This is a genomic window from Agromyces sp. GXQ0307 (assembly GCF_044769845.1).
In the GTDB taxonomy this organism is placed as follows: Bacteria; Actinomycetota; Actinomycetes; order Actinomycetales; family Microbacteriaceae; genus Agromyces.
Map to the genome: position 1 here is coordinate 341,175 of NZ_JBIZVY010000001.1, position 57,092 is coordinate 398,266.

The 57,092-nt window shown below is 71.2% G+C and carries 50 protein-coding genes (2 of these 50 cut by a window edge); 17 read left to right on the top strand and 33 right to left on the bottom strand.

Annotation, left to right across the window (positions count from 1 at the left end; all coding sequences use genetic code 11):
- Positions 1-650, top strand: partial view of an RDD family protein gene (locus ACIQH8_RS01600; RefSeq protein ID WP_400993951.1) — the 3' portion only. It extends 193 nt beyond the left edge of the window; only the last 650 of its 843 coding nucleotides appear in the window; the start codon falls outside the window, past its left edge; it ends in the stop codon at positions 648-650.
- A 91-nt stretch (positions 651-741) separates the two neighbouring features.
- On the opposite strand, the gene ahcY is transcribed toward ACIQH8_RS01600, so the two are convergent.
- The 3 genes from ahcY to ACIQH8_RS01615 form a co-directional block, all read right to left on the bottom strand.
- Positions 742-2,226, bottom strand: a complete 1,485-nt coding sequence (gene ahcY / locus ACIQH8_RS01605; protein WP_400993953.1) for an adenosylhomocysteinase — start codon at positions 2,224-2,226, stop codon at positions 742-744.
- A gap of 172 nt (positions 2,227-2,398) precedes the next feature.
- Positions 2,399-3,832 carry a phosphomannomutase/phosphoglucomutase gene (locus tag ACIQH8_RS01610; RefSeq protein WP_400993956.1) on the bottom strand — a complete coding sequence of 478 codons (1,434 nt, stop codon included), beginning with the start codon at positions 3,830-3,832 and terminating at the stop codon, positions 2,399-2,401.
- Complete coding sequence (locus tag ACIQH8_RS01615; protein WP_400993959.1) at positions 3,829-4,044, bottom strand: DUF3499 family protein; 216 nt, start codon at positions 4,042-4,044, stop codon at positions 3,829-3,831. Before ACIQH8_RS01615 ends, ACIQH8_RS01610 begins: the two co-directional genes overlap by 4 nt.
- 45 nt (positions 4,045-4,089) lie before the next feature.
- Between ACIQH8_RS01615 and ACIQH8_RS01620 the strand changes: the two genes are divergently transcribed.
- Positions 4,090-4,533 carry a hypothetical protein gene (locus tag ACIQH8_RS01620; RefSeq protein WP_400993961.1) on the top strand — a complete coding sequence of 148 codons (444 nt, stop codon included), beginning with the start codon at positions 4,090-4,092 and terminating at the stop codon, positions 4,531-4,533.
- Between the two features lie 46 nt (positions 4,534-4,579).
- Here the strand turns inward: ACIQH8_RS01620 and ACIQH8_RS01625 are convergent, their stop codons facing one another.
- From ACIQH8_RS01625 to ACIQH8_RS01645, 5 genes are all read right to left on the bottom strand, one after another.
- Positions 4,580-6,001, bottom strand: a complete 1,422-nt coding sequence (locus tag ACIQH8_RS01625) for a DUF5719 family protein (protein ID WP_400993963.1) — start codon at positions 5,999-6,001, stop codon at positions 4,580-4,582.
- A 1-nt stretch (position 6,002) separates the two neighbouring features.
- Positions 6,003-9,026 (bottom strand): glycosyltransferase family 2 protein, encoded by a 3,024-nt coding sequence (locus ACIQH8_RS01630; RefSeq protein WP_400993965.1) that lies wholly within the window; start codon positions 9,024-9,026, stop codon positions 6,003-6,005.
- A gap of 86 nt (positions 9,027-9,112) precedes the next feature.
- Positions 9,113-9,433: a WhiB family transcriptional regulator gene (locus tag ACIQH8_RS01635; protein WP_400993968.1), complete on the bottom strand. Its 321-nt coding sequence runs from the start codon at positions 9,431-9,433 to the stop codon at positions 9,113-9,115.
- 164 nt (positions 9,434-9,597) lie between these two features.
- Positions 9,598-10,566: a UDP-glucose 4-epimerase GalE gene (gene galE / locus ACIQH8_RS01640; RefSeq protein ID WP_400993971.1), complete on the bottom strand. Its 969-nt coding sequence runs from the start codon at positions 10,564-10,566 to the stop codon at positions 9,598-9,600.
- Positions 10,567-10,621: 55 nt separating this feature from the next.
- Positions 10,622-10,771, bottom strand: coding sequence for a hypothetical protein (locus tag ACIQH8_RS01645; RefSeq protein WP_155051933.1), 150 nt, complete (start codon positions 10,769-10,771; stop codon positions 10,622-10,624).
- A gap of 119 nt (positions 10,772-10,890) precedes the next feature.
- Here ACIQH8_RS01645 and ACIQH8_RS01650 point away from each other — a divergent pair, with 119 nt between their 5' ends.
- Positions 10,891-11,847 carry a GlxA family transcriptional regulator gene (locus ACIQH8_RS01650; RefSeq protein ID WP_400993974.1) on the top strand — a complete coding sequence of 319 codons (957 nt, stop codon included), beginning with the start codon at positions 10,891-10,893 and terminating at the stop codon, positions 11,845-11,847.
- A gap of 73 nt (positions 11,848-11,920) precedes the next feature.
- On the opposite strand, the gene manA is transcribed toward ACIQH8_RS01650, so the two are convergent.
- Positions 11,921-13,165: a mannose-6-phosphate isomerase, class I gene (gene manA, locus ACIQH8_RS01655; protein WP_400993977.1), complete on the bottom strand. Its 1,245-nt coding sequence runs from the start codon at positions 13,163-13,165 to the stop codon at positions 11,921-11,923.
- 107 nt (positions 13,166-13,272) lie between these two features.
- Here manA and ACIQH8_RS01660 point away from each other — a divergent pair, with 107 nt between their 5' ends.
- Complete coding sequence (locus ACIQH8_RS01660) at positions 13,273-14,451, top strand: acyl-CoA dehydrogenase family protein (RefSeq protein ID WP_400993980.1); 1,179 nt, start codon at positions 13,273-13,275, stop codon at positions 14,449-14,451.
- 51 nt (positions 14,452-14,502) lie between these two features.
- Here ACIQH8_RS01660 and ACIQH8_RS01665 read toward each other — a convergent pair whose 3' ends face one another.
- Positions 14,503-15,804, bottom strand: a complete 1,302-nt coding sequence (locus ACIQH8_RS01665; protein ID WP_400993982.1) for a UDP-glucose dehydrogenase family protein — start codon at positions 15,802-15,804, stop codon at positions 14,503-14,505.
- A 101-nt stretch (positions 15,805-15,905) separates the two neighbouring features.
- Between ACIQH8_RS01665 and ACIQH8_RS01670 the strand changes: the two genes are divergently transcribed.
- The 6 genes from ACIQH8_RS01670 (at position 15,906) to ACIQH8_RS01695 (ending at position 23,481) form a co-directional block, all read left to right on the top strand.
- Positions 15,906-17,264 (top strand): O-antigen ligase family protein, encoded by a 1,359-nt coding sequence (locus ACIQH8_RS01670; RefSeq protein ID WP_400993984.1) that lies wholly within the window; start codon positions 15,906-15,908, stop codon positions 17,262-17,264.
- A complete protein-coding gene (locus ACIQH8_RS01675) occupies positions 17,261-18,517 on the top strand; it encodes an O-antigen ligase family protein (RefSeq protein ID WP_400993986.1) in 1,257 nt (418 codons plus the stop codon). The genes ACIQH8_RS01670 and ACIQH8_RS01675 overlap by 4 nt, the downstream gene beginning before the upstream one ends.
- 70 nt (positions 18,518-18,587) lie before the next feature.
- The gene (locus ACIQH8_RS01680; RefSeq protein ID WP_400993987.1) at positions 18,588-19,460 is read left to right on the top strand and encodes an ABC transporter permease; all 873 of its coding nucleotides are present in this window, start codon (positions 18,588-18,590) and stop codon (positions 19,458-19,460) included.
- Positions 19,444-20,190 carry an ABC transporter ATP-binding protein gene (locus ACIQH8_RS01685; RefSeq protein ID WP_400993989.1) on the top strand — a complete coding sequence of 249 codons (747 nt, stop codon included), beginning with the start codon at positions 19,444-19,446 and terminating at the stop codon, positions 20,188-20,190. The genes ACIQH8_RS01680 and ACIQH8_RS01685 overlap by 17 nt, the downstream gene beginning before the upstream one ends.
- Before the next feature lie 92 nt (positions 20,191-20,282).
- The gene (locus ACIQH8_RS01690) at positions 20,283-21,512 is read left to right on the top strand and encodes a lipopolysaccharide biosynthesis protein (RefSeq protein ID WP_400993991.1); all 1,230 of its coding nucleotides are present in this window, start codon (positions 20,283-20,285) and stop codon (positions 21,510-21,512) included.
- Positions 21,513-21,561: 49 nt separating this feature from the next.
- Positions 21,562-23,481: a glycosyltransferase gene (locus ACIQH8_RS01695; RefSeq protein WP_400993993.1), complete on the top strand. Its 1,920-nt coding sequence runs from the start codon at positions 21,562-21,564 to the stop codon at positions 23,479-23,481.
- Between the two features lie 62 nt (positions 23,482-23,543).
- Here ACIQH8_RS01695 and glf read toward each other — a convergent pair whose 3' ends face one another.
- The 13 genes from glf to wecB form a co-directional block, all read right to left on the bottom strand.
- A complete protein-coding gene (gene glf / locus ACIQH8_RS01700) occupies positions 23,544-24,698 on the bottom strand; it encodes a UDP-galactopyranose mutase (protein ID WP_400993995.1) in 1,155 nt (384 codons plus the stop codon).
- A gap of 133 nt (positions 24,699-24,831) precedes the next feature.
- Positions 24,832-26,142, bottom strand: a complete 1,311-nt coding sequence (locus tag ACIQH8_RS01705) for a nucleotide sugar dehydrogenase (protein ID WP_400993998.1) — start codon at positions 26,140-26,142, stop codon at positions 24,832-24,834.
- Between the two features lie 77 nt (positions 26,143-26,219).
- Positions 26,220-27,068, bottom strand: a complete 849-nt coding sequence (locus ACIQH8_RS01710) for an NAD-dependent epimerase/dehydratase family protein (RefSeq protein ID WP_400994000.1) — start codon at positions 27,066-27,068, stop codon at positions 26,220-26,222.
- Positions 27,065-28,477: a polysaccharide biosynthesis protein gene (locus ACIQH8_RS01715; protein WP_400994003.1), complete on the bottom strand. Its 1,413-nt coding sequence runs from the start codon at positions 28,475-28,477 to the stop codon at positions 27,065-27,067. Before ACIQH8_RS01715 ends, ACIQH8_RS01710 begins: the two co-directional genes overlap by 4 nt.
- 95 nt (positions 28,478-28,572) lie before the next feature.
- Positions 28,573-29,724: a glycosyltransferase gene (locus tag ACIQH8_RS01720; protein WP_400994006.1), complete on the bottom strand. Its 1,152-nt coding sequence runs from the start codon at positions 29,722-29,724 to the stop codon at positions 28,573-28,575.
- Positions 29,721-31,046, bottom strand: coding sequence for a glycosyltransferase (locus tag ACIQH8_RS01725; protein ID WP_400994008.1), 1,326 nt, complete (start codon positions 31,044-31,046; stop codon positions 29,721-29,723). Before ACIQH8_RS01725 ends, ACIQH8_RS01720 begins: the two co-directional genes overlap by 4 nt.
- Positions 31,043-31,465 (bottom strand): hypothetical protein, encoded by a 423-nt coding sequence (locus ACIQH8_RS01730; RefSeq protein WP_400994010.1) that lies wholly within the window; start codon positions 31,463-31,465, stop codon positions 31,043-31,045. Before ACIQH8_RS01730 ends, ACIQH8_RS01725 begins: the two co-directional genes overlap by 4 nt.
- Positions 31,462-32,778, bottom strand: coding sequence for a glycosyltransferase (locus ACIQH8_RS01735; RefSeq protein ID WP_400994012.1), 1,317 nt, complete (start codon positions 32,776-32,778; stop codon positions 31,462-31,464). The genes ACIQH8_RS01730 and ACIQH8_RS01735 overlap by 4 nt, the downstream gene beginning before the upstream one ends.
- Entirely contained in the window at positions 32,775-33,986 is a 1,212-nt protein-coding gene (locus ACIQH8_RS01740; RefSeq protein WP_400994014.1) for a glycosyltransferase, read from the bottom strand. The genes ACIQH8_RS01735 and ACIQH8_RS01740 overlap by 4 nt, the downstream gene beginning before the upstream one ends.
- A complete protein-coding gene (locus ACIQH8_RS01745; protein ID WP_400994017.1) occupies positions 33,983-35,764 on the bottom strand; it encodes an ABC transporter ATP-binding protein in 1,782 nt (593 codons plus the stop codon). The genes ACIQH8_RS01740 and ACIQH8_RS01745 overlap by 4 nt, the downstream gene beginning before the upstream one ends.
- Positions 35,765-35,768: 4 nt before the next feature.
- On the bottom strand, positions 35,769-36,758 hold the full coding sequence (locus ACIQH8_RS01750; RefSeq protein WP_400994020.1) for a Gfo/Idh/MocA family oxidoreductase: 990 nt from the start codon (positions 36,756-36,758) through the stop codon (positions 35,769-35,771).
- Positions 36,758-37,861: a DegT/DnrJ/EryC1/StrS family aminotransferase gene (locus ACIQH8_RS01755; RefSeq protein WP_400994022.1), complete on the bottom strand. Its 1,104-nt coding sequence runs from the start codon at positions 37,859-37,861 to the stop codon at positions 36,758-36,760. The genes ACIQH8_RS01750 and ACIQH8_RS01755 overlap by 1 nt, the downstream gene beginning before the upstream one ends.
- Before the next feature lie 151 nt (positions 37,862-38,012).
- Entirely contained in the window at positions 38,013-39,080 is a 1,068-nt protein-coding gene (wecB, locus tag ACIQH8_RS01760) for a non-hydrolyzing UDP-N-acetylglucosamine 2-epimerase (RefSeq protein ID WP_400994024.1), read from the bottom strand.
- 65 nt (positions 39,081-39,145) lie between these two features.
- Here wecB and ACIQH8_RS01765 point away from each other — a divergent pair, with 65 nt between their 5' ends.
- Genes ACIQH8_RS01765 through ACIQH8_RS01780 form a run of 4 tightly spaced genes read left to right on the top strand, consistent with a single transcriptional unit; the run spans position 39,146 to position 42,102 of the window.
- Positions 39,146-39,883: a glycosyltransferase family 2 protein gene (locus tag ACIQH8_RS01765; protein ID WP_400994025.1), complete on the top strand. Its 738-nt coding sequence runs from the start codon at positions 39,146-39,148 to the stop codon at positions 39,881-39,883.
- Between the two features lie 5 nt (positions 39,884-39,888).
- Positions 39,889-40,263, top strand: a complete 375-nt coding sequence (locus tag ACIQH8_RS01770) for a DUF2304 domain-containing protein (RefSeq protein WP_400995670.1) — start codon at positions 39,889-39,891, stop codon at positions 40,261-40,263.
- 52 nt (positions 40,264-40,315) lie between these two features.
- On the top strand, positions 40,316-40,909 hold the full coding sequence (locus tag ACIQH8_RS01775) for an acyltransferase (RefSeq protein ID WP_400994026.1): 594 nt from the start codon (positions 40,316-40,318) through the stop codon (positions 40,907-40,909).
- A complete protein-coding gene (locus ACIQH8_RS01780; RefSeq protein WP_400994028.1) occupies positions 40,906-42,102 on the top strand; it encodes a glycosyltransferase in 1,197 nt (398 codons plus the stop codon). Before ACIQH8_RS01775 ends, ACIQH8_RS01780 begins: the two co-directional genes overlap by 4 nt.
- A 16-nt stretch (positions 42,103-42,118) precedes the next feature.
- On the opposite strand, the gene ACIQH8_RS01785 is transcribed toward ACIQH8_RS01780, so the two are convergent.
- Positions 42,119-44,641: an LGFP repeat-containing protein gene (locus tag ACIQH8_RS01785; protein WP_400994029.1), complete on the bottom strand. Its 2,523-nt coding sequence runs from the start codon at positions 44,639-44,641 to the stop codon at positions 42,119-42,121.
- Between the two features lie 271 nt (positions 44,642-44,912).
- Between ACIQH8_RS01785 and ACIQH8_RS01790 the strand changes: the two genes are divergently transcribed.
- Positions 44,913-46,865, top strand: a complete 1,953-nt coding sequence (locus tag ACIQH8_RS01790; protein WP_400994031.1) for a DUF6541 family protein — start codon at positions 44,913-44,915, stop codon at positions 46,863-46,865.
- 39 nt (positions 46,866-46,904) lie between these two features.
- Here the strand turns inward: ACIQH8_RS01790 and ACIQH8_RS01795 are convergent, their stop codons facing one another.
- The 3 genes from ACIQH8_RS01795 to ACIQH8_RS01805 form a co-directional block, all read right to left on the bottom strand.
- Entirely contained in the window at positions 46,905-48,047 is a 1,143-nt protein-coding gene (locus tag ACIQH8_RS01795; RefSeq protein ID WP_400994034.1) for a glycosyltransferase, read from the bottom strand.
- A gap of 62 nt (positions 48,048-48,109) precedes the next feature.
- The gene (locus ACIQH8_RS01800; protein WP_400994036.1) at positions 48,110-48,952 is read right to left on the bottom strand and encodes a glycosyltransferase; all 843 of its coding nucleotides are present in this window, start codon (positions 48,950-48,952) and stop codon (positions 48,110-48,112) included.
- Positions 48,949-49,896, bottom strand: a complete 948-nt coding sequence (locus tag ACIQH8_RS01805) for a glycosyltransferase (RefSeq protein WP_400994038.1) — start codon at positions 49,894-49,896, stop codon at positions 48,949-48,951. The genes ACIQH8_RS01800 and ACIQH8_RS01805 overlap by 4 nt, the downstream gene beginning before the upstream one ends.
- A gap of 138 nt (positions 49,897-50,034) precedes the next feature.
- Between ACIQH8_RS01805 and ACIQH8_RS01810 the strand changes: the two genes are divergently transcribed.
- Entirely contained in the window at positions 50,035-51,174 is a 1,140-nt protein-coding gene (locus ACIQH8_RS01810) for a glycosyltransferase (protein ID WP_400994041.1), read from the top strand.
- A 61-nt stretch (positions 51,175-51,235) separates the two neighbouring features.
- On the opposite strand, the gene ACIQH8_RS01815 is transcribed toward ACIQH8_RS01810, so the two are convergent.
- The 3 genes from ACIQH8_RS01815 to ACIQH8_RS01825 form a co-directional block, all read right to left on the bottom strand.
- A complete protein-coding gene (locus tag ACIQH8_RS01815; protein ID WP_400994044.1) occupies positions 51,236-52,612 on the bottom strand; it encodes an LCP family protein in 1,377 nt (458 codons plus the stop codon).
- The gene (gene purE / locus ACIQH8_RS01820) at positions 52,609-53,076 is read right to left on the bottom strand and encodes a 5-(carboxyamino)imidazole ribonucleotide mutase (RefSeq protein ID WP_400995672.1); all 468 of its coding nucleotides are present in this window, start codon (positions 53,074-53,076) and stop codon (positions 52,609-52,611) included. The genes ACIQH8_RS01815 and purE overlap by 4 nt, the downstream gene beginning before the upstream one ends.
- 120 nt (positions 53,077-53,196) lie before the next feature.
- Positions 53,197-54,339 carry a 5-(carboxyamino)imidazole ribonucleotide synthase gene (locus ACIQH8_RS01825; protein WP_400995675.1) on the bottom strand — a complete coding sequence of 381 codons (1,143 nt, stop codon included), beginning with the start codon at positions 54,337-54,339 and terminating at the stop codon, positions 53,197-53,199.
- A 66-nt stretch (positions 54,340-54,405) separates the two neighbouring features.
- On the opposite strand from ACIQH8_RS01825, the gene ACIQH8_RS01830 reads away from it, so the two are divergent.
- Positions 54,406-55,071: a GtrA family protein gene (locus ACIQH8_RS01830; RefSeq protein ID WP_400994046.1), complete on the top strand. Its 666-nt coding sequence runs from the start codon at positions 54,406-54,408 to the stop codon at positions 55,069-55,071.
- On the opposite strand, the gene ACIQH8_RS01835 is transcribed toward ACIQH8_RS01830, so the two are convergent.
- From ACIQH8_RS01835 to ACIQH8_RS01845, 3 genes are all read right to left on the bottom strand, one after another.
- Positions 55,038-55,892 (bottom strand): DarT ssDNA thymidine ADP-ribosyltransferase family protein, encoded by an 855-nt coding sequence (locus ACIQH8_RS01835; protein ID WP_400994049.1) that lies wholly within the window; start codon positions 55,890-55,892, stop codon positions 55,038-55,040. The two genes, ACIQH8_RS01830 and ACIQH8_RS01835, sit on opposite strands and share 34 nt — an antisense overlap.
- A gap of 117 nt (positions 55,893-56,009) precedes the next feature.
- Positions 56,010-56,570, bottom strand: a complete 561-nt coding sequence (locus ACIQH8_RS01840) for a PH domain-containing protein (protein WP_400994051.1) — start codon at positions 56,568-56,570, stop codon at positions 56,010-56,012.
- Positions 56,571-56,577: 7 nt separating this feature from the next.
- Positions 56,578-57,092, bottom strand: the 3' portion of a protein-coding gene (locus ACIQH8_RS01845; protein ID WP_400994053.1) for a biotin--[acetyl-CoA-carboxylase] ligase. It continues 325 nt past the right edge of the window; the window shows 515 of its 840 coding nt (coding positions 326-840); the start codon falls outside the window, past its right edge — the gene reads right to left on this strand; it ends in the stop codon at positions 56,578-56,580.

Here is a 57,092-nt window from a genome sequence, read left to right on the forward strand (position 1 = left end):
ACGAGGCGGCGTTCCGCGCGGTCGGCATCGCGCTGCTGGTCTCGCTGCTCGTCGTCCTCCCGACGGCCGTGGAGACGGCATCGCGCGGTCGCTCGCTCGGCAAGCTGGCGATCGGCATCCGCGTCGTCCGCGACGACGGCGGGTCGATCGGCTTCCGGCACGCGCTCATCCGGGCGCTCACGGGCGTGCTCGAGATCTGGCTCACGTTCGGCGGCCTCGCGGTCCTCGTCGGCTTCCTGAACCCCGACTCGAAGCGCCTCGGCGACATCCTCGCCGGCACGCACGGCCAGGTCGAGCGCGTGCGGCCCTACGTGCCCGCCGCGTTCGGCGTGCCCGCGGCGCTCGCCGGCTGGGCGGAGGTCGCCGACGTCGGTCGGATGCCGGATCCGCTCGCCCGACGCGTCGCCGCGTTCCTCCGCAATGCGCCCCATCTCGCGCCGGCCAGTCGCGCGCGCGTGGCGTCCTCGCTCGCGGCGGAGGTGGCACCGTACGTCTCTCCGGTCCCGCAGGTCGAGTCCGAGCTGCTCCTCACCGGCGTCGCCGCGCTTCGTCGCCAGCGCGATCTCGCGGCGCTCGCCCTCGTCGATGCGCGGATGCGCACGCTCGCCCCGGTCCTCGAGTCACGGCCGAACGGCTTCCCCGAGCGTTGATCCCGGGTCGCACGCCCTGCTCGGGCGTGCACGGGCCCGCTCGGCCCATGGTCGGGGCGGCGGATGGCGCGCCGCGCCATCCGCCCCGCGATCAGTACCGGTAGTGGTCGACCTTGTACGGTCCCTCGACGGGCACGCCGATGTAGGCCGCCTGCTCGGGCGTGAGGACCGTGAGCTCGACGCCGAGCGCGTCGAGGTGCAGTCGCGCGACCTTCTCGTCGAGGTGCTTCGGCAGCACGTAGACGCCGATCGGGTAGGCGTCGGGCCGCGTCCAGAGCTCGATCTGCGCGAGCACCTGGTTGGCGAACGAGTTCGACATCACGAACGACGGGTGACCGGTCGCGTTGCCGAGGTTCATCAGGCGGCCCTCCGACAGCACGAGGATGCTGCGCCCGGTCGGCAGGCGCCACTCGTGCACCTGCGGCTTGATCTCGACCTTCTCGGCGCCCTCGAGCGACTCGAGCGCGGCCATGTCGATCTCGTTGTCGAAGTGGCCGACGTTCGCGACGACCGCGAGGTGCTTCAGGCCGAGCAGGTGCTCGAGGCGCACGACGTCCTTGTTGCCGGTGCCCGTGACGAGGATGTCGACCTGATCGACCACCGACTCGAGCCGCGCGACCTGGTAGCCGTCCATCGCCGCCTGCAGTGCGTTGATCGGGTCGATCTCGGAGACGATGACGCGCGCGCCCTGCCCCCGGAGCGCCTCGGCGGCACCCTTGCCGACGTCGCCGTAGCCGGCGACGAAGGCGACCTTGCCGCCCATGAGCACGTCGGTCGCTCGGTTCAGGCCGTCGGGCAGCGAGTGGCGGATGCCGTACTTGTTGTCGAACTTCGACTTCGTGACCGAGTCGTTCACGTTGATCGCCGGGAAGAGCAGCTCGCCCGCGGCGTGCAGCTCGTAGAGGCGGTGCACGCCGGTCGTGGTCTCCTCGGTCACGCCCCGCAGCTCCGCGGCGATCCGCGTCCAGCGGTCGGGGCTCGCCTGGATGGAGCGGCGGAGCGTGTCGAGCACGACGCGGTACTCGGCGCTCGCGTCATCCGCCGTCGCCGGCACCGACCCGGCCGCCTCGAACTCGCGCCCGCGGTGCACGAGCAGGGTGGCGTCGCCGCCGTCGTCGAGGATCATGTTCGGGCCGATCCAGTCGGCCCCGGCGGCGGCGGCCTCGGCCGACCAGTCGAAGATGCGGTCGGTGCACCACCAGTACTCCTCGAGCGTCTCGCCCTTCCAGGCGAAGACCGGCACGCCGGCGGGCTCGTCGACCGTGCCGTCGGGGCCGACGACGACCGCCGCGGCCGCCTCGTCCTGCGTGGAGAAGATGTTGCAGCTCGCCCAGCGCACCTCGGCGCCGAGCGCCGTGAGCGTCTCGATGAGGACCGCGGTCTGCACGGTCATGTGGAGGCTCCCCGCGATGCGGGCGCCGGCGAGCGGCTTCGACTCGCCGTACTCCGCGCGGAGCGCCATGAGGCCCGGCATCTCGTTCTCCGCGAGGCGGAGCTGGTGCCGGCCCGCCTCGGCGAGCGAGAGGTCGGCGACCTTGAAGGCCAGGGCGGATGTCGCGGACGTGACGAGAGTCATGGCGTCCATTCTCGCAGCCGCGTGGGCCCGTGGCATCCGTCGGCCTCGGGAGCGATCAGTCCGGCGGATATCCGATCGGGCACACCGGGTCCTGAGGGAATCCGCGGGCGCGGCGGATCGTATATCCGCAGCGATGAACGGGGCCGATGCTGCCGACCGGCGGAACCGCCGCTCAGGCGCGGATGAGCGCGAGCACCTCGTCGCGGATCGCGGTCATGGTCGCGACGTCCTCGCCCTCGACGTTGAGGCGCAGCAGGGGCTCCGTGTTCGACGGCCGCACGTTGAACCACCAGAACGGCTCGTCCTCCGCGGTGACGCCGGTCGCCGTGAGTCCGTCGAGCTCGTCGAACTCGACCCGGCCGGTGAACGCCTCGACGATGCGCGTGTACGCCGCCGGCACGTCGGCGACGGTCGAGTTGATCTCGCCCGAGAGCGCGTACGGCGTGAAGCGGTCGGCGAGCACCGAGAGCGGCGCCTCCTGCGAGCCGAACTCTGCGAGCAGGTGCATCGCGGCGAGCATGCCGTTGTCGGCACCCCAGAAGTCGCGGAAGTAGTAGTGCGCCGAGTGCTCGCCGCCGAAGACCGCGCCGGTTTCGGCCATGCGGTCCTTGATGAGCGAGTGGCCGACTCGTGTGCGCACGGGCACGGCGCCGACGGCCTCGATCGTCTCCGGCACGAAGCGCGAGGTGATGAGGTTGTGGATGACGGTCGGCTCGGCCTCGCCGAGCGCGCGCACGCGCATGATCTCGCGGAGCGCCACGATCGCGGCGACGGCCGACGGGTCGACCGCCTCGCCGCGCTCGTCGACCACGAAGCAGCGGTCGGCGTCGCCGTCGAAGGCGAGGCCGAGGTCGGCTTCGTGCTCGCGCACCGCGCGCTGCAGGTCGACGAGGTTCGCCGGGTCGAGCGGGTTCGCCTCGTGGTTCGGGAAGGTGCCGTCGAGCTCGAAGTACAACGGCACGATCTCGAGCGGGAGCGCGGGCAGGCCGGCCGCCTCGCCGAGGACGGCCGGGACGGTGAGCCCGCCCATGCCGTTGCCGGCATCGACGACGACCTTGAGCGGGCGGATGCCGCCGAGGTCGACGAGCGTCCGGAGGTGCCGGGCGTAGTCGGCGAGCACGTCCACGCGCGCGATCCGGCCGGACTCGGGCACGGCCGGGATCCCGGAGTCGAGGTAGTCGGCGGCCCGGTCCCGGATCGCCGCGAGCCCCGTGTCGAGCGAGATGCCCTGGGCGCCCGCGCGCGAGAACTTGATGCCGTTGTAGGCGGCCGGGTTGTGGCTCGCGGTGAACATCGCGGCGGGCGCGCGGAGCGAGCCCGACGCGAAGTAGCTCTCGTCGGTCGAGCAGAGCCCGATCGCGACGACGTCGGCACCGCGCGCCACGGCTCCGCGGGCGAACGCCTCGGCGAATCCCGGCGAGGAGTCGCGCATGTCGTGCCCCACCGCGACGCGATCGCCGGCGGCGCCGACCTCGTCCACGAACGCGGCGCCGAGCGCCTCGACGACCTCTTCGGTGAGCGCGTCGCCGACGATGCCGCGGACGTCGTAGGCCTTCACGATCGTTTCGAGGCGCGCGCGAGCGCCCGTGTTCGCGGGGGGATTCATGCGGTGAACCCTACCTCACCGAGGGTGACGTGCCGGATGATCTGCCAGCCGCGCGGAGCGGACGTGCGCTCGGCGTGCCGGGCGCACAGGTCGTACGAGTGCGGCTCGCGCGTGAATGCGAGCGGGCCGAGCACTGCCAGCGAATCGGCGTAGTCGTACGTCAGGGTCGCGACCGCCTCTGCGGTGCATGCGGTGCGCGAACAACGTCTCATGGCGACCCCAGCGTAGCGATCCGAGCGCCCACTACGATGGAGGTCATGCCCCGTTCCCGCCGTGTCGCCGCGACGCCGGCGTCGCGCAGGCGCCTCTCGCGCGACCGCCACGGCCGGGGCATGCGCTCCCCGGTGACCGGCCCCCACCTGCCGCCGCTCCGGACGCGCATCGACGAGTTCGATGTCACGCTCGCCTCGACGGCCGCCTACCTGCGTGGGCTCTGGCCCGAGCTCGAGGGGGTCTCCTTCCAGGTCGCCGATGCACCCGCCGAGGCGATCCACGACGACCACGTCGATCGGTGGCAGGTGCATCACGACGAGCGGCGCATCGTCTTCTTCCGTCTGCCGATCGTCCGCTTCCTCCGCACCCAGGAGGGGGAGGAGAAGGACGAGAAGCTCCTCGTCGAGAGCTGCGTGTTCCGTGCCGTCGCGGAGTTCCTCGGTCGCGACCCGTGGGAGCTCGCACCGGGCCGATACCGGCACCTCTGACGTGCTCCCTGTGCGGCGAACGCGGCCGCGCAGGCGTCACGCCGCCCTATTGCGGGAACACGCGCACCGGGCTGTCGAGCGGGCCGGGCGGCGCGACCGGGATCGAGGCGATCGCGTCGTCCCCCTCGAAGGTGACCGCCGCGTGCAGTCCGTCGACGCCGTCCAGCATGACCCGGTCGCCGCCCTGCACGGCGACGGATGCCGCGCCACCGGCCGGGACCGGAACCGTGCGCTCGCCGCCGCCGATCGTGACCGTCGCGGTCACGGCCTCGCCGCCCGGATTCGCGAGCACGATGCTCGCGCCGGGTCCGTCGGGGACCGCGACGGCGGCGCGGTCGAGCAGGGCGCCGGTCGCGACGGACCAGGCGAGGTCGGCGAGGAGCGGGTCCTCCCCCTCACCGAGGAGCGTCGATCGGACGGCCGCCACGACGGGGGCGTCCGCGGTGATGACGACCGTGTACGAGCCCGGGTCGAGCGTGCCGAGCGGGAGGTCGGTCGCCTGGCCCGCGGCGAGCGTGACGTCGATCTCCGAGACCGCGGTGCCGGCATCGTCGCGGACCTCCACGACCGCTGAGGCTTCGGCGTCGTCGGGCGCGAACAGGCGGAGCGCCGGGTAGTCGTCGCCGTCGGCGTGGTCCTCGTCGGGAGCGACCCCCCGGTCGTCGGTCACGACGACGCCCGGCACGACCTGCCGGGTCGCGGGCGGCGCGACCGGCGTCGACAGCTCGACGCCCGCGGGCTCGAGGCCGAGCACGACCGAGTGCTGCAGCGCCGCTGCGATCGGCGCGCCCGTGCTGGAGACGTGGACGACGGGCGTGCGCACGCTCGGCGCGAGCCCGGCGAGCGAGACGATGCGTTGGCTGCCCGGCGGGACCACGATGCCGAGGCCCGAGGGCGCGTCGACCGGCCCGGTCTCCCCGACGACGCGGAGGTCGACCGTCGAGGCGACCTCGCCCGGGTTGGCGAGCAGCACGAGGCCCGACCGTCCGACGTCCGTGGCACCGGCGAGCAGCCACGAATCGGAGGCCGGCTCGACGCAGGATGCCGCGGCGAATCCACGGAGCGTCTCGGTGGCTGCGGCCTGCGACTGGGCGCCCCCGAGCATTCCCGCGAGCACTGCTCCGGGCTCCGCGGAGATCGCGACCGGTCCGCCGTCCGCTGACGCGGCCGCGTTGTCGGGCGCGTCGAGCGGGACCTGCTCGATCGTGGCGGTCTCGGGGTCGGCCGCGATCGTGAGGTCGGGCGCGCCGATCGAGCGCGCGGTCGTGGCAGAGGCGGCGTCGTCAGCGAGCGAGAGCAGCGGTCCCGGGCAGACCCGGAGCTGCCGGCTCTCCGCGGGTTGGACGACCGTCGACGGCGGTTCGGCCGACACCTCGGGCAGGGGGGCGGCGGATGTCGCGACCAGGGCGACGGCGGCGACGCCACCGGCGACCACGACCGCGACGCCTCGCACGACCCATCGGATCACGTCACGCCTCGTCGGCACGGCGACCACCTCCCTCATCGCCGCCGCGCTCGTGCCCGCCGGCATCGACGGCCGCCCGTGGATCCGACGACGCGCGGCCCCGATCAACGGGCTCGTCGCGGGCCTCCGTGTCGGCCGGCGTCTCATCAGTCGTCGCCCGGCCGGGTGCGGCGGCATCCTTCGCGGTCTCGTCGACCGCGGCCTCCACCGGACGGCGACGCCGACGGCGCGCCGACGGCGGTCGCCGGTCGGGCTCGCGCCCGCCGCCCGTCGGGATCGACAGCAGGAGCGCGGCGCCGACGACCACGAGCTGGCCGGCGACGACCCACCCGGCGACGGGGCCCGCGTCCGGGATCCGAGCGCCCGGCGCGTCCGGTTCGGCGTCGACGAATCGCCAGATCGGCCCGAAGTCGGTCTCGCCGGTCGCGACGACCTGCGGATTCCCGTCGAGGGCCGCTCGAGCGCGTTCGTGGACCGCGTTCGCGGCCGGGTCGGCGGGGGCGGGCTCGCCGAGCAGGACGAACGACAGCCCGAACTCCTCGACCGCGTCCGTCGCGTCGTAGCCGCTGCGCGAGGCGAGGTTCCCGGCGAGCGTCGCGATCGACTCGGTCGTCGCGGTGAGGTCGCGCCGGGTCGAGGCGAGCGTCGACTGCTCGTCGAGCGTGGCTCCGGTGCCGCGTTCGATCGTCGCGCGGATGCCGCCGTCGGCGGTCGGTTGCATGCGCAGGGTGCCGACCCGCGGATCGGATCCCGCCTCGGCCTCGACGAACGCCGGCAGGGTCCGCTCCGGCGCCGGCCCGACGGCGGTGCGGCCGAGCGCGATCGCCGCGATCGTCGGCGCCACGGCGACGATGCCGAACACCGCGACGAGCGTCGCGGCCGCTGCCGCCCCCCGGCGGAGGGTGCTGAGGGCGAGGATCGCCGCGGCGAGGAGTCCCAGCCACATCACGCTGATGCCCGCCCCCGCCCAGACCGGAACGGTCCGCTCTCCCGAGAACGCCACGTGCACCAGCGTCGCTCCGACGCCGGTCGCGAAGCCCGCCGCTGCGAGGGCGAGGGCGAGCAGTCCGCCCCGCAGACGGCGCGAGCCGACGACGGCGATCGCGGCGATCGCCAGCGGAGCGAGCAGGACCGCGAGCAGGATCGGGGGTGGCACGACCTCCGGGACGAGCCCGCCGAACACCTCCTCCCACCTGCCCCACGTCCCGTTCGCCTGGCCGAGCGCGATCTGCACGATCGTCGGCTCGCCGGCGCCGTGCGGGAGGCCCGGGTCCGCCAGGAGCGACAGCGGCGCGCCGCGCATCACCTGCTGGACGACCAGCGGGAGGGCGAGGGCGAGGGCCGGCAGCGGGATGCCGACGAGCCGCACGGCGGCACGTCCGCTGAGCGGCAGCGCGACGAGCCATGCGAGCAGGAGGGCCGGTGCGAGCACCGGGGCGCACGCGACGATCGCGGCGAAGACCAGGGACGCGGCCGCTGCGGCCGCCCACGAGGTCCCGGCCGCGAACATGAGTACGGCGAGCCACGGCAGCAGTATGTGAACGAGCACGGCGGCCGGACGACCTGCGGCGAGCGCGTCGAGCAGCGGCGGCGCGACCGCCCACGCGAGGCCGCCGAGCACGCGCAGCGACGCGCGCTCGGTGAGGCGCGACGCCGCGAACCAGCCACCGAGGCCCGACAGGGGGATGGCGACCAGCCACAGTCCGAGGAGGGCCGCGGACGGGTTCCAGAACGCCGCGCTTCCGAGGACCGCGAGCACCCCCGCGAACGGGTCGGCCGCGCCGACGAACCCGCCGCCGATGTCCCGCCACCCTGCCGCCGCGTTCCGCCAGAGCGCGGACACCTCGTCGGAGAGCGGCAGGAGCCCGCCGCCCGAGATCCCGCCGGACGCGAGCAGCGGCGCGAAGAGGACGATCGACAGCACGAGAGTGGCGAGCAGGATCCATCCGCCGCCGGTCTGGAGGAACTGCAGGTCGTCGGCGCGCCCGCGTGCGCGCTGTCGCCGCGCCTCGGCGGCCTGCTGCCGGCGCGCGCGCACCTCATCGGACCGGATGCGCAGAGGTGCGAGCGTGGACCACTTCGCGGTCCTGACCCGGGCGATGCTCCGCCTGGAGTGGAGGGTGCGCCGGGGAGTGGACATGACCTCCACCGCCGCGGCGAACTCGCCCGGGATCGATCCGGGGGTCTTCACGAGCAGGTGGCGCACCGACCTCAGCACCGCGATCGGGAGCAGCGCGAGCCAGTGCAGCGGGACGAGGACCGCCGGCGCCGAGGCGAGGCGCCGGTGCAGCTGGGCCGTCCGCGCGGCGCGCGCGCGGCGACGAGCGCCGCGCCCGCCTGCCTCGGAGCCGGGGCCGGCGACGCCGGTGTCGCCGAAGCGCAGCACGGCCTCGGGGACGGCGACCACGCGGTGCCCGGCCAGGCGGGCGCGCACGCCGAGGTCGAGGCCGTCGTCGATCACGGGCAGCGCCGGGTCGAGGCCGCCGAGCTCTCGCCACACCGCGTGGCGCACGAGCAGCCCGGCCGGGTCGGCTCCGAGGACGTCGGAGAGGTCGTCGTGTTGCCCCTGGTCGAGTTCGTCCTCGACGATCGCCATGCTCCGGCCGGCCCGGGTGACCGAGCGGCCGAACCGGACGATGCGCCGCGGATCGTCCCAGTCCACGAGCTTCGGGGCGGCGACCGCGGCCGTGCGGGCGTTCTCGAGCGCCGCCACCAGCGAGGAGAGCGCCGTCGGCTCGGGGGCGGAGTCCTCCGTCAGCAGCCAGAGCGAGGACCGGTCGTCCCCGGGCTCGGGCAGGGCCTGCTCGACGGCGGCGACCGCGGCGCCGAACGGCTGCGGTGCGCCGAGCGAGACGACGTGCGAGGGTCGCTGCGCCTCGACCAGACGGCGGGTGGGGTCGTCGGCGTCCATGAGGACGACGGCGAGATCGTCGGGCGGGCGCGTCTGCGATCGCAGCGCGTCGAGCGTGGTGCGGAGCCGTTCGCCGCCGTGCTGCACGACGAGGACGGCGGTGACTCTGGGGAACATCGGGGACAGCCTAGGCGGCTGCCCCCGTGGCATCCGTCAGCGCAGCGGGCGTGCCGTGGAGCACGCCCCGGCACTCGTCGAGACGCTCAGCCCGCCTGGCGACGCAGCTTGCGGCGCTCGCGCTCGGAGAGCCCGCCCCAGATGCCGAACCGTTCGTCGTTCGCGAGGGCGTACTCGAGGCATTCGGACCGGACCTCGCAGCCCGTGCAGATGCGCTTTGCGTCGCGCGTGGAACCGCCCTTCTCGGGGAAGAACGCCTCCGGATCGGTCTGCGCGCACAGCGCATCGGTCTGCCACGCCAGTTGGTTGTCGTCGTCTGCGAGCCCGCGAACCCCCGGTACGCCGAGCCTCACGGGGTCGACGAACCAATCCTCAGGTACCCCAGAACGATATTCAGGCTTGCCCATATCGTCTCCCACCCAGTTGTACCGACATCCCCGAAGGGTGTGTCTCACCAATTACATCGGTGTAATTCGGTGGCGTCAAGTCGCGGACGGAGAACCCTCAATACCTCCTCGAGGCTTGACAACCGGCGCGACACGCTGGATGCGTTCCCGAGTCGTGATCGGGCTCAGTCGACGGATGCCGCGCGGCGGGCCGACCAGGCGCTCGCGACCATCTCGCGCAGCGAGTGCCGCATGCGCCAGTCGAGGTCGCGTGCCGCGAGCTCGCCGGAGGCGACGATGCGGGCGGGGTCGCCGGGGCGACGCGGTGCGATCTCGGGCGTGAAGTCGATGCCGGTCACCCCGGCCACCTCGCGCATGATCTCGCCGACCGAGACCCCGTCACCCGAGCCGAGGTTGTAGACGGGCTCGATCGACTCGCCGGCGTCGAGGCGGCGAGCCGCAGCCACATGCGCGTCGGCGAGGTCGGCGACGTGGATGTAGTCGCGCACGCACGTGCCGTCGGGCGTCGGGTAGTCGTCGCCGTTGATGCGGGGCGTGCGCTCCTCGAGGAGCGCATCGAAGACGAGCGGGAAGAGGTTGTGCGGGCTGGGGTCGAACACCTCGTCGGTGCCCGAGCCGACCACGTTGAAGTAGCGCAGCGACGTGTGGCGCAGTCCGGTCGCCCTCGCCTGGTCGGCGAGCAGCCATTCGCCGATGAGCTTCGACTCGCCGTATGGCGACTCGGGTCGCTTCGGCGTGTCCTCGGTCACGAGGTCGACGTCAGGCGTGCCGTAGACCGCGGCGCTGGACGAGAAGACGATGCGCTCGACCCCGCTCGCCGCCATCGCGCCGAGCAGCCGCGCGGTGCCCGTGACGTTCTGCTCGTAGGTGTGCAGCGGACGCTGCACCGAGACCCCGGCGTACTTGAAGCCCGCGAGATGGACCACGCCCTCGACGTCGTGCGCCTGCATCGTGTCCTCGAGCAGCGCGCCGTCGAGGATCGATCCGTGGACGAACGGCGATCCGTCGGGCACGAACGTCCTCCGACCCGAGGAGAGGTCGTCGACGACGACCGTGTCGATGCCCTGGGCCCGGAACGCCCGCACGACGTGCGCTCCGATGTACCCCGCTCCCCCGGTGACCAGCCAGCTCATGTCCCGCCTTCCGCCGCCGGCTCCTCCGGCGTCGTGACGATGCTAGCGGTCGGGGTCAGGCGCGGCGGAGCGGAGCCCGGTCGACGTGACGCACGCGGTCGCGGATCTCAGGTCGGCCGTAGCCGTCCGAGTCGAGGCGGAGCAGCGTCGCGACGACGCCCCACACCGCGAGGCCGGCGAAGATCAGCAGCACGATGATGTCCATGGCAGAAATTCTGCGCCTTGCAAGATCCTGCCGACAGTGGCAGACTCGCCAGTGATCGACACATTCCTGCCACCTTGGCGACCGCATCGCGCCCGCCCGGCGGCATTCGAGGAGGATCCGTGCTCCACTCCATCGCCTGCATCGCCGTTCCCCAGATGGCACCCTTCGAGTTCGGCGTCATCTGCGAGGTCTTCGGCATCGACCGGTCCGAGCAGGGCGGCCCCACGTTCGACTTCCACGTCGTGGCCGCCGAGCCCGGGCCGATCTCCACGAAGCTCGGCTTCGACGTCGTCGTGCACGAGGGTCTCGACGCGGCCGAGACCGCCGACCTCGTCGCCGTGCCCGCATCGCTCATCGACGAGCCGGCGCATCCCGAGGTCCTCCGCGTCATCCGCGAGGCGGTCGACCGCGGCGCCTGGGTCCTGAGCGTCTGCTCGGGCGCATTCACCCTGGGCCGTGCCGGCGTGCTCGACGGGCGCCGCGCCACCACGCACTGGATGTACACCGACCGCATGGCCGAGATGTTCCCCGACACCGAGGTCGACCCCGACGTGCTCTTCGTGCAGGACGGCAAGGTCGTCACGGGTGCGGGCACCGCCGCCGGGATCGACGCCGCGCTGCACATCGTGCGCACCGAGCTCGGCGCGAGCGCCGCGAACATCATCGCCCGCCGCATGGTCGTGCCGCCACAGCGCGACGGCGGTCAGTCGCAGTTCATCCAGACCCCGGTCGTCGAGGCACGGAGCGACTCGTTCGCCCTCGTCACCGAGTGGATGCTCGAGCACCTCGACGAGGACCTCACGGTCGACCGCCTCGCCCGCAAGGCGCTCATGTCGCCCCGGACGTTCGCCCGCAGGTTCCGCGCCGAGACCGGCACGACGCCGAACGCGTGGCTCAACCGCCAGCGCCTCCTCCGCGCGCAGCAGCTCCTGGAGGAGACCGACTTCACGCTCGAGGAGATCGCGCGCGAGACGGGATTCGGTGCTGCGGCCGTCATGCGCCACCACTTCGTGAAGACGCTGCAGACGACGCCGACGCAGTACCGCCGGGTGTTCGGTCCGCGGCAGGTCGGCTGACGGCGAGCGGACGCCGCGGCATCCGCTCACGCCATCGACGCCCGGGATCGGGCGGGCGCTCAGCTCCCGCCGCTCACGCCGCCGATGCCGGCGCGGTCGCCACCCAGGCGATCCCGCTTCCGGCGAAGGAGAGCGACGCCTCGTCGGGCGAGACGAAGGCGGCCTCCCCGCGTGCGATCGAGATGGAGCCGTGGGCGCCGGCGACCTCGACGGCGTCGCCCTCGGCGAGCACGATCGCGGGGCCCGTGAGCGTGACGCGCGCCGCGGCATCCGCCCCCTCGACGCGGACGAGCGTGAAGTCGGGCACGGGCGGGCGGTACTCCAGGATGCCGGAGGCCGCCTCGATCGGCGCGAGCAGCGGCGGCGCGATCGGGCGGAAGTCGAGCACCTCGAGCAGCTCGGGCACGTCGATGTGCTTCGGCGTCAGGCCACCGCGCAGCACGTTGTCGCTCGCGGCCATGAGTTCGATGCCGAGCCCCGAGAGGTACGCGTGGATGTTGCCGGCGTCGAGGAAGAGCGCCTCGCCGCGCCGGAGCGTCACGCGGTTGAGCAGCAGCGAGATGACGATGCCGGGGTCGCCGGGGTACTCGTCGGCCAGGTCGAGCACCGTCCGGAACGAGGCGGCATACGCCGAGGAGCGCGCCTCCTCGCTCGCGGCGAGCGCGGTCACCCGTTCGATGAGCCACGCCGCCTCGCCGCTGTCCCCGCCGCGGCCGTCGACGAGGAGCCACGCGACGCTCTCGCGCAGGCCGTCGGGCGCGTCCAGGCGCGAGCCCAGCAGATCGAGTGCGCCCGGCTGCGGCTCGGCCGAGGCGGCATCCGCTGCACGCAGCGTCTCGACCACCCCGCGAACCTCCTCCGACGGACGGAAGCCCGACAGCGCCTCGAAGCGCTCGCTCACGGCGACGATGAGCTCGGGCTTGGCGAAGGGGTCCTTGTAGTTGCGGTCGAACGCGTCGATCGGCACGCCCTCCGCCTCCTCGCGGCCGAAGCCGATCCGCGCCTGGTCGGGCGTCGGGTGGGCCTGCAATGAGAGCGGGCGAGCGGCGGCGAGCACCTTGAGCAGGAACGGCAGCCGGGCGCCCTCGCGTGCGTGCCGGGGCCCGAGGGCGAGGGCCGGATTCGCGGCGATGAGCTCGACGAGGTCGGCCGCCCCGGCCGCCTCCGCCTGCACCACCTCGGCGGGCGAGCCGGCGTGCGCGCCCAGCCAGAGCTCGGCCTCGGGCGATCCGCTCGGCTCCACCCCTCGGAACTCGGCGATCGCGGTGTGGGAACCCCACGCGTAGTCCTTGGGCGCGTTGCGGATCGCGACAAACATGCGGAGAGGGGTCCTTTCACGGTTTGGCCCCAAACTACCAAGCACTGCGTGCTCGTCCCGCCGCTGCCTAGGCTCAGCCCATCCCCCACGACGAATGAGGAGCCGTCATGTCCTTCGAGCCGCTCGCGAGCGACTTCTACTCGTACGCGTCCCTGCTGACCGACCGGGAGCGCGAGTCGCTCACGGCCCTCCGCACGTGGCTCGAGCGCGACGTGCGGCCGATCGTGAACGGCCACTGGGAGCGCGCGGAGTTCCCGATGGAGGTCGTGAAGCCGCTCGCCGAGCACGACGTGCTGTCGTACGCGTGGGACGAGGCGAAGCCGTTCGAGAACTCGGCCGTGTTCCGCGGCTTCGTGGCGCTCGAACTCGCGCGCGTCGACGCGTCGGTCGGCACGTTCGTCGGCGTGCAGAACGGTCTCGCGACCGGGTCGATCGCGGTCGCCGGCTCGGAGGAGCAGCGCCGCGAGTGGATCCCTCGGCTCGCGTCGGGCGAGGTCATCGGCGCGTTCGGTCTCACCGAGCCGCTATCCGGCTCCGACTCCGCGCGCGGCCTCCGCACCACCGCCCGACGCGAGGGCGACGAGTGGGTGCTGAACGGCGAGAAGCGCTGGATCGGCAACGCGACCTTCTCGGACATCACGATCATCTGGGCCAAGGACGAGGCCGACGGCCAGGTCAAGGGCTTCATCGTGCCCACCTCGACGCCCGGCTACGAGGCGACCAAGATCGAGGGCAAGATCAGCCTGCGGATCGTGCAGAACGCCGACATCACCCTCACCGACGTCCGCGTGCCCGAGTCGCTGCGCCTGCAGAAGGCGGACTCCTTCCGCGACACCGCCGCCGTGCTGCGCCAGACCCGCGCCGAGGTCGCCTGGGCGGCGGTCGGCACCGCGATCGGCGCCTACGAGGCCGCGGTCCGCTATGCGACCGAGCGCGTGCAGTTCGGCAGGCCGATCGCGGCGCACCAGCTCGTCCAGGATCTGCTCGTGAAGTGCCTCGGCAACATCACGGCCTCACTCGGCATGGTCGTCCGGGTGTCGGAGATGCAGGATCGCGGCGAGCAGCGCGACGAGCACTCCTCCCTCGCGAAGACGTACGCCACGGAGCGCATGCGCGAAACGGTCGGCTGGGCACGCGAGGTGTGCGGCGGCAACGGCATCGTCCTCGACTACGACGTCGCCCGGTTCTTCGCCGACGCCGAGGCGCTCTACTCCTACGAGGGCACGCGCGAGATGAACACCCTCATCGTCGGCCGCGCCATCACGGGCGAAGCCGCCTTCGTCTGAGCGGCGCCCGATGACGGATGCCGCGGGGCGCGCCGCCCCGCGGCATCCGCGTCAGGACCGGCCGAGTCCGCGGTAGACGAATCCGGCTTCGCGCCATGCGACGGGATCGAGCACGTTGCGCGCGTCGATCACGCGTGCCGTCTCCATCAGCTTCGCGACGTGCTCCGGGTCGAGGTCGCGGTATTCGGACCATTCGGTCACGAGGACGACGAGTTCCGCGTCCTCCAGTGCGTCCTGTGCGGTGTCGACGTACTCCAGCTGCGGGTGTCGCAGCCGTGCGTTCTCGATGCCCTCCGGATCGGTGGCGCGGACTCGCGCGCCCAGTCCGTGGAGTCGCGCCGCCACGTCGAGGGCCGGTGAATCGCGCGTGTCGTCCGAATCCGGCTTGAAGGTCAGCCCGAGCACGGCGATCCGGCGCTCGAACACGGGTCCGCCGAGCAGTTCGACGGCCAGCTCGACGGCTCTCTCGCGCCTGCGGAGATTGATCGCGTCGACCTGGCGCAGGAACGCGACGGACTCCGCTCGGCCGAGTTCCTCCGCGCGGGCCGTGAACGCGCGGATGTCCTTCGGCAGGCACCCGCCCCCGAACCCGATCCCCGCGTTCAGGAACCGACGCCCGATGCGGGCGTCGTGGCCGATCGCATCGGCCAGCGTCGTCACGTCCGCCCCGGTCGCCTCCGCGATCTCCGCCATCGCGTTGATGAAGCTGATCTTCGTCGCGAGGAAGGCGTTCGCTGCGGTCTTCACGAGTTCGGCGGTCGCGAAGTCGGTCACGATGCGTGGCGTGCCGGTGTCGAGGATCCGGGCGTAGACCTCGTCGAGCAGCTCGGTCGCGCGCTCATCGGCGACGCCGTACACCAGGCGGTCCGGGGTGAGCGTGTCGGCGACGGCGAACCCCTCGCGGAGGAACTCCGGGTTCCACGCGAGGATCGCCTGCGACCCGAGGCGCTCCAGCCGACCGAGGAGCTCGGCCGCCGTGCCCACGGGCACCGTGCTCTTGCCGACGATGAGCGAACCGGGCGCCGCGACCCCGGCGAGCGCGTCGACGGCTCCGCGCACGAATCGCAGGTCGGCTCCGTCGGAGTTCGGCAGTTGCGGGGTGCCCACCGCGACGAAGTGCACCTCGGCGCCCGCCGCGTCGCGGATGTCGGTCGAGAAGCGGAGCCGCCCGGAACCGATGGACTCGACGAGCAGCTCGGGAAGTCCGGGTTCGAAGAACGGCGCGACACCGGATGCGAGCTTCTCGACCTTGGCGGCATCCGTGTCGACGCCCACCACGTCATGGCCGAGCTTGGCCATCGCGGCGGCGTGCACCGCGCCCAGGTACCCGCATCCGATCACCGAGATCCTCATGTCGCTCCTGTCGTCGATCCCGGCCATTCTCTCCGAGATCGGTGGAACGGAATCGACTTCGACGTGAAGAGCGGCGAGTCCGGGCGGTTAGCCTTGTTCGCATGAGCATCGGACGACGCCGCGCGCTCGAGGCTGCGTATGCGACGTTCGCACTGTTCACGTTGATCGCCGGCCAGTTCTGGCGCAACCTCCTCGGCTGGTGGGGATTCGGCGCGATCGCGCTCATCGTGCTCGTCGGGGCGGTCTGGCTGTGGGTCTCCCTCCGCCCCGAGGTCCCCTGGCGCCGCGTGCCGAAGTCGACGATCGCGTTCCTGCTCGTCGCGACGCTGTCGATCATCTGGTCGAACTACCCCGCCTCGAGCGCCCTGGGCCTGGCCATCCTCGTCGCCACGACGTTCACCGGGATCTCCCTCGCCCTGAGCCTCGGCTGGCACGGCTTCCTCCGCGCCCTCTCGTCGGCCCTCAAGTGGGTCCTCGCGTTGTCGCTGCTCTTCGAGCTCTGGGTCGCGGTGTTCGTGCGCGAACCACTGCTGCCGAACTTCGTCGACTACGGCGACGAGAAGGTCCCGATGGCGTTCTACTGGTCGCGGGCGCTGCTGTTCGACGGCGGTCCGATCGAGGGCATCGTCGCCAGCCGCAACCTCCTCGCCATGGCCGCCCTCCTCGCGCTGATCGTGTGGGGCTGCATGCTCGCCAGCGGCGGCATGCGGCGGGCGCAGGGCATCGGATGGCTGGTCGTCGCCGGTCTCACGTTCGTCCTGACCCGCTCCGCCACCGTCATCCTCGTCTCGGTCCTCGTGCTCGCGGCGCTCGGATTCGCCCTGTGGGCCCGGCGGAGCGGGCCGGAGCACCGCCGACGCGTGTACACGACCGCGACGCTCGCGCTCGTGGCATCCGTCGGGCTGCTCGCGGTGTTCTGGAACGCGCTGCTCGACGTGTTCGGCAAGGGCGAGGACCTCACCGGCCGGATCGACATCTGGACCTCGGTGACCGGGCTCGCGAGCGAGCGCCCGGTGCTCGGCTGGGGGTGGATCGGGTACTGGATGCCGTGGGCGGATCCCTACGGCGGACTCGCCGTCCGGAACGGCGTCGAGTACCTGCAGGCGCACAACGCCTGGCTCGACGTCTGGATGCAGCTCGGGGTCGTCGGACTCATCGCGTTCGCCTCGATCGTCGCGGGCGCCCTCTGGCGGTCCTGGTTCCTCGCGGTCGACCGGCCTCGCGACCTGCGCGGCCGGCCCGTCGACTTCTCGGCGCTCGCCTTCGTCCCGTTGCTCGCGCTGGTCGCCCTCATCGGGCAGTCGCTCGCAGAGAGCCGGCTGCTCGTCGAGAGCGGATGGCTGCTGCTCATCGCCATCGCATGGGGCACCAAGCGGCGTCAGTGGTCCCCCGAGCCGCTCCCCCCGATGCCGCCCGCACGCCCGCCACGACGACACGCCCAGCCGGAGTCGCGTTCGTGAAGGACACGGTCCGAGAGTTCGCCGGCTCGGCGCGCTTCGCCCACGCCGTCACCGTGATGGCGATCGGACTCGCCTTCACCACGCACGCGGTGCGCTCCCTCGTCGGGTGGCCCGGTCTGATCGCCGCAATCGCCACGCTGCTCGTGCTCGCCGGCATGTCACTCGTGGCCAGGTGGCGCGCGGTCGAGTGGTACGGCATCCTGCCGCTGACGATCCTGGTGTTCGTCGGATGGTGCGGCGCCTCGGTGATCTGGTCGAGCAACCCCGGTGCGACGGTGCTCGGCGTCGGGTACCTCCTCGCCTTCGGCGTCATGGGCGTCTACGTCGCACTGATGCGCGACACCATCCAGATCGTGCGGGCGTTCGGCGACGTCATGCGGCTGCTGCTCGCCGTGTCCCTCGCACTCGAGGTGCTCTCCGGCATCCTGCTCGACCTGCCGATCGCGTTCCTCGGCATCCGTGGCGACCTCGCCTCGTTGGGGCCGATCCAGGGCCTGTTCGGCTCCCGCAACGTGCTCGGGTTCGTCGCCCTCGTCGCACTGCTGACGTTCATCATCGAGTGGCGCACGCGCAGCGTGCTGCGCGGTCGTGCCATCGCGTCGATGGTCCTCGCCGGCGCCGCGATCGCACTGTCGGGTTCGCCCACCACGTTCGTCGCCCTCGGCATCTGCCTGCTCGCGCTCGCCGCCCTGTACGGCCTCCGCCGGGTGCCCGCCGAGCACCGCTGGCGCGTGCAGGTCGCCCTGCTCGTCGGTGTCGTGGCGGCGCTCGTCGCCGGGTGGGTCCTGCGCCTCCGGATCATCGAGCTGCTCGACGCGCGCGCCGAGTTCGACGTCCGCCTGGAGGTCTGGCGCGAGGTGTCGAGGTATCTGGCCGCGAATCCCCTGCAGGGTTGGGGCTGGACCGGCCGCTGGACCGACGGCGCGCCGTACGTGTGGGTCGAACGGGCCGTCGGCCGCGACCTGGCGTCCGCGCTCAGCGCGTTCATCGACGCCTACTTCCAGGTCGGCGTGATCGGGGTGCTGTTGTTCGCGGCGCTGCTCGGCGTCGCGCTGGTGAGGTCGTGGCTGCTCGCATCGAACCGGCGGAGCGTCGTCTACCTCTGGCCCGCGCTGGTCCTCGTCGCGCTCGCCGTCACGAGCGTGGCGGAGAGCTTCGTGCTCCTCGAGGGGGGCTGGATGCTGCTCGTCGTGTGCGCTGTGAAGGCCGCCCGCGACATGAGCTGGCGGGACGCACTCGCCGCGGCGCGCTGAGCGGGGACCGCCCCGGCCCGACGGACCACGGAGCACGGGCCGCCGGCCACGGGCCAGTACACTCGTCCGAGTGAACCACCCCGCCCGCGCTGACGACCTCACCGGTTTCAGCACCCCGGGAAGCAGTCGCGGACTCCTGGACGTCGTCCGGTACCGGTACCTGCTCCGGCTCCTCATCCGCAAGGGAACGCAGACCCGCTATCACGGCTCGGTCCTCGGCTGGACCTGGTCGTACGTGAAGCCCGCGGCCCAGTTCGCCATCTTCTACGTGGTGATGGGCGTCTTCCTCGACCTCAATCGCGGGATCGCGAACTACCCGATCTACCTCTTCTCGGGGATCATCGTCATCAACCTCTTCAACGAGGCGTTCGGGAACGCGACGAAGTCGATCGTGAACAACCGGGCGCTGGTGAAGAAGATCTACCTCCCGCGCGAACTGTTCCCCGTCGCCGACGTGTTCATCGCGTTCGTGCACTTCCTGCCCCAGCTGGCGATCCTGCTCACGGTCCTCGTCGTGGTCGGCTGGGCGCCGACACTCGTCCAGGTGGCGGGAGCCGTCGTCGCGTTGGTCGTCGTGCTGGCGTTCGCGTTGGGGCTCGGCCTCTTCTTCGGGTCGCTGAACGTGTCGTTCCGCGACTCTCAGAACCTCGTCGAGATCATCCTGCTGTTCTCGACGTGGACCTCACCGGTGCTCTACTCGTTCGCGCTCGTCAGGGATAAGCTTCCCGCCTGGCTCTTCGACCTGTACATGGCCAATCCGTTGACCGTCGCCGTCGAGCTGTTCCACTCCGCGTTCTGGGCACCCACGACGATCGGGACCGCGGAGCGACCCGAACATCTCTGGGTGCTCGCCGCGATCGCCGCGATCGTCGTCTCGGCGACCATCGCAATCGGCCAGTTCGTCTTCCGCAGGCTGGAGGGCCGCTTTGCCCAGGATCTCTGAGGCCCGACCGGCCATCATCATCGAGGATGTCGCCAAGCACTTCACGCTGCGCCACACGCAGTCCTTCAAGGAGCTCTTCATCTCGTGGGTCAGACGAAAGCCGCTCACCAGCTCCTTCCAGGCACTCGACGGCATCGATCTCCGCGTCGCCGAGGGCGAGTCGGTCGCCCTGCTGGGGTACAACGGTTCCGGCAAATCGACGCTGTTGAAGCTCATCTCCGGCGTCCTGCGTCCGGACCGTGGTCGGATCCGCACCCGCGGGCGGGTGGCCGGGCTCATCGAGGTCGGCGCCGGATTCCATCCCGACCTGTCGGGCCGGGAGAACGTGTACCTCAATGCGGCCATCCTCGGAATGAGCCGTTCGGAGATCGACGCCCGGTTCGATGAGATCGTCGCGTTCTCCGAGATCGGCGAGTTCATCGACACCGAGGTCAAGCACTACTCCTCGGGCATGTTCGTCCGGCTCGCGTTCTCGGTCGCGATCCACACCGAGCTCGACATCCTCCTCGTCGACGAGGTCCTCGCGGTCGGCGACGCACCGTTCCGCGAGAAGTGCACGGCGAAGATCCGCGAGCTCGTCGCGGACGGGAAGACGATGTTCGTCGTCAGCCACGACCTCGGGATGGTGAGCGAGCTGTGCACGCGCGGCATCGTGATCCGACGTGGGAGCATGATCTTCGACGGGCCGGTCGACGAGGCCGTCGCGGCTCTGAAGGCGAGCAGCCGATAGGAGACAGGGGTGTCACCGGTCGCCCCACCGTGCGGCACAATGGTTCAGCCCCGGCTCCCCTCCGGGGCGGTGCCCGAGCGAACAGGAGTCGCATGCGACGGTCCGTCCTCGCCCGCGCAGCCGGCGGCTACGGCCTGTCCGTCGTGCTGAGCGGGCTCGTCAGCCTCCTCGTCATCCCATCGGTGATCATCGCCGCCGGGACCGAGTCGTGGGCGACCATCGCCGTCGCGCAGGCGGTCTCCGGGTTCGCGTTCGTGCTCGTCGCCTACGGATGGGGGGTCGTCGGCCCGACGGAAGTGGCCTCGCGAGCGCCCGAGGAGCGCGGTCGCTACTTCGGGGAATCGCTGCTCAGCCGGACCTGGCTGTCCGTGGTCATCGTCCCGATCGCCGTGGTGGTCGCGATCGCCTTCACGCCGACGCAGCCGCTGCTCGCCGCCCTGACCACGACGAGCGGCATCCTGGTCGCCCTCGGTGCCGGATGGTTCTACGTCGGCGAGCAGAGCCCGCTCAGGTTCCTGCTCATCGACACGATGCCGCGACTGGCCGGCACGCTCGCCGGAGCGATCGCGGTCATCGTGACGGGCAACGCCGTCTGGTTCGCGTCGCTGCAACTCGCCGGCGTGGTCATCGCCGCGGCGATCGCATCGATCGACGTCCTCAGGCGCTATCGCGGATGGACCTGGACCGCATCCCCGATCCGGGCGGCGCAGAACCTGCGGGGCCAGGGACACACGGTGGCGATGTCCGCGACGTCCGCCGTCTACGTCAACGTGCCGATCCTGCTGGTCCAGGTGTTCATCCCGAGCGCGACCGCCGTCTACGCGCTGGCGGAGCGGATGGTCCGGCTCGCCCTGTACGCCACCCGGCCCATCGTCCAGGTCGCACAGGGCTGGGTGCCGAATCCCGACGCCCGGGTGCTCGTGTCACGTGCGCGTCGGGTCACGGCGATGGGGCTCGGGCTCGGGCTCGTCGGCGGCCTCGCCTTCGCCCTGCTGGCGCCGTGGGCGGGAGGCATCCTGTCGGGCGGCGAGCTGACGATCCCCTGGGACCTCGCGATCCCGATGGGCGTGAACCTCGCCGCCATCCTCGCGTCGCAGCTCACGGGCTTCGCGTGCCTGACGGCGCTCGGGATGTCGCGTGTGCTGTCCACGAGCACGATCGCGGGCGCCGTGGTCGGCACCGCCCTCATGATCCCGCTGCTGCTCTGGATCGGCGTGCCGGGCGTCGCCTGGGGACTGGCCGCGGCCGAGCTCGCGGTGCTCGGCGTGCAACTCTGGAAGCTCGCGCCGAGGCTCACCCGCAAGGTCACGGTAGGCTCGTAGCGGCCGACCGGTCGTCGTCGGCGCAACGAATCCCTCCGGAGTGCAACCAGTGACCTCGACCTGGACCGAGCTGCAGCGCGTCGTCTTCCCACAGGACGGCGACCCCGACGTCCTCCCCCTCTACGTCGATGCCGACGTGTGGGCCCGGTTCGGCACGCGGGAGGTTCGCGTGAGCGACCGAGCGCACATCGACGACGTCCTCGGTCGCGACCGGTTCCGGGTCGGATCAGGTGAGCGGATGTCGTTCGCGGGCTACTTCAACGCCTTCCCCGCCTCGTACTGGCAGCACTGGACGGTCGTCGACCGGATCCGCCTGCGCGTGACGACGAGCGGCTCCGGCACGCTGCTCGTCTACCGCTCGACCGCGCAGGGCGTGCCGCAGCGCGTGGCCTCCCAGGCGTTCCGAGGCGACGAGCAGGTGACGACCGTCGACCTGCCGGTCACGACGTTCGGCGACGGCGGCTGGTACTGGTTCGACCTCGTGGCCGGGCACGGCGAGGTCGTCCTCGGCGCGTCGGCATGGGAGACGGATGTCGCGCCCGCGCGCGACGGCCGCGCGTCGATCGGCATCACGACGATGAACAAGGCCGACTACTGCGTCCGAACGCTCGACGCGCTGGCCTCCGACGCGACGGTCGGCGATGTGCTCGACCGCGTGTACGTCGTCGACCAGGGTTCGCAGCTGGTCCGCGATCGCGAGGAGTTCCCCGCGATCGCCGAACGCATGGGCGATCGCCTTCGGGTGATCGAGCAGGCGAACCTCGGCGGTTCCGGCGGATTCGCGCGATCGATGCTGGAGACGCTCGAGGCCGGCACGAGCGAGTTCGTGATCCTGCTCGACGACGACGTGACGATCGAGCCCGAGAGCATCGCGCGCTCGGTCCGCTTCGCCCGGTACGCCACGCAGCCCGTCCTCGTCGGTGGGCACATGTTCGACCTGCTCGATCGTCCGGTCATGCACGCGTTCGCCGAGACCATGGACCTCTCGCCGTTCATGTGGCATGCCCAGCCGCACGACGAGGTGCCGCACGACTTCCGCTTCAGCAACCTGCGCCAGACCCGGTGGATGCATGCGCGGATGGACGCCGACTACAACGGCTGGTGGTTCTGCCTGATCCCGGTCGCCGCGCTGAGGGCGGCCGGCCTCGCGCTGCCCGCGTTCATCAAGTGGGATGACGCGGAGTACTGCCTCCGTGCGGGCGCGAACGGCTTCCCGACCGTCACGCTTCCCGGCGCGGCGCTGTGGCACGTGTCGTGGCTCGACAAGGACGATTCGATCGACTGGCAGGCCTACTTCCACGCCCGCAACCGATTCGTCGCGGCGCTCCTGCATTCGCCTCACAGCGACGGGGGTCGCCTGACGGAGGACAGCTGGCGTTGGGACCTGCGCCACCTGCTGTCGATGCAGTACTACCCGGTCACGCTGCGGCACCGTGCGCTGCGCGACATCCTTCGCGGGCCGGCGCACATGCAGGCCGAGCTCGGCACGATCCTCGGCGAACTCCGAGCCGAGGCGTCGAAGTTCCCCGAGAAGACCGTGCTGAAGACCGACGACGAGCTGCCGGCGACCGTCGAGGGCAAGAAGGTGTTCCCGCTCGGACCGGACGGCAAGCCGGCGAAGGGCCCGCGCGGCATCCCGCTGGTGCTCTTCACCGCACGGATGACGCTTCGCCAGTGGTTCACGAAGCCTCAGCCGAGGAACGTGGCCGCCCCCCAGGTCGAGCTCGCGAAGCGCGACGGGACCTGGTTCCGACTGCCGATGTACGACAGCGCACTCGTCTCGACGGCAGACGGCACCGGCAAGGTGCGCTACACGCGCGACCCGCGTACGTTCCGACGGCTCGTCCGCCAGAGCCGCAAGCTGCACCGCGAGCTTCGCAAGCGCTGGCCCGAACTGTCGAAGCAGTATCGGGATGCGCTTCCCGAGATCACCTCGCCGGAGGCGTGGCGACGCACGTTCGAGCGCTGAGGCTCGTGACCGGGCCCGAGTGGCCCGGTCACGGCGCATGCGCGCGTGCCGCGGTGACCAGCTCAGCTGAGCTCGGACATGATGCGGTTCTCGTACATCGAGAGTGCGGAACCGATCGCCATGTGCATGTCGAGGTACTGGTAGGTTCCGAGGCGGCCGCCGAAGTGCACGCCCTGCTCCTGCTTGGCGAGCTCCCGGTACGCGAGGAGTCTCGCCCGGTCCTCCGGCGTGTTCACCGGGTAGTACGGCTCGTCGCCTCGATTCGCGAACCGCGAGAACTCGCGCATGATCACGGTCTTGTCCGTCGGATACTCGCGCTCGGGGTGGAAATGCCGGAACTCGTGGATCCGCGTGTACGGCACCTCGAGGTCGGCGTAGTTCATGACCGGCGTGCCCTGGAAGTCGCCGATCGGCAGGACCTCCTGCTCGAAGTCGAGCGTGCGCCAGCCGAGTTCACCCTCGGCGTACTCGAAGTAGCGGTCGACCGGGCCGGTGTAGACCACGGGCACGGACCCGACGACGGTCGCCTTGTTGATCGGCTGCGATTCGTCGAAGAAGTCGGTGGAGAGCCGGACCTCGATGTTCGGGTGATCCGCCATGCGCTCGATCCACGCGGTGTAGCCGTCGGTGGGCAGGCCCTCCCACGTGTCGTTGAAGTAGCGGTTGTCGTAGGTGTACCTGACCGGAAGCCGGCTGATGACCTCCGCCGGGAGTTCCTTCGGGTCGGTCTGCCACTGCTTGGCGGTGTAGTCGCGGATGAACGCCTCGTAGAGCGGGCGACCGATCAGCGAGATCGCCTTCTCCTCGAGGTTCGTGACGTCGTCCGAGTGCAACTCGGCGGCCTGCTCCGCCACGAGCGCGCGCGCCGCGTCCGGTCCGTGCGCCGAGCGGAAGAACTGGTTGACCGTGCCGAGATTGATCGGCATCGGGAACACCTCGCCGCGGTGGGTGGTGTAGACCCGGTGCACGTAGTCGGTGAACGTCGTGAATCGATTGACGTACTCCCACACACGGGGGTTCGACGTGTGGAAGAGGTGCGCGCCGTAGCGGTGGACCTCGATGCCGGTCTGCTCCTCGGGTGCGCTGTACGCGTTGCCGCCGATGTGGTCGCGGCGGTCGATCACGAGGACCTTGCGGCCGAGTTCCTCTGCGGCGCGCTGCGCGATCGTGAGGCCGAAGAACCCCGATCCGACGACGACGAGGTCCACTTCAGCCATGCTTTTCCACCTGTTTCGAGAGTGCGTTGATGCGGCCGCGGGAACGACCAAGGATCGATTCTAGCTGCGGTCGACCGAGCGGACGCCGATCGCCCGAGCCTCCGCAGCACGGAGTCTGTGCGGCTCGGTTCGCCTACACCGCCGGCGCGGTGCCGCCGGCGCCGATCACGATGCGCGGGGTCCCGGCCCACGTCGCCGGGTCCGTGACGTTGCGGCCGTCGACCAGCAGGCGCAGACCGGGCAGGTCGCTCGGCTGCATGGCGCGGTACTCCGCATGGTCGGCCTGGACGATGGCGAGGTCTGCGTCCGCACCGATGTGGTACGGCTCCCAGCCGAACCCTCGCAGCTCTTCGTCGGTGTACATCGGGTCGTGGACGAGAACGTTCGCACCGCGCTCGCGCAACGCGTCGACCGTGGCGAACACGCCGGAGAAGGCCGTCTCCTTGACGCCGCCACGATACGCCGCGCCGAGCACGACCGCGGTGAGCCCCGTGAGGTCGCCGAGGATGGATGCCGCCTGGCCGACGAGCCGACCCGGCATCGACGCGTTGAGCAGTCGTGCGGTGCGCACGATCTCAGCGTCGTCGTCGGTCGACAGGTAGAGGCGCGGGTAGACGGGGATGCAGTGCCCGCCGACGGCGATTCCGGGGCGGTGGATGTGGCTGAAGGGCTGCGAGTTGCTCGCGTCGATCACCGAGTAGACGTCGATTCCGACCCGGTCGGCGAACAGCGCGAACTGGTTCGCGAGCCCGATGTTCACGTCGCGGTAGGTGGTCTCTGCGAGCTTCGCCATCTCAGCGGCCTCCGCACTGCCGAGGTCCCATACCCCGTTGCCGCGAGCCAGATCGGGCCGCTCGTCGAAGGTGAGGACCTGCTCGTAGAACTCGACCGCGCGGCGCGCACCCTCTTCGCTGAGTCCGCCGACCAGCTTCGGGTACTTCTTCAGGTCTGCGAACACGCGGCCCGTCAGCACGCGCTCCGGTGAGAAGACGAGGTGGAAGTCCGTCCCCTCGACGAGGCCGGAGCCCTCCTCGAGCATCGGCTTCCAGCGCGTCCGCGTGGTTCCGACCGGCAGTGTGGTCTCGTACGAGACGAGGGTGCCGGGGGTGAGGTGCTCGGCGAGCGATCGCGTCGCGGCGTCCATCCAACCGAAGTCGGGCTGCCAGGTCTCGTCGTTCACGAACAGCGGCACGACGAGGACGACCGCGTCGGCACCGGGGATGGCGTCAGCGTAGTCGGTGGTGGCGCGCAGTCGACCGGCGGGGACCAGTTCGGTCAGCTTCTCCTGCAGGTGCGCCTCGCCCGGAAACGGCTCGATGCCCGCGTTCACGAGGTCGACGACCGCGCGGTTCACGTCGACACCGACGACCTCGTGACCTCGGTCGGCGAACTGGACAGCAAGGGGCAGGCCGATCTTTCCGAGGGCCACGACGGCGATACGCATGATCTCCATCTTACGGTCGGCCGGGAGCCGGTTCGTCCGGGCCCTGACGAGGTCTCAGCTCGATGTCGCGGTCCGGCTCAGTCCCATGTCCGATCGGGGACCGCGCGCGGTCGAACGCCGAACAGCCGGGTCATCGCCGAGATGTCGGCCCAGTTGAAGCTGGGCTCTCCGGGCGACTCGACGACCGCCGACGGATCGGGCGCAATCCGCTCGAGGAGGGTGCGCGTGCTCACCGCGACGCCGGCGCCGACGTTCACCACTCGTGCGCCCGTGGTGCTGTGGTCGATGGCGGCGCAGAGCACGTCCACGAGATCGTCCTGGTGGATGTAGTCGCGGATGAAGCGATCAGGAGCGGTGAGCATCACGGGCTGCGAGGCGGATGCGTGGATCAGGCGATGCACGAGCGAGTCCGGGAAAGCCGGGCCGGCCACGTTGAAGATGCGGAGCGAGGTGACGGACGCCGCGTCTCCGTCCGCCGCGAGCCCACCGAAGATCTCCTCTGCCCTGATCTTGGATCGGGCGTACGGGCCGCTCCCCTCCAGGGGCGAGTCCTCCTGCCGCGCGGACTCGGCCGTGACGCCGTACACCGCCCCGGAGGAGGCGTGCACCACTCGTTGCGCGCCGCACCTGCGGATCGCCTCGGCCAGCGTCCGATCGATGCGGGCGTTCACGTCTTCGATGCCGTCGCCGCGGAGCACCGAAGCGAGGTGCACGACCACGTCGGCGCCCGACCTCGCGATCGCCTCCTCCACGGCGTCCGCGTCGGTCACGTCCGCGCGGACGTCATCGGGATGCGGCACGTCGGAATGCAGACGTGCGATCGAGACCACGCGATCACCACGGCGACGGAGCCGTTCGACCAGGTGACGGCCGATACGGCCCCGCCCGCCCGTCACGACGACGGGTCGAGCCGTGGAATCGGTCACCCCTGCTCCGCAGGCGACTGCGCGCGGATCGCGAACCCCATGTCCCTGAGCTCGGACACCGTCTCCTCATCGTCGGCTGCGCCACTGCGCACCCGCTCGATCAGCGCGCGGATCCGCTCGACCGGGACCTGCATCTCGTCCTCGACCTGCAGGATGAAGACCTTGCTGTTCGCGGTACTCGTGGCGAGGTCGGGGTTGTAGGTGAGTTCCTCGTACAGCTTCTCTCCCGGCCGCAGCTGGGTGACTTCGATCCGCACCTGCGGAGCGATCGCATGGACGAGGCTCTCGGCGAGGTCCATGATGCGCACAGGCTCGCCCATGTCGAGCACGCAGATGTCGCCGTTCGATCCGAGCAGGGCGGATTGGATGATCAGCTGGGCCGCCTCGTCGATCGTCATGAAGAATCGCGTGACGTCGCGGTGGGTCACGGTCAGCGGCCCACCCGCCTCGATCTGCCGGCGGAACGTCTCCATCACGCTGCCGTTGCTCTGCAGGACGTTGCCGAATCGCACCGCCGTGAGCTTGGTCTCGCCGGACGTCGCGGCGAGATCGCGGAGCAGGAGCTCCCCGAGACGCTTCGTGGAACCCATCACATTCGCGGGCCGCACCGCCTTGTCGGTTGAGACGTACACCGCGTGGCTGGCGCCGACCGCGATCGCCTGGCGCAGCACGTTCTCCGCACCGAACGCGTTGTTGACGACGGCCTCGGTGGGGTTGTGCTCCATGAGCGGCACATGTTTGTACGCGGCGGCGTGGAACACGAGTTCGGGACGCCGCTCGTCGAAGACCCGCTCGATCCGTCGCTCGTTCTTGACATCGGCGACGACGATGCGGAGGCGCTCGTCGTGGAGCCGATTCTCGAGGTGGAAGAGCCCGGTCTCCCACCAGTCCAGCGCGACCACCTCGGCGACGCCGAGCGCGAGGAGATGCTCGACGAGACGCGAGCCGATCGATCCCGCAGCACCGGTCACGAGCACCCGCTTCCCGCCGACCATGGTGCGGGCATGCAGGAGGTCGTGCTTGACGGGCTCCCGTCCGACGAGCTGCAGGACATCGACGTCCGTCAGGTCGCTGACACTCACGGCCTCGCTGCTGATCGTCTTGTACGTACGGGGCAGGATCGACAGCGTGAGCCCGGTCTGCTCGAGCCCGGCGAGGAACTCGCGGAGGCGGTGGGCCTCGATCGTCGGGATGGCGAAGTAGACCGAATCCACGTCGTGGTCGCGGACCACTCGATTCACGTCGGCGAGGACGCCCAGCACCTCGGGGTCCTGCTTGGCGTCGTCGAGGAAGCCGACGACGTCATGACCGTGGGCCCTCGCATCCGCGGCGATCCCGTGCCCGGCCACACCGAAGCCGACAACGAGGATGCGACGTCGCGCGTCGATGGGATCGCCTACCTGAGTCACCCATCGATCCTAAACGAGACGCTCGGGCGAATTCCCCGCGCCCGGTATCGACGGGCGGAACCGCGCAGCCGTTCGGATGCCACCGGTCCGCCCCGTCAGCGAGCTGCGTTCTCGTACCGACGGGCCAACTGCTCGGCGCTTCGCGCCAGACTGCGTTCGGCCACGACGAACTCGCGGGCCCGCCGCCCCAACTCCCGGTGCTCCTCGCTCGGCATCCGCACGATCGTCCGGATGCCGTCGGCAAGTGCGGCGACGTCGCCCTCCGGGACGAGGAGACCGGTGCGTTCCGCGTCGAACATCTCGCGCGCACCACCCGAGTCGTAGACGACGACCGGGACGCGCATCGCCTGCGCCTCCAGCGTCACCAGTCCTGCGGCCTCGCGCCAACCGTTCCATTCCCGCGTCGGGAGCGCCAGCACGCACGCTCCGTCGAGGATCTCGCGGATGCGGGCCCGGTCGACGGACCCCAGCACGTCGATGTGCGGGTGCTCGGCGGCCGCCGCGTCGACCACGCCGCGCAGCGGCCCGTCGCCGGCGAGGACGAGCCGGTGCGGGGCCGAACGCGACACGAGGGTGGAGGCCGCGATCAGGTCCCTCACGCCCTTCGCCTCCGACAGCGCGCCGATGAACACGACCCGGGGCGGGCCGGAGTCGTCCGGCACGTCGGTGGGCGTGTAGAGCGCGGTGTCGATCCCCTGGTAGTGCACGTCCACCTTGCGCGCGTCCGCACCTGCGGCGATCACCCGCCCGGCCAGGTACTCGCTCACCGCGAGGATCGACGTCGCGTCCCGGAACGCACGGCGGACAGTGCGTCGGTGATGCGGCAGGAGGACTCTCGCCATGCCGTGGCGCGACGCCGGGTCCGCATCGGCGAGGTAGACATCCGCGCCGTGGACGGTGAGCAGCAGGGGCGCTCCGCTGCTGCGGTGCGCTCGCACCGCGGCTCCCGAGAGATTGGCGAAGTGCTGGTGGATCAGGTCCGGCCCCCAGCGCGTGATCGCCCGCGCCGTGTTCAGCGCGAGCAGCGGTGCCGCCTTCTGCCGCACCGGATAGGACCGACCGGACAACGCGGGGACGGTCCGGCTGGTATCGTGGATCGACAGATTCGCCTCCACCTCAGGGTCGCGGACGTCCCCCGCAGAGGTGAAGAAACGGAAGTCGAATCGCCCGTGGAGCGCCATCGCGTGCTGAACTGCGAAATACGTGGGTGGGATCTGCAGCGTGGCCTTCGCCACCGCGATCCTCATCGTCCCGCACTCCGGGCGTCGACGACGTCGCGAAGGTGATCGATCCGTGCGGCGAGCTGATGAGAACGCTCGAACTGCCGTGCCCACTCCTGTGCGGCGGCGCGGTCGGCGTCGCTCTCGACCTCGGCACGGGCGGCCACCGCCGTCAGCGCGGCCGCCACGTCAGCGGACGCGAGCGAGCGCGTCGGAACCCAGGCCGGCGAGTCGCGCAGCACATCGGTGGCGGCGTTCACCGGCTCGTGGATCGAGACGATCGGGATGCCCGTCGCCGCGTACTCGTACACCTTGCCGCTCGTCACGTACCTGCCGGTTCCGAGTGCGAGGACGAGCACGTCGAAGCCGCCGTAGACCTCGCCGATCGTCGCCTTGCTGACCGGGCCCGCGAAATGCACCCCGTCCGCCGCTGCCCTCGCGAGCGCCTCGCTCGCCGATCCGGACGCTCCGAAGTGTCCGAGATACCCGTGGAGCACCAGCCTCGAGCGTCGGAGGAGCTCCGACTCCTCGCGCGCTCGACGCCATCCGGAGAGCAACGGCTCGATCGGCACGTTCTCCGACACGGTCCCGATGTAGCCGAACGTGAGTCCGTCCCCTCGATCGGCGCGCACGGGGACGCGCAGCGGCACGTCGTACTCGTCGAAGCCGTTCGCCACGATCTGCATCCGGGCGCTCGCGTCGGGATTCCGCTCCGCGTGCCAGCGCGCGATCGGGTCGTTGACGAACCACACCTCCTCGGCCGCGTTCTGGAGGCGGTGCTCCCATCGTCCGACGCGCGAGCGCCGCTCATGGAGCGTCCGACCGGAGAACACATCGAGGCGCCAGGCGTCGCGGTAGTCCATGACGAACGGCACGCCGTCATCGCGGTGCAGCGCCCAACCCGGAGTGAAGTCGACATGCGGGTTCGCGGTGCCGACTGCGAGGCTCACCCTTCGCTCGCGATGGACCCGGCGGGCCGCCCGCTCCAGGTCGGGTCGCCATCGGCCGTACGCCCGTTCCGGGAATCGGACCAGATCGCGTCGCCAGTCGGCCGCCACCCAGAGCTCGGGATACCGGGCTCGCGCCCGCGACCACCGGGCGAGGTCCGAGGAGAAGGCCGGGGTGTCGACGCTCAGCCGCTCGAGGCGGACGTCGGGATGGATGCGGCGTTCGAGGCTGACATCGCCACCAGTGGAGTCGAGGAAGGTCTCGCGAGCGGTCGTCAGGACCGTGACGTCCCAGTCGCGCTCCGCGAACGCGTTGACCGTCGCCAGCGCGCGATAGACGCCTCCGGCACGGCTCGGGGGGAATCCCCACGCCGTGTACAGCAGATGAGGGCGACCGCTCATCGCGCTCGCGCGATCGCCGTCCGGGCGGCCGGGTACCCGGCGACCGCCGTGATGCGCCTCCCCTTCCGTTCCGCCAGGCGCCGCCACGACCACGCGGCGAACCCTCCGTCGCGCTCCGGAGCGACGATGAGATCGGCGTGCCGGACGGCCTCGGTGATGCCCGGGTGCGAGCGTGTGGCTCGCCAGAAGCGCGCGCCGGTGTCGAGCGGGAGCGCTCGGACGATCGTCCGAGCCAGCACGTTGCGGGCTGCCGCGGCGACCAGCCGCGCAGCGAGCGCACCCTCGGCGACGCGGATCCGGCCATCGTCGAGCTCGGTCGCGGCCCCCCAGCAGACGATCGTGACCGTGTCGTTCCCGTCGAGCGCAGGAATGGCGTCCGGACCGTACGAATCCGTCGGAGAGAAGACCACCACGTTCACCGTTCCACCTCGTCCGTCTGGCGCGCGGTCAACTCGCGCACCGGCTGCTGCAGTTGGCGCATGCGCTCCCATCCTGCTCCCCAGCGGATCGCGTCCGCTCGGGACCGGGGCGTCTGCGCCCGGATCATCGCCGCGCCCGCGATGAAGGCGTCGGCCACGTCGTCGGGCGACATGCTGCGAGCGGGCGACCACACCGGGGATCCGGCCATGACGGTCGACGCCGCGCTTTCGGGGTCGTGGACCGAGACGACCGGCAGGCCCGTCCCCGCGAACTCGAAGACCTTTCCGCTCGTGACGCCGGGACCGCTGGCGAGAGCGAGGACGAGCCCGTCGAATTCGGAGAAGGCGGCAGCGACATCCGACTTCGCGACCGGCCCGTCGTAGGCGATGCCGTGATCGGCGGCGCGCTCGAGGAACGCGGCGAGCGCGGCGTCGGCGACGCCGGTGCGCCCGAGGTGACCCCGGAGGACGATCCGCGCCTCCGCGATGTCCCGTGATCGCTCGCGCGCGCGAAGCCAGCCCGCCAGCAGCGCTTCGGTCGGGAACTGACCCGAGTTGATCGTGCCGACGTAGCCGAACGTGAGCGGCCGATCCGTTTCGATCGGTCGGAACGGGACGGCCGGGGTGACGCCGCCGACGATGTCGAAGCCGTTCGGCACGACCTTCATCCGATCGGCGAACGCCGGGTACTTCTCCCGGTGCCAATCCCGGATCGGTTCGTTCACGAACCACACCTGGTCGGCGTCGCGAAGGAAGGTGCGTTCCCACTTCAGTGCGCGCGGCGATGCGCGGGGATTGGGTCGCCCGCTGAAGACGTCGATCGTCCAGGCATCGCGGTAGTCCATGACGTAGGGCACGCCGTGACGGCGCTTGAGCTGCCAGCCCGGGATGAAGTCCACCGACGGGCTCGCCGTGCCGAGACTGAGGTCCACGCGCCGGTTCCGATGCACGGCCGCGGCGGCTTCCGAGAGCGCGCGGCGCCAGTCGCCGAACCCGGTCTCGGGGAACCGCAGGCTCCGAGCACCGGCCCACAGCTCGGGGTGCCTCGCACGCGCCCAGGACCATTCGGCGACGTCACTGGAGTAGACCCCGGAGGAGAACGGCACCGGGAGGATGCGAACGCCGTCCGCCACGAGGTCGGACAGCGACTGGTCGACGATGCCCTCGTCGGCGAACACCTTCTCCGGGGCGGTGAGCACGGTCACGTCCCATCCGGCGGAGGCGAACGCGTTCGCGATGCCGATCGCACGGTAGACGCCGCTGGTTCGAGCGGGTGCGAACGCCCAGGCGGTCAGCAGGAGGTGGCGGCTCACAGCACGGCCTCCTTCCCGAGGAACGGAGCGAGCACGCGGGCCGAGAGTGCCCCGTCGTGGACGGCGTCGACGTAGGCCGGACCGCGCTCCGCGATCCGGCGGTAGTGCTCAGGGCGATCGGCGACATCGCGGAGCACCTCGCCGATCGTGTCCGGCGTCGCCTCGACGACGGGCGGCTCGAGGCCGGTCACCTCGCGGATGTGGTCGCGGACCTGGTCATGGAGATGCGCGACCACCAGTCGTCCGGCTGCCATGGCCTCGATCGAGGTGGTGGCGTAGATCCCGAGCGCGAACTGGTCGAGTACCACGTCCGCGGACGCGTACCGTGCGGGCATCTGGTCGGCGGGCACCTTGATGACGCGCTGGTAGTCGATGATCCCGTCGGCGTCGAGCCGCTCGACCGTCGGCTCGATCAGCGCCGTCCCCTTCACGGCCGGGTTCGTCGGGGCGTGCAGCACGACGGGGCGCTCTCCGGCCAGGGCCGGCCGCGAGTTCCGCCAGTCGGTCGGATCGATCACGATCGGGAGCCACGCCGCGGCCGGCCAGTCCAGGAGCAGCTCGGGTGTCGCGACGAACGAGGGCACGCCGAGTCGTTCGAAGACCGCGCGGTTGCGGCGGGCCTTGGCCTCGAGCGCGCGGATCCAGTCCTGGTCCGGCGCGCGGAAGGGCGACCATCGATCGATCTGGGCATGACGGCTGGGCAGCCTGAGATCGGTCCCGAGGCTCGCGAGGCCGACCCTGAGGCCGCGTCGCAACAGCCACTCCGCCTCCCGCTCCACGAACCCCTGGAACGCGATGCCGAACATGGGACGCTCCGCCTCGAAGAGGACGTGGGTGAAGCCGGACGCGACGGCGTCCCGCTGCCGCCGTGCCCAATCCCCCGAAGCCGAGAAGACCGCCTGGGACACCGAGTAGTCCGCCGGGAACCCGTAGTCCGCCGGACCGCGGTACTGCATGTTGACCGCGCCGACGCCCGGAAGCCGCTCCGCGGCTCGCGCCCACTGGTAACCCTGCGCGGCGAAGTTCGCCGGCGCCAAGTACAGTCTGGTGTCACCGGGCGGAGCCTGGACGGGCGCGGGGACGTCGGCGAGCGAGAAGCGCTGCGCCGGCCGCCGGAGCCGAACCGCGATCCGATCGGGCAGCGCGCCGACGGCGAGGCGATAGGCGATGCCCGCCCGCCGCGCGAGGAGTGTCAACGCACCGGTCACGCCAGTCCCGCCAGCTTCGCCTGCGCCGCAAACTCCGGGCTCGCAGCCACGACCTGGTCGAAGGTTCCCTGCGCGGTCACGGTGCCCTCCTTCATGAACAGCACGAGGTCGGAGTCACGGATGGTGCTCAACCGATGGGCGACCGCGATGACGGTCACGTCCCCGTGGAGGTTCCGGATCGCATCGGCGACGTCGGACTCCGTCTTCGTGTCGAGCGCGCTGGTCGCCTCGTCGAGCACCAGGACGAGGGGGTCGCTGTACAGCGCACGCGCGATACCGAGGCGCTGACGCTGCCCGCCCGACAGGGCCAGCCCTCGCTCACCGACCCGGGTCTGCAGGCCATCTGTGCGCTGCTGGATCACGTCCCACAGCTGCGCCCTGCGGGCGGCCTGCTCCGCGCGTTCCATGTCGATGTCGTCGCCCCAGGTCAGCGCGATGTTCTGCGCGATGGTGCCATCGAACAGCGTGACCTCCTGCGGCACGTAGCCGACGTGCGCGCGCCATGCGGCGAGCACGTCCTCGAGGGGCAGGCCGTCGAGCTTGATCTGCCCGGCCGTCGGCGTCAGCAATCCGAGGAGGAGATCGATCAGTGTGGACTTCCCCGCTCCTGATGCGCCGGCGATCCCGACCGTCGCCCCCATCGGGATTCGCAGGTCGAGCTCCCGCACCGCGTGGGTCGCGCTGCCCGGGAACGCGAACGAGACGCCCTCGAGTTCGAGCGTCGCCGGATCGCCGGGAAGCGGCTCCCTCCCGAGCACCTCCTGACTCGCGAGGAAGTCCTTCGCCGCCTCGATGTCGGCGATCACCGCATCGACGTACGGGGCGGACGTGATCGTCCGCGTCATCACGGCCTGGAATCCGGTGAGCGACGGAACGAGTCGGAAGCCGGCGATGCCGAACAGCGCGACGGCCGAGATCGCGTCCTCCATGCCGTTGCCGAACAGGAACGCGGCGCCGCCGACCACGACGAACCCGCCGATGATGGCCGCGTCGAAGACGAAGCGCGGCACGGCAGCGAGGAAGCTCGCGTTGGCTCGCGCCTGCGCCGTCCGCGCGCGGTTCACGCGCACGACCTCGCTCACCTCATCGGCCTTGTCGCGCAGGCTGATCTCCTTCAGCGAGGCGACCATGCCGGAGATCAGCGCCGCGACGTGCAGCGCGGAGTCTCGGGCGACTCGCGCCGCCTGGCGCGTCTTCCCGCTCAGCACGAAGTACTGCAGCAGCGCGATCCCGCCGAGGTAGACGATGGTGATCAGGGCCGTGACCGGTTGGGAGATGACGATGACTCCCACGACGCCCGCCGAGGTCACGATCAGCCCGGGCAACGTGGTGATCGGAAGCAGGAAGCCGGCGACCACGTTGGCGATGCCGCTGTCCGACATGGCCACGATCTGAGCGCTGTTCCGCGAGATCCTGTCCGTCCAGGGCGCGCGGATGTAGGCCCCGAACAACTCCTGACCCACGCTGAGCTCGTACGAGGCGAACCGCCGTGTCGCGATCCACTGCAGCCAGACGTTGACCGCCGACTTCAGGATCACGACCGCGGCCAGAACGAGGATGAGCCACAGGACCTGGTCCTGCGGGACCGTGCCGATCACCGGAAGCACGACGTCCTCGCCGGTCACGCTCGCAGCGAGGGTCAGCGCCAGCAGCATGAGCGCCAGGACGTCGATGGCCGCCAGGGCCGCCGAGACGAGGGAGAAGCCGATGAGGAACGAGCGGGCCGAGCTCGGAAGGAAGGGCAGGAGGCGCCGCAGCGAGACGAGGATGCGATTCATTGACTCACAGCGCGATCGAATCGCCCGTTCCCGCCGAGCGCAACGCCGCCTCGACGACCGCGAGGGTGCGCTGTCCCTGATCCATCGTGACGACGTCGGTCGCGTGCCCGAGGACCGCGTCGCGGAATGCCTCGTGCTCGACGCGCAACGGTTCGCGCTTCGCGAAGGCGTAACGGATGACGTCTCCCTCGGAGACGCCGCGGAACGACGAGACCGAGTCCCACTCGAGCGGGATCGTGCCGTTGGAGTAGAAGGTCAGGTCCCCGGTCGAGGTGTCGGCCACGAACGCGCCCTTCTCCCCCGTGACGACCGTGATCCGCTCCTTCATGGGGGAGAGCCAGTTCACGATGTTGTTGACGATGACGCCGGAGGCGGTCCGCCCGGTGATGGTGATCATGTCCTCGTGCTCGCGACCGGACTTGAACGCGGTCTGGGCGAACACCCGTTCGTACGGCGACTGCACCACCCAGGCCGTGAGGTCGACGTCGTGCGACGCGAGATCCTTCGCGACGCCGACGTCGGCGATGCGGGAGGGGAACGGTCCCTGCCTGCGGGTCGTGACCTGGTAGACCGCGCCCAGCTCGCCGGCCTCGATCCGCCGACGAAGCTCCTGCAGCGCGGGGTTGAACCGCTCGATGTGCCCGACCGCTCCGACCAGCCCCTCCCGGGCGAACGCGTCGACCATCCGTTGGCCGGCCTCGAGGCTGTGGGCGATCGGCTTCTCGACGAGCGTGTGCACGCCGGCCGCGGCGAGCTTCAGCGCGGCATCCTCGTGGAATCGGGTCGGAACCGCGACGACCGCGACGTCGATGCCGACCCGGATCAGCGCGTCGATGTCAGGGAGCACCTCGAGCTTTCCGGCAACGCCGTGCGGGTCGCCGCCCGGGTCGGCGATCCCGACCAGCTCGACGCCGTCGAGCTCACGGAGGACGCGGGCGTGATGGCGACCCATCATCCCGACGCCGAGGAGTCCGGCACGCAGGACGTCGGTCATCAGGCTCCCGCTCCCGCGACGGCGTTCACTGCGGCGACGATCCGTTCCAGGTCGGCCTCGGCCAGCGACGGATGGACCGGGAGCGAGACGACCTCGCGCGCGGCGCGCTCGGTTTCGGGAAGATCGAGGCCCGGCGCGAATCGCTCGAGCGAGGGAAGGCGATGGTTGGGGATCGGGTAGTAGACCCCGGCGCCGACCCGGTGCTCCTCCTTCAGTGCGGTCACGAACCCGTCCCGGTCGTCGGAGACGCGGATCGTGTACTGGTGGAAGACGTGCGTCGCATCGGGAGCGATGGCCGGCGTCGCGACACCCCGGAGGTGCTCGCTGAGGAACGCGGCGTTGCGTCGACGCTGCTCGGTCCACGCCTCGACCTTCGTCAGCTGGACGCGACCGATCGCCGCGTGGATGTCGGTCATGCGCGCGTTGAAGCCGACCAGTTCGTTCTCGTACTGACGCTCCATGCCCTGGTTGCGGAGGAGTCGGAGACGACGCTCCACACCGGCGTCGCCCGTGGAGACCATGCCGCCCTCGCCCGACGTCATGTTCTTCGTCGGGTAGAGGCTGAACATCGCGAACGTCCCGAAGGTGCCGACGGGCTTTCCGCCGAACATCGCGCCGTGCGCCTGGGCGGCGTCCTCGAAGAGGTGGAGGCCGCGGCGGGCGGCGAGCTCGCCGAGCGCCACGACGTCAGCCGGGTGCCCGTACAGGTGCACCGGCATGATCCCGACCGTCCTCTCCGTGATGAGCGACTCGACGGAGGAGACATCGAGGCAGTAGTGCTCCGGTTCGATGTCGGCGAAGACCGGCGTCGCGCCGGTGAGAGCGACCGAGTTGGCCGTCGCGGCGAACGTGAAGGACGGGACGATGACCTCGTCGCCCGGGCCAACCCCTGCGGCCAGCAGGCCGAGGTGGAGACCGGAGGTCCCGGAGTTCACCGCGACCGCGGCACGCCCGTCGAGAAGGACCTCGGAGAACTCCCGCTCGAACGACGCGACCTCCGGGCCCTGGGCGACCATGCCGGAGCGAAGCACGGCGTCGACGGCGGCACGCTCCTCGTCACCGATGATCGGCTTGGCCGCGGGGATGAACAGTGGACCGCTCACGCGAACTCCCTCTGATGATCTGTGTTCGTCGGACTCCACAGGAGCCGACGGTCAAGCCTACCTGTTCGGTCGGATCGGCCCCGACGTGCCCGGGTGCCCGCCGGCACCACGATCGACTCGACGCGCGTCGGCCTTCCGGGCGGGTCCGCGCCTATTCGGAGGCTCGGCCGAGCGCCTCGACCACGCGCTCCGCGGCACGGCCGTCGCCGTACGGCTGCGCAGCCGTGCGCTCGGGAGCGGGCCGCTGGACGGCCTCGGCGATCTCCGCGTGCCTGCCGGCCAGCACGTTCCAGCCCAGGTCGACCGTCTCGACCCATTCCGTCTCGGTCCGAACGGTCGTGCACGGCACGCCGAGCAGGAACGCCTCCTTCTGCAGGCCGCCCGAGTCCGTCACGACGCCGGCGCTGTGCAGCGCGACGGAGACGAGTTCCGGGTAGCGCAGCGGCCGGTGCGGGACGAGGGTCCCGGTCGCGAGTTCGATGCCGTGCTCGGCGGCCTTCGCGACCAATCGGGGGTGCGCGACGATCAGCACGGGCCGGTCGAGGTGCGCGAGGCTCTCGATGATCGAGCGGAGTCTGGACGGATCGTCGGTGTTCTCGGCCCGGTGGATGGTGGCGAGGTAGTAACCGCCGCGGGTGAGGTCGGATTCCGCGAGGGTCGGCGGCACCTGGTCGGCGACGGCGTCGCGCACGTTCATCAGCACGTCGGTCATCACGTCACCCACGAGCACCGACCGCGACGCCAGCCCCTCGGACGCCAGGTGGCGCATGGCGACCTCGGTCGGCGCCAGGCAGAGGTCGGCCGCATGATCGGTGAGCACCCGGTTGTGCTCCTCGGGCATTCGCCGGTTGAAGGATCGGAGGCCCGCCTCGAGATGCGCGACGGGGTAGTGCAGCTTGACCGCGCTGACGGCTGCCGCAAGCGTCGAGTTGGTGTCGCCGTAGACGAGGACCCAGTCGGGATCGTGCTCGTCGAGCACGCCGTCGAGGGCGGAGAGCATCGCTCCCGTCTGGACGCCGTGGCTTCCCGAGCCGACGCCGAGGTGAACGGTCGGGGCCGGGATCGCGAGGTCGGTGAAGAAGACGTCCGAGAGCATCGGATCGTAGTGCTGCCCGGTGTGCACGATCACGTGCTCGACACCCGCCGCCTCCGCAGCACGGCTGATCGGGGCGAGCTTGACGAACTGCGGGCGCGCGCCGACGACGCTGAGAACCTTCACGCCACGTAATCGTAGACGATCGCTCGCGAGCAGGGCGCGGTCCCCCGATTGCTAGGATCGCACTCATGCCCTCCACTCCGCAGCGCCCGATCATCGTGCTGCCTGCGTACAACGAGGAGCAAGCGCTCGGCCCGTTGCTCGACGAGATCGCTCGAGCGCTCCCCGACATGGCCTGCCTCGTCGTGAGCGACGGTTCGACGGATGCCACGGTCGAGGTCGCCCGCGCGAAGGGCGCGATCGTCGTCGAACTCCCCTTCAACCTCGGCGTCGGCGGAGCGATGCGGGCAGGGTTCCGCTACGCGGTCCGTGAAGGCCACCGCGCCGTGATCCAGGTCGACGCGGACGGCCAGCACGACCCGCGAGACGTGCCGCGCCTCGTGGCCGAGCTCGAGCACGCCGACATCGTCATCGGGGCGCGTTTCGCGGGCGAAGGCGAGTACGCCGCCCGCGGCCCCCGCCGATGGGCGATGAAGCTGTTCGCCACCGTCGTCGGCCGTGTCTCGAAGACGAGACTCACGGATGCCACGAGCGGATTCAAGGCGACCGGCCCGCGCGCGATCGCCCTGTTCGCCGACACCTACCCGGCCGAGTACCTCGGTGACACCATCGAAGCGCTCGTCATCGCGGCCCGTTCGGGCCTGACGATCCGCCAGGTCCCGGTCGCCATGCGTGAACGCCAGGGTGGCGTCCCGTCGCACCATCCTCTGAAGGCGGCCGTCTACCTCGCCCGTGCGACCATGGCACTCGCGTTCGCGATGACCCGCCCCAGAGTGGAAGTCCCGTCCCTGGAGGCGCAGCCGTGAGCACGATGACCTACCTGCTCGGGATCGCTGCCGCGCTCATCGCGCTCGCGTCGGTCGTGGAGCTCATGCGGCGGCGCCGGCTGAGGGAACGCCACGCCGTCTGGTGGATCCTCGCGTCGCTCATGGCCCTGGTCGCCGCGCTGTTCCCCGTGAGCGTGTCGTGGGTCGCCGGGGTGTTGGGCGTCGGTCTGCCGAGCAACCTCGTGTTCTTCGTGTCGATCGTGCTGCTCTTCCTGGTGAACCTGCAGCACAGCGCCGAACTCACCGACCTCGAGGACAAGACCCGTACCCTCGCGGAGGAGGTCGCCCTGCAGAAGGTACGCTTGGAGCGGCTCGAGCGGAACGACGACCGCTCGCCGAACACTCCGGACACCCCCTAGGCGCGACGGTCGCGCCGCATCCCGTTTCCCGCGGCTCGAGGAAGGACCCACCGTGCCGACAATCGCTGCCACCGCCGACGTCGCGTCCGACGCCCGCATCGGCGAGGACTCGAAGATCTGGCACCTCGCCCAGATCCGGGAAGGCGCCGAGATCGGCGCGCGCTGCATCGTCGGCCGTGGCGCCTACATCGGGGCCGGGGTCCGCATGGGTGACGACTGCAAGGTCCAGAACTACGCCCTCGTATACGAGCCGGCCACCCTTGCAGACGGGGTGTTCATCGGTCCCGCGGTGGTCCTCACCAACGACACGTACCCGCGCGCGATCGCTCCGGACGGGTCCATCAAGACGGCGACCGACTGGGAGCCGGTGGGCGTCACGATCGAGCGCGGCGCATCCATCGGTGCGCGGGCGGTGTGCGTGGCGCCGGTGACGGTGGGCGAGTGGGCGACGGTCGCCGCAGGCGCCGTCGTGACGAAGGACGTTCCGCCGTTCGCGCTCGTCGCCGGCGTGCCCGCCCGACGGATCCGCTGGGTCGGCCGAGCCGGTTTCCCGCTCGAGCAGGACGCGGACGGCGTCTGGGTGTGCCCGAGCACCGGTACACGGTACATCGAGCAGGGCGACCGCCTGCGCGAGGAGATCGGGTGAACCGGCCGTCGCGTCGCACCGACGGACGGCACGTCGTCATCGCGACCCGGCTCTTCGCCCCGGAGGTCAGCGCGGGCGCATTCCGCCTCGCCGCGCTCGCACGGGCCCTGACCGAACGTCGGGCGACCGTCAAGGTGCTGACGACGACCCCGCCGCCGACGGCACCCGAGAGCGATGCCCGGGTACCGGGGCTCGAGATCTCGCGGTTCCCGGTGCTGCGTGACGCCGGCGGCAACGTCCGCGGGTACGCGCAGTACCTCAGCTTCGACATCCCGCTGGTCTTCAGGCTGCTGTTCTCGCGTTTCGACCTCGCCATCGCCGAGGCGCCGCCGACCACCGGCGCCATCGTCGCCGTCCTGAGTGCACTCCGCCGCAGGCCGTTCGCCTACTACGCGGCGGACGTCTGGACCGACGGCGTCGCGGCGATCGGCGCTCCGAAGGCGGTCGTCGCCGCGATGCGCGCACTCGAGGGGTTCACCATGCGGCGCGCCTCGACGGTCCTGTCGATCTCGGACGAGGTGACCGCGCGCATCGGCGAGTTCGGCGTCGCTCGCGAGCGGATCGCGACGATCGGCAATGGCGTCGACACCGGTGTCTTCACGCCCGACGGGCGCTCGGCGAGTGCGGAGCACCCGTACTTCGTGTACACCGGGACGATGTCGGAGTGGCAGGGCGCCGATGTCTTCGTGCGCGCCATGCCCATCGTGCGTGCCCGGTTCCCGCACGTGCGTCTCCGCTTCTTCGGACAGGGTTCGGCCGAGGAGCATCTTCGCCGCCTCGCGGCACAGGAGGCGCCCGACGCGGTCTCGTTCGGCGGCGTGATCCCGCCGACTGAGGCAGCGACGTGGATCCGCGGCGCCGTGGCCGCGCTGGTCAGCATCACCCCCGGCCTCGGCTACGACTTCGCGAGGCCGACGAAGACCTACGCAGCCGCCGCCTGCGGCACCCCGGTCGTCTTCGCCGGTTCGGATGCCAGCAGTGGCGCCGCCCTGGTGCGCGAGCACGGTCTCGGCCTCCATGCGGCGTTCACACCGGACGCCGTGGCCGAGGCCATGATCGAGCTGCTGGATCATCACGGCAGTGCGGCCGCGGAACGGGAGCGTGCACGGCGCGCCGACTGGATCGAGCGCAACGCCTCACTCGGCGCGGTGGGAGCCGCGGCGGCCGATGCGGTGCTCCGTCCACTCTCCTGAGTCCGCGGGACGCCGATCAGAATCGCACGGTGCCTCCTGAGGCCGTCCACCGCAGGTTGCCGTGTTCGAAGCGCTGCTCGAGAACGCCGGGCGACGGCGAGACGGTGCTGTCCAACGGGTATCCGAGCGATCCGCCGGTTCCGCCTTCGACGGCGAAGTAGTGCTCGCCGATCGGCGTCGCGATCCGGTCGATGCTCGTCCGACTCGACCAGACGAGCCAACCATCCTCGAATCGCTGGCTCACTCCGCCGCCGGCCTCCGCGGTCTCGGCGGCCACCGGGTAGCCGAGGATACCGCTCGGCCCGCCGAGGGTACGGTACGAGGTGTCGATGACGCCACGACTCACGCGATAGCCCGTGGCCGCCGACCAGTACAGCGAGCCATGGCGGAAGCGCTGGCCGAAGCCGGCGTCCACGTGGCTCCGCGTGCTGTCGACCGGATGCCCGAGCATTCCCCCCACGCCTCCGAGGCGCCGGTACTCCGAGTCGATGGCCGACAGCGCGTAATGGATGCCGTAGTCCGGTGACCAGTACAGCGTGCCCTTCGTGAACGTCTGCGCGAGTCCTCCCCCGACCTGACCGGTCTGCGGGGCGGTGGGGTAGCCCAGGATCCCGCCTCCCCCACCGAGTGCCGCGTGCGAGACCCCGATCCGGCCGACGGTCGGTTCGAGTCCCGTGGCCGGGCTCCAGTAGAGGGTGGACCTGGTGAAGCGCCCGACCATCCCACCGTCGGCGTAGCGGGACGTGTCGCCCGCAGGCGCGCCGTACGCGCCCGCGGCCCCTCCCGCTTCTGCGAACAGCGTGGCCATCGGCTCGAGCAGTGCGAAGGTACCGCCGGTCCTCGAGGAATGCATGACGCCGTTCTCGAACGCCTGGGTCGTCCATCCGTCGGCGGTGACGGGTGCGGCGACGGGGAAGCCCAGCCGACCGGCCGGACCGCCGAGTGCCGCGTACCGGGTCGCGATCGCCCCCGAGACCACCTGGTAACCGGCGTCCGGTGACCAGTACAGCCATCCCTTGGCGAAGCGCTGCCCGAAGCCGTCGCCGTACGTGCGCGTGCTGTCGGCGGGGCCGCCCAGCGCACCGCCCGGTCCACCGCGCTGACGGTACCCCTCGTCGAGCACGCTGAGCGTGTAGTGGATGCCGCCACCCGTCGAGGAGTCGTAGAGCCGACCCGCCTGGAAGGCCTGGCTGACCCAGCCGGCGGCCTCTGCGGCCTGCGCCGCCACGGGATACCCGAGCCGCCCGGACGGGCCGCCGAGCGTCACGTAGGACTGAGCGATGCGACCCGAGAGGCGGTGGATACTCGTCGTCGGCGAGGTCCAGAGCCATCCGTACTGGAACCGCTGCCCCGCCCCGCCGTCGGGACCCGCGACCTCGGCGGCCAGCGGATAGCCGAGCACGCCGCTCGGTCCGCGCAGCGTGGCGTACGACGTGCCGATCCTGCCGGAGACCCGATGGATGCTCGTCGCCTTGGACCAGTACAGCCATCCCTTCTGGAAGCGTTGACTGCGACCGGAGTTCGGCTCGGGCTTCGGGTTGGATGTCGGGTACCCCAGTACACCGGGCGGACCGCCGAGTGCGATGTAGGAGCGACCGACCGACGCCTGCGTGTAGTAGGCGCCCGTGGCCGCCGAGCCGTAGGCCCAGCCGCGCTGGAACTCCTGTCCGACTCCCCCGTCGGAGTACGCGACGTGTCGGCTGGTCGCATAGCCGAGCGTTCCGGTCGCGCCGCCCGTCGAGGTCCAGACGGGTTGGAGGAGCGAATGCACCGCGTAGGAGCCGGTCGAGCCGAACCAGTCGGTGAACAACCGCCAGAAGTTGCGGTTGCCGTAGCTCGAGCAGGAGTCGCCCGCTCCGTAGAGGTTGGCGAGCGCTGCGGCGTTCGGACGGTAGGGCGTGTAGATGTAGAGGCCGGCAGTGGCCTGGTTCTGGATGTACACCCGCGACGTGCCGCACGCCGTGTTCGGGTGCCAGTAGATCGTGTTGTAGCGACCCGCCTGGTATGCGCGGATCGTGGGGTTCGCCCGGTACTTCCTGAATTGCCACGCCGCGTTGTAGACCTGATTGAAGAACCCGTAGTACAGCGAGTCGCACGCCGCCGTGTCCGGGCAGCCGTATCCGGTCGCGAGACGGTACTGGCGCGACGACGGCGTCGAGTCGGACACCAGGCCCTGCTCCTTCTCGAGCAGGACCAGGATCGAGCGCGGGCTGATGCCGCACGCTCGCGACACCTTGTAGATGATCAGTGCTGCCGACTCGCCCGCCTGACCCGTGTAGGCGGAGCACCCCTCGCTGCGACGGGGCTGACTGGTCGTGGTCTGCCGGTAGTCCTTGAGGCACACGTATCCGCCGGCGCACGTCGGCACCCGGGCGTTGAGGAACGATTGGATCTGAGCCAGGGTCATCGACGAACTGTCGTAGAACACCTCGTCCGTGATGATCATCCCGGGGTCGAATGCCCGCCCGTCCGCGGCGTCCGCGGGTGACGCCGGTGACGTCACCATCGTCGCGAGCACGCCGACGATGATCGCGGTCACCGCACACCATCGCCGAAGCCAACCCATGACGCCCTCCCACGACCCCCCGATCGCGGGCGATCTCGGCGCCATCCTACGGGCGGCCACGAAGGTGCGGTGGACTCCGCACCCCGGCGCGTCGCCGACTGGCAGGTCACGCGGATCCCCTCTCACGCAACCCACGGTTGCCGCCGAACGTCGTCGAGTAGCATGTACCGTCCTCCGGAATCGGAGCCTTCCCCGTGATCCCCGAACGCGTGCGCGAGCGCACGAGAACTGAGCCCACGCCCGCATGACCTGGTTCGAGACCCTCCCCTCGCTCTTGCTTTCGGCCCTGCTGCTGCTCGGCATCGGTGCGCCCGTCCCCGCCGCGCTGCGGCTCCGCGGCGTGGCCTTTCTCGCGGTCGCCGTGGCGTCGACGCTGTCCTCGGTGGCCCTCGCCTCGGTGATCGCGCCGCGTCTCGGCATCGGATGGTCCCTCCTTCCGCCGCTCGCAGTGTCGGCCGTGATCGCGGGTGTCTCGTTCGGCCTGCGGAGATGGCTCGTGGTTCCGCGGGGCTCGAGCGCGGGCCGAAGCGAGTGGGGGCGGCCGTTCCGAGCGCAGGCCGCTGCGATCGGCATCGGCACCGCACTCACACTCGCCCTGGTGATGCCGGCGATCGGTGCACCCGACCATCCGTCGCAGAGCTACGACACGGTGTTCCACCTCAACGCCGTGCAGTGGGTGCTGGACACCGGCAACGCATCGCCCACCGCGATGACGATGACCACGCCCGGTCGCGGATCGGGGTTCTACCCGACGACGTGGCATGCGCTGGTCGCCCTCCTCGTCCAGACGAGCGGCGTCAGCGTCACCGTGGCGACCAACGTCATGGCCGTCGTCGTCGCCTCCCTCGGCTGGACGACGGCCTGCGTGATGCTCGGGCGTGTCCTCTTCGGCCGCGGTGCGTTCCCGACGCTGCTGGCGGGCGGACTGAGCGCGGTCTTCGGCGCGTTCCCCGGCCTGCTGCTCTGGTTCGGGATCCTCTACCCCAACCTGCTCGCGGTCAGCGTCCTCCCGACCGTACTGGCGCTGCTGGCCGCTGCCGTGCAGCGGCATCCCACGCTCGGCCTTCGAACCGCGGGCCTCCTGCTCCTCGCCGGATGGGCGATCGGCGGGATGTCGCTCGCGCACCCGAACGCCCTCTTCAGCCTGTTCGTCCTCAGCGCCCCCCTCGCGGTCCGCGCCGTGGTTCTCGGCATCCGCCGCGCGCCCTCCGACCGTCGGACGCGGGCCGCGGTCGGTTGGATCGTCGGCGCGCTCGCGCTCGCTGCGGCCGAGGTGGCGGCCTTCCGCGCAGTGACGACGGCGGACAACGGGTGGGTACCCGACCGGACGATCCCCGACGCCGTGCGCGAGGGCCTCATGAACGCCCCGGTCATCCTCTCGACCGCCTGGGTCCTGTCCGGGCTGATGCTCATCGGCCTCGGGATGGCGCTGCTGCGCCGTCCGAGGCTGCGATGGGTCGCGATCGGTCAGCTCCTCGCCGTCGTCTTCTACACGATCGCGATCGCCGTTCCGCAGGGCGCCTTCCGTACCGCGCTGACCGGCGTCTGGTACAACGACGCGTATCGCCTCGCAGCCATCGCGCCCGTGCTCGGCGTGCCGCTCGCCGTTCTCGGAACGGTCACCGTCGCGCGGTGGGTGATGCGAGTCGCGCGACGGCGACCGGACCGCGCGCCCGGCCGGTCGTTCTCCGGGGGCGGCGTGGTGATGGCGCTGGTCGGCGTGCTCGCGGTCGCGATCCCGTACGTCGAATCGACGTTCGACATGGGCCGCCTGCTGGCCGGGCCGTACCGGCTGTCCGATCGGAGCAGCATGCTCTCGAGCGACGAGGTCGCGCTGCTCGGGCGGGTGCCCGACCTCGTGCCCGAGGACGCCGTGGTCGCCGGGAACCCCTGGAACGGCAGCGCACTCGTCTACGCCTACACGGGCCGGCGAACGGTCTTCCCGCACGTCGGCGGCGCGTATCCGGACGCGTACTGGGAACTCGCGGAGGGATTGGCGGATCGGACGCCGGAGGCGTGCGCGGCGGCCGCAGACCTGGGTGTCACCCACATCCTCGACTTCGGCGATCGCTTCATCTTCGCCACCGACGATCGCGCCGACCGGTACCCGGGGTTGACCGATGTCGCCGAGGGACCGGGCCTCCGACTGATCGCCGCCGAGGGCGACGCGAGACTGTTCGAAGTCGATTGCCCCTGATCGTCGAACCCGCCCGGCCGCGGTCGGCACCGGACGGAATCACCCGACGAGCAGGCGCTCCACGGTCTTCCGCAGCACCTCGAGATCGCGCGCCGAACTGAGTTCGTGCGCCGCGCGATCGGATGCCGCCTTGAATGCGACGACCTGCTCGGTGGTCAGGGCGGCGAGCGCGCGCCGCAGGTCCTCGAGCCCGAACCCATCGGTGGTGATGCCGAGCCCGTACCGTGCGATCAGCGCATCGGTCTCGACCGCGGGGCTGAAGATCAGACCGAGCCGGGCCTGGACGAAGTCGAACAGCTTGTTCGGCAGCATCAGCCGATGGTTGGTCGTCCGCGGCGGGAGGATGAACACGCCGACGTCGAAGCCGTTCAGTGTCGACGGGAGCTGATCGGGGGTGACGGGCGGATGGATCGTCACCCGGTCGGTTCGCTCGGCCCGCGCGCGGAGCTGCTCCAGATACGCATCGCTCCCGTACGCGCCGACGAGGTAGAGGTCGAGGGTGAACCGCTCGTCGGACTCCGCGACGGCGTCGATCATCGTCTCGATGCTCCTGCCCGGCACCGCACCGCCGCTGTGCACGAGGCGGATCCGCTCTCCGTCGAGCGCCGTCGGCGACAGGTCGCGGTACTCGGAGGCGTTGCGGACGACCTCCGCGACGACCCCGAACTCGCGCGCATAGAGATCCGCGATCGACTGGTTGACCGTGGTGACGGCGGCGATGCGCGGGAGGTAGCGCCTGCACACGCTTCGCATGTAGGGGCTGACCAGGAGTCGCCAGCTCAGCACGTGGGAACGCTCCTCCGGCGCCCACTCGTGCATGTCGCCGAGTACCGGAGCGTCGCCGGCGACGGCTGCCGCCAGCGGTAACGCGCGCGCCTCGTTCGCGACGACCAGATCGTACGTCTCCGTTCCGATCAGTTCCCGGGCTCTCCGCACCGCCGGCGCGTCGAGATCCACCGAACGGTATGCCCTGAGCCCGAGCTTCAGGACTCCGCCGACGGTCTGCGGAAGCGATGGGAGTGCGCGGTCGATCTCGAGATGGTGCCGGACGCCGTTCGGCGCAGAGCCGTAGCTCACCGTGGTCACGTCGCCGAACTCCTGCAGCACGCCGATCTGCCGAAGCACCCGGGCGTCTGCGCGGAGGTCGGAGAACGAGATGCAGAGGATCCGGGGTCGTGCCACCGGGCAATCCTAGTCGACCGTCGGATCGCGATCGGATCGCGACAGCGCCACGGGTCGGGCGCTCAGACGCGATCCGTGCGGTGGCCCCGGGCGATCAGGCGACGGTAGGCGCGTCGGCGAACCGGTTCGGGAACGAATCGGTACGTCCCCCGGATGAGCACGTTCCGGACGTACTGGACGCGCGTGGTGAAGCCGATCCGGCGGAGTGCGCGCTGCAGCGCGAGCTCGCTCCGCCACTGGGCGCGCCCGCCGCGGCGAGCGTACGCCCCCTCGCCGACGCGGTACATCACGAGCGCCTCGGCGATGTTGCCGACACGGGCCCCGGCGTGGATCATCCTGGCGAACAGCCAGTAGTCCTCCATCAGCCCGAGGGGTTGGTAGCCGCCTGCGCGCTCGACGGCGGATCGCCGGTAGACGACGGTCGGGTGGCTGAACGGGTCGTGGAACCGCGCGTAGCGCTCGATCTCGGACTGGCCCGTCCGCGGCACACGGCGACCGACGATCGAACCGTCGTCGTCGAGGAACTCGAGCATGCCGGTCCCGACGAGGTCGAGGCCGTCCTCCTCGATGAGCGGCAGTTGGACGGCGAAGCGCTCGGGCAGGGAGATGTCGTCGGCATCCATTCGCGCGACGATGTCGTGCTCGCTGAGGGCCAGTCCGGCATCGAGGGCTGCGGCGAGTCCGGCGTTCTGCTCGATCCGATGGTGCACCACCGGGACGGGCGATTCCGCGATGGCGGATTCGATCGCACCCTCGAGGCCCGGCGACACCGGGCCGTCCTGGACGAGGACGACCTGCGCCGGCTGACGGGACTGCCCGCCGACGCTCGACGAGAACGCCTTGGCGAAGTGCACCGGGTGGTCGCCTCGGTAGACCGCCATGAGCAGGGTGAAGGGTTCGGTCACGAGCCCTCCACCGCCGCGACGGCCTCGCTGGCACGTCCGAGTCCGGCCAGCGCGACGGCGTTGGGGCGCGGGCGGAAGCGGGTGCCGTCGCGCCATCCCCGCCGCCATCCGTCGGCGAGGGTCGCGCGGTCGTGCGAGCGGATGACCGTGCGCACCCATCGCAGGACGCTCGACCCGCCGTACAGCACCTTCTCCCACGGCGCCAGGCTGCGCGAGCGGCGGAACATCCACAGCTTGTTGCGCACCTCGTAGTAGAAGCGGTGTCCCGGATCGGCGTCGGTCGAGCCCAGCACGCGCGTCTTGTGGACCACGACGGACGAGGGCACGTGCACGCCGCGACGGCCGCGGAGGGCACGGGTGGAGTACTCGAAGTCGTCGTTCCAGATGAAGTAGTCGGCGATCGGCAGGCCGATCTCGCGGACCACGTCGGCGCGGACCAGCATCGAGACGAACGACGTGCTCCGGATCGGGACGTTGCCGCGGGCTCCGGCGACGCGACGCTCGCGCGCGGTCGCGAACGGCTTCGGCCGCGGAGTGTTCATGGGGTGCTCGGTCCCGTCGAACCACTCGACCCGCGACCCCGCCACGACGAGGTCCGTCCCGTCGACGGCTGCGAGGAGCTCCGCGAGCGCCGTCGTCGACGGGACGGTGTCGTCGTCCATCAGCCACAGCCAGTCGGGCCGGCCGTCGACGAGCGCCGTCGCCATGCCCGCGGCGAATCCACCGGCCCCGCCCGTGTTGCGATCGAGTCGGACGAGGTCGACGAGCGGCGCCGCTGCGCGTGCCACATCCGCCGAGTCGTCGGTGGAGGCGTTGTCGACGACGACCACCGAGGCGAGCCGACTCGTCTGCGCCGCGAGGGCCGAGAGCACCTCGGAGAGGAGGTCGCGACGGTTGTAGGCGACGACGACGGCGACGACGCGCGGGGCAGGACGTGAAGGCATCGACTCTCGGTTCGCTCGGGGGGACCCATCCATCTTGCCCTGTCCACGAGGCACCGGCTGTCCACAGCGCTCGCGGAGGCGGCGGGATCCCCGGCGGCCGACGGTACAGTTGACGCCGACCGACCTCGAGGGAGGGGCATGCCGACCACGCTCCGGATGATCGTCGACCAACTCATGGCACCGGTGCCCGGCCCCGCGGGGCGTTACACCGAGGCGCTCAGCCGAGCCCTCATCGAGACCGCGCCGACCGGGTGCGACGTGGAGGGCATCGTCTCGAGCTCACTGCCGAGCGACTACGAGCGTGTCATGGATGCGCTGCCCGGACTCGCCGGGCTCTACAAGTCGAGCCTGGCGCGGAGGGAGCTCGCCGCCGCGTGGCAGTTCGGCCTCACGACCTCGCCCGGCGGCGGCATTATCCACGCACCGAGCCTGTTCGCGCCGCTCCGACGCCACGATCGGACGACCGGTGGCGAACAGGTCGTGGTCACGGTGCACGACGTGCTCCCGTGGACCCATCCCGAGTCCCTGACGTCCACTTCGGTGGGCTGGCAGAAGGCGATGCTGAAGCGGGCGCGCAAGCACGCCGACGCGATCGTGGTGCCCACCCACGCCCTCGCCGAACGACTGGCGGACATCGCCGACTTCGGCGATCGGATCCGAGTCATCGGCACCGGCCCGCGGCTCGGGCTCCGGCTCCCGACCGCCGCGTCGGCGATCGCCCGGGAGTTCGGGCTGCCCTCCGCGTACCTCGTCACGGAGGGAACGCTCGAGCCGCGGAAGGGGCTCATCGACCTGCTGCAGGCGCTCGGGCGGCCCGGCGTGCCGGACATCCCGCTCGTGGTCATCGGGCCGGAGTCGTACGGCGACCAGCATCTCGCGACCGTCGCCGAGGAGTCGGGCGTCGCCCCGGACCGCGTCCGTTCGATCGACCCGGCCGACGCCGGCGCACTCGCCGTCGTGATCTCGGGAGCAACCGCCTTCGTGGCGCCCAGCCACGATGAGGGCGACGGCACCGCGATCATCGAGGCGTTCACGCTCGGAACGCCCGTGATCCACTCCGATACGCCCGCGTACGCCGAGGTCGCCGCCGACGCCGGCCTCTCAGTGGCGGTGGGCGTGGGTGGCGGGTACGTCGATCGGCTGGCTGCGGCGGTGACGGCGGTCGTGGAACGCCCCGACCTCGCCGACCGCCTCTCCATCGCGGGCGGTGACCGCTCGAACGCCTTCGATTGGCGGGATTCCGCGGAACGCGTGTGGCAGCTTCACGCCGACCTCTGACCGGGAGCGCTCGCCCGGTCCGGGTCCGCTCGGCCGTCGGGCCGCTCGGCCGTCGGGCCGCTCAGCCGTCGACCGGCTCAGCCGTCGGCTCAGCGGTCACGGGCACCAGTGCCTCCTGCACCATGGCGTGGATGGTGTCCCAGTCGGGTTCCGCCGGGTCGATCCCGCTGACGGGCGTGAGCTCCAGCGTCTGGACGGGAAGTTCTCGCGTCTTCCCCGCCAGGTCGACGAAGTAGCCGAGCATCGACTGGGGGATGTCCGTCTTCACGGTCTCGGCACCCGCTTCGGCGACGGCCTGGAACTTCGTCAGCACGTTCGCCGGCGTGAACTGCTGGAGGATCGCCTCCTGCAGCACCCGCTGTCGTTCCATCCGGTCGTAGTCGCTGGTCCCGTGCCTCGCCCTCGCGTACCAGAGCGCGGTGTACCCGTTCATGTGCTGCGGCCCGGCCTCGACCCAGCCGTCGACGTTCTGGAGGTTCTCGTCGCCGCCGATGGGCAGCCGCTCCTCGACGGTGATGTCCACGCCCCCGAGCGCGTCGATCAGTGCTTCGAAGCCCTGCATGTCGATCAGCACGTAGTACTGGATCGTGAGACCGGTGACGCCCTCCGCGGCGTCCCGCATTCCCTCGATGCCGGGCTGGCTTCCCTGCGCCACGGCGTCCGGGTACATCTCCGGGCTCTTCAGTTCGACCTCGGTGTAGATCGAGTTGAGGAGGCAGACATCGACCTCGCACCCGTCGATCGACCCGTAGCCCTCGGGATAGACCGCCGCGAGCGGCGAATCCGACGGGAACGGGACGTCCTCGAGGTCTCGCGGGAGTCCGATGAGCACGGCCTGCCCCGTGTCGGCGTCGATCGACGCGACGGTCATCGAGTCCGGGCGCATGCCCTCGCGATCGGGCCCCGAGTCGCCGCCGAGCAGCAGGATGTTGTATCGACCGTCGACGGGCGGTTCGCTCGGACCGGCGACGAAGACGGAGGAGAGGAAGCCGCTGGCCGTCGTCGCGACGTAGGCGCCGTATGCCGCCCCGCCGGAGAAGAGGACCATCACGGCCGCCGCGAAGAGCGCGATCCAGGCACGTGCCGACGGCTCCGTCTTGACGAGGCGCACGAGCCGCAGGGTGTCGAGCGTGAGCACGACCCAGAGCACGCCGTAGAACACGAGCGCGAGCGCGATCACCCAGAGGAAGACGCTGTTGGACACCAGCGTGAAGAGCACGGCGGGCGCGACGAGTCGCAGCACGATCGCGACGAGGATGAGCGCCCACAAGGCCAGGGTCGACCCGAGGCCGATCCGCCCGAGTCGGTGGTTGCCGGCGAGCGATTGCGCCGACCCGGGAATCAGGATGTTCAGGCCGACGAGCCACCACCCGCGCCGCGTCATGATGGGGCGCGAGCCGGTGTCCGGGTATCGGATCGGGCTGTCGGCGAGGCTCATCGGCTCGACTTCAGCCGTTCGTTCTTCTCCTCGACGAGCGCCGCGAGCGAGGCGGCGTACCCGGCGAGCGCGTCGCGCAGCGCCTCGTCGGCGGTGGCGAGGATCTTCACCGCGATGAGGCCCGCGTTCTTCGCGCCGCCGATCGACACGGTGGCGACGGGAACCCCCGCGGGCATCTGCACGATCGAGAGGAGCGAGTCGAGACCGTCGAGGCGTGCGAGGGGCACCGGCACGCCGACGACCGGCAGCGTGGTCACCGAGGCGAGCATGCCCGGCAGGTGCGCGGCGCCGCCGGCGCCGGCGATGATGACGCGGATGCCGCGGCCTGCGGCCTCCTTGCCGTACGCGATCATCTTCTCGGGCGTACGGTGCGCGGAGACCACCTCGACCTCGTGCGGGACGCCGAACTCGTCGAGCAGCTCGGACGCGTCCTTCATCACGGACCAGTCGGAGTCGGAGCCCATGACGACGCCGACGAGCGGAGTGGTGGGGTTGCCTTCGATCACTCGAACGATAGTAGGGCCAGCGGCTGCGAGTTCCCCGCAGCGGCGCTCCGGGGCGAGGATGGCGCGACCGCGCCGGGCTCAGTCCTGCAGCGCCGCCGCCGCCGCCCGCGCCTCGTACACGGCGTCGTCCAGGTCGTCGCCGATCACCGTGACGTGCCCCACCTTGCGGCCGGGGCGCGGCTCCTTGCCGTAGTTGTGGATCTTGGCCGTCGGGTGCGCGGCGAGCGCCTCCGCGTAGCGATCCGCGATCGTGCCCTCGGCGGGGCCGCCGAGCAGGTTCACCATGACCGACCAGTCGGCGTGGCACCCGGTGCCGCCGAGCGGCAGGTCGAGCACGGCCCGAAGGTGCTGCTCGAACTGGCCGGTGGTCGCGCCGTCCATGCTCCAGTGACCCGAGTTGTGGGGCCGCATGGCGAGTTCGTTGACGAGCACGCGGTCGTCGGTGGTCTCGAACATCTCCACGGCGAGGACGCCGGTGACGCCGAGGCCCTCGGCGATCGCGACGGCGACGTCGGCCGCGACATCGGCCAGCCGACCGGCCGAATGGGGTGCGGGCGCGATGACCTCGCTGCAGACGCCGCCGACCTGGACGGTCTCGACGAGCGGCCACGCGACGACCTCGCCCGACGGGCGACGGGCGACGAGCTGGGCCAGCTCCCGGCGGAAGTCGACGAGCTCCTCGACGAGCAGTGCGCCGTCGCGGCCGTCCTCCGCGATCGCCGCGAACCACTCGGCGACCTCGGCCGCAGCGCGCACGACGCGCACGCCCTTGCCGTCGTACCCGCCGCGCGGGGTCTTCACGACGGCCGAGCCGCCGTGCTCGGCGATGAAGCCGTCGAGCTCCTCGGGCGTCGACACGCGCGCCCAGTCGGGCACGGGGAGGCCGAGTCCGGAGAGACGCTCGCGCATGAGCAGTTTGTCCTGCGCGAAGCGCAGGGCGTCGGGGCCGGGGTGCACCGGGATGCCGGCGTCGACGAGGGCGCGCAGCACGTCCTGCGGGACGTGCTCGTGGTCGAACGTCACGACGTCGACCTCGCGGGCGAACGGGAGCACCGTGTCGATGTCGGTGTAGTCGCCGACGCGATCGGCCGCCAGCCCGGCGGCCATGCCGTCGGCCTCCGCGAGCACCCGCAGTTCGACGCCGAGCTCGATCGCCGCGGGGATCATCATGCGGGCCAGCTGCCCTGCGCCGATCACTCCGACTCGCACGTGACGCACCATCCGTTCCCGCGGCGCCGGTCGCCGCGACATCCCAGTCTAGGGCGCGGCGCTCGGTAAGATCGGGGGATGTCCGAGAGCCTCCGCACCCTCGCGGCGAGGGCGTGGCACGGGTTCCTGGCCTACCTCCTGAAGTTCGGCGTCGTCGGACTCATCGGCCTCGTGGTCGACGTCGCGCTCTTCAATGCGCTGCGGGTCGGGGTCTTCGGCACCGACACGTGGGCGCAGTCGGCCATCGGCGCCAAGACGATCTCGACGAGCGTCGCCATCGTGTTCAACTGGCTCGGCAACCGCTACTGGACCTTCCGGCGGCACCGACGACGGCACGTGCTGCGCGAGTTCGCGGAGTACCTCGTCGTCTCGCTGGGCGGCATGGCGATCTCGCTCATCTGCCTGTGGATCAGCCACCACCTGCTCGGCTTCACGAGCCTGCTCGCCGACAACATCTCGTCGAACGTGATCGGCCTCGGGCTCGGCACGGCGTTCCGGTTCGTGCTCTACCGCTACTGGGTCTACGGACACCACCGGAGCGACGGGCTGTCGAACCTCGCCCGCGTCGAGGAGGCGCAGCGGGCGCTGTTCGAGCAGCCGCCGGTCGGCCAGGCACCGCTCGAGCCCGCGGTGCCGTCCTCGACGTCACCGGGTTCCGATCCGCACGCGTCGACGGCGGAGCCCTCCGGCGCGAGCGCCGCCGAGTCGGTTCAGCCCGCCGAGCCGAGGAACCAGGGCGGGTAGACCGCCACCCGCGTCTTCGCCCCGACCGCGTGCAGTGCGGCGCGAACACGATCGCGCACGCGGTCGTTGGACACCGCGATGAGCGCGATCCGCTCGAGCGGCACGGCGCCGTGCACGAGCAGCTCGCCCGCGCGAAGGCCCTCGCCGTCGTCGGCGAGCGTGAGGCGCACGATGGCCCGGGAGACCGCGGGCCAGTCGGCCGCGAGTTCGGCGCCGCCGACCGCCGCATCCGTCGCGCTGACCACGATCTCGCCGTCGGTCTCGCGTCGGGCCCCGGCCGCCGCCGCGACGGACGAGACCAGGATGACGTGGTCGGCCGCGGCCCGATCGACGGCCTCCGCCGCGAGCCGGGGATCCGGGGTGCCCGTCCGGATCGCGTCCCAGACGTGCGCGTCGGTGCTGAGGAGGAAGGGCACGTACTCCGCCACGGTGGCGTCGGATCCGGGCACGGTCGCGCTGCGCCGATACCGGCGCGCGGCCGGCGCGGCGAGGTCGACCGCGGGCGTCGCGGGCGGATCGCCCGCATCCGCGAGGAGGGCGCCCGCGCCGAGGATCCGGCCGAGGTTCTCCACGTGCGTCACGTGGTAGATGCGCGTGCCGCCGACGTCGACCGGCGCCGCCGATGCGGTGACGGTGGAGCGCCCCGACCGGGCGGACGCCCCTGCCGCGGCGCCGCCGGCGGCGGACCGCTCACGTGCCGCGCTGCGCCCGGTCGCCGGTCGCGTCGCACGTGCCGGCTTGGGCTTCGCCGCGGGCTCGGGCGGGGGCGAGCAGATCGCGCAGAGGCCCTCGTCGAATCCGTGGATGCATTCCTCGCCCAAGTGGTCTCGCCCTTTCCGTGCCCGACGGCCCGCCCGACGTGCGCGGGCCGCGGACCAGAGTACGCGCTCCACCTCCGCGCCGGATCCGCGAGGGATGTCGAACCCGTCGTCGGATGCTCAGCGACCACCCCAGGGAAGGGACTCGGCCGTCGCGAACGCCGCCGGCCGTGCCGCCGGCCCGACCGCCGGCCCGCCGAGCGCGTGCGCCTCGGCCATGAGCTCGTGCAGCGCGGCCTGGACGGCGAGCGGTGCCGGGATGTCGCGGAGCACCACGGCGACCTCGTGTCCGGTCTCGAGCCGCACGTCGCCGGAGCCCGCAAGGCGCTGCAGCCACGACCGCGTGACCTGGACGTCGTAGCCGGTGCGGTGCCAGAGCTCGCGTCGGACCCGCACGAACAACCCGCGCCGCACGACGACCCGGCGCGTGGTGATGGTCGTCCGCGAGCTCAGCCACCCGAGGTACGGCAGCAGGCTGCCGAGCACCACGACGAGCGCGCCGCCGACGATCGCCGCGAGGCGGGGCCATCCGTCGTCGAGCCACGGCACCGCGTAGGCCGTCACCCCCGCGACGGCGATGAGCAGCAGCGCGGGGAGCACGAGGATGCGCCCGTGGCGTCGCACCCGCGCCACGACGAGCTCCGCGCCGTCGGGCGCGGGGACCTCGGCCGTCTGCCCCATAGGCCCATTAATACCTCAGGTGCGTGACGTCGCCCGCGGCGACAGCCTGCTCGTCGCCGTTCTCGTCGTCGCGGACCACGAGCCGACCGTCGGGGTCGATGCGCTCGGCGAGGCCGACGAGTTGACCCCCGCCGGGCAGTTCGACCCGCACGTGCTGTCCGAGGGTGCCGCACAGCGCGCTCACGCGCTCGGCGACGCCGCTCGAGATCGGGTCGCCGCCGGAGCCGGTGAACGCAGCGGTGAGCCCGAGCAGCCGCTCGAGGTAGTCGGCGAGCACGGCGTCGGCGTCGGGTCGGACGCCAGTGGCCAACTGGAGCGACGTCGACGTCAGCGTGGGGAGATCGTGCTCGTCGAGCGTGAGGTTGAGCCCCGCACCGATGACCACGGCGTCGTCGGCGATCAGCTCCGACAGGATGCCGCACACCTTGAACCCCGACACCAGGACGTCGTTCGGCCACTTCAGCCAGGCCTCGACGCCGCCGGTGCCGTCCTCCTCGCCGCCACGGTCGACGGATGCCGCCG

Coding starts and splice junctions, on each gene's coding strand:
- galE (WP_400993971.1), bottom strand. CDS start 10,566: ATGAGCTGGCTGGTCACCGGGGGAGCGGGGTACATCGGAGCGCACGTC.
- ACIQH8_RS01840 (WP_400994051.1), bottom strand. CDS start 56,570: ATGGGGCAGACGGCCGAGGTCCCCGCGCCCGACGGCGCGGAGCTCGTC.
- ACIQH8_RS01620 (WP_400993961.1), top strand. CDS start 4,090: ATGCCCCGTTCCCGCCGTGTCGCCGCGACGCCGGCGTCGCGCAGGCGC.
- ACIQH8_RS01765 (WP_400994025.1), top strand. CDS start 39,146: ATGCCCTCCACTCCGCAGCGCCCGATCATCGTGCTGCCTGCGTACAAC.
- ahcY (WP_400993953.1), bottom strand. CDS start 2,226: ATGACTCTCGTCACGTCCGCGACATCCGCCCTGGCCTTCAAGGTCGCC.
- ACIQH8_RS01770 (WP_400995670.1), top strand. CDS start 39,889: ATGACCTACCTGCTCGGGATCGCTGCCGCGCTCATCGCGCTCGCGTCG.
- ACIQH8_RS01635 (WP_400993968.1), bottom strand. CDS start 9,433: ATGGGCAAGCCTGAATATCGTTCTGGGGTACCTGAGGATTGGTTCGTC.
- ACIQH8_RS01805 (WP_400994038.1), bottom strand. CDS start 49,896: ATGCCTTCACGTCCTGCCCCGCGCGTCGTCGCCGTCGTCGTCGCCTAC.
- ACIQH8_RS01745 (WP_400994017.1), bottom strand. CDS start 35,764: ATGAATCGCATCCTCGTCTCGCTGCGGCGCCTCCTGCCCTTCCTTCCG.
- ACIQH8_RS01630 (WP_400993965.1), bottom strand. CDS start 9,026: ATGTTCCCCAGAGTCACCGCCGTCCTCGTCGTGCAGCACGGCGGCGAA.
- ACIQH8_RS01690 (WP_400993991.1), top strand. CDS start 20,283: ATGCGACGGTCCGTCCTCGCCCGCGCAGCCGGCGGCTACGGCCTGTCC.
- ACIQH8_RS01615 (WP_400993959.1), bottom strand. CDS start 4,044: ATGAGACGTTGTTCGCGCACCGCATGCACCGCAGAGGCGGTCGCGACC.
- ACIQH8_RS01660 (WP_400993980.1), top strand. CDS start 13,273: ATGTCCTTCGAGCCGCTCGCGAGCGACTTCTACTCGTACGCGTCCCTG.
- purE (WP_400995672.1), bottom strand. CDS start 53,076: ATGGGCTCCGACTCCGACTGGTCCGTGATGAAGGACGCGTCCGAGCTG.
- ACIQH8_RS01790 (WP_400994031.1), top strand. CDS start 44,913: ATGACCTGGTTCGAGACCCTCCCCTCGCTCTTGCTTTCGGCCCTGCTG.
- ACIQH8_RS01830 (WP_400994046.1), top strand. CDS start 54,406: ATGTCCGAGAGCCTCCGCACCCTCGCGGCGAGGGCGTGGCACGGGTTC.
- ACIQH8_RS01705 (WP_400993998.1), bottom strand. CDS start 26,142: ATGCGTATCGCCGTCGTGGCCCTCGGAAAGATCGGCCTGCCCCTTGCT.
- ACIQH8_RS01665 (WP_400993982.1), bottom strand. CDS start 15,804: ATGAGGATCTCGGTGATCGGATGCGGGTACCTGGGCGCGGTGCACGCC.
- ACIQH8_RS01725 (WP_400994008.1), bottom strand. CDS start 31,046: ATGAGCGGTCGCCCTCATCTGCTGTACACGGCGTGGGGATTCCCCCCG.
- ACIQH8_RS01670 (WP_400993984.1), top strand. CDS start 15,906: ATGAGCATCGGACGACGCCGCGCGCTCGAGGCTGCGTATGCGACGTTC.
- ACIQH8_RS01720 (WP_400994006.1), bottom strand. CDS start 29,724: ATGAGGATCGCGGTGGCGAAGGCCACGCTGCAGATCCCACCCACGTAT.
- ACIQH8_RS01815 (WP_400994044.1), bottom strand. CDS start 52,612: ATGAGCCTCGCCGACAGCCCGATCCGATACCCGGACACCGGCTCGCGC.
- manA (WP_400993977.1), bottom strand. CDS start 13,165: ATGTTTGTCGCGATCCGCAACGCGCCCAAGGACTACGCGTGGGGTTCC.
- ACIQH8_RS01645 (WP_155051933.1), bottom strand. CDS start 10,771: ATGGACATCATCGTGCTGCTGATCTTCGCCGGCCTCGCGGTGTGGGGC.
- glf (WP_400993995.1), bottom strand. CDS start 24,698: ATGGCTGAAGTGGACCTCGTCGTCGTCGGATCGGGGTTCTTCGGCCTC.
- ACIQH8_RS01810 (WP_400994041.1), top strand. CDS start 50,035: ATGCCGACCACGCTCCGGATGATCGTCGACCAACTCATGGCACCGGTG.
- ACIQH8_RS01610 (WP_400993956.1), bottom strand. CDS start 3,832: ATGAATCCCCCCGCGAACACGGGCGCTCGCGCGCGCCTCGAAACGATC.
- ACIQH8_RS01750 (WP_400994020.1), bottom strand. CDS start 36,758: ATGACCGACGTCCTGCGTGCCGGACTCCTCGGCGTCGGGATGATGGGT.
- ACIQH8_RS01825 (WP_400995675.1), bottom strand. CDS start 54,339: ATGGTGCGTCACGTGCGAGTCGGAGTGATCGGCGCAGGGCAGCTGGCC.